Below are 57,671 nucleotides of genomic sequence, written 5' to 3' on the forward strand. Positions count from 1 at the left end.
GATAAATTGTTAAAGAGCAGTTGCAACGCGGCTTTCAGCTCACCGTTGCGAGGTCCCGTATAATACGTTTTCCTCATTCAGAGTCAAGCCCTTATTTTGCTTTTCTCTGTCAGTTTTTAGCGCTGAACTTCACCGCCAAAACCCTGCTGACCCGGCGGCTTGCTTGCCGTTGTTCCGTGTCAGTGGAGGCGCATTATAGGGAGTTCTGAGACGTTGACAAGCCCTGTTTTCAAAAAATTATTCAACCGTCTCTTTTTTGTGCAAAACGCCCTTAGAGCGGTAATTTTTCCAGCGTCGAGAAGCCATAGCGACGCAGAACGGGTAAAAGCTGTTCTGTTTCTGCCGTCAGCGCCATGCAGAATGCCTTATTCTCGTCGCTGGACTTCGCATCCGGCGCTTCATGCTCTAACAGCCAGGCGGTGCGACGGGCAATCGCCGCGCCGGAATCGATCAGCCGTGTGCCTTCCGGCAGAACGCGCTGCAGCTCCTCCTGTAAAAGAGGAAAGTGGGTGCAGCCCAGCACCACCGTATCCGGCGGCTCCTGCATCCGCAGCCACGGGCGCAGGATACGGCGCAGCTCTTCTAACGGCACAGGCTCGCCGTGCAGCTTCGCTTCCGCCAGCTCCACCAGCTCCGCCGACCCCAGCATTTCAATCCGACATTCATTGGCAAAGCGGTCGATCAGCTCACGGGTATAAGGACGCTTTACGGTACCGCGCGTCGCCAGCAGGCCAACAATGCCGTTCGCCGTTAAACGGGCGGCGGGCTTGATCGCCGGCACCACGCCAACGACGGGGAAAGCGAACTTTTCACGCAGGGCAGGCAGGGAGACGGTACTGGCGGTATTGCAGGCGATCACCGCCAGCGCCAGGGGATAACGCTGCTGGACAGCAGTGACGATTTCCACAACGCGCTCAACGATAAACTCCTCGCTCTTCTCGCCATAGGGGAAGGCAACGTTATCGAAAGCATAGATGTAATGCAGATTCGGCAGCAGCTGCCGAATCTCATTATAAACCGACAACCCACCGACGCCGGAATCAAACACCAGCACGGTGGGACGTGGATCAGAAGGTGTAGCTGCCAGACAAGGTGTATTCCCGTCCTGCAGATTGGTAGCCATAAACTGTCTCGTAATCTTTATCGAACAGGTTGGCTATTTTACCACGAACTGTCAGGTGTGAGGTGACGGGATACGATAAACCGACATCCCAGAGGCTCAACCCACCCATATTGACGGTACGCGAGTTGTCGTAGTCATAATCGTAACGCTTGCCGATGTAGTGATACGTCACATCCCACCCCAGATCGTAGACCTGGCCGTTCAGCTCGTATTTCACCTGCTGCTTCGCCCGGCGATAGAGGATCTTATTGGTTTCATCATCGCGAGGGTCAACATACTGCAGCGTCAGATGGTGCTCCACCGGCCCGGTGATTATATTCCCCGTCCACTCCAGCCCCTTAATCGTCGCCGACTTGACGTTGTAATAGGCGTTGTTGTCGTAATCGATGAGGTTTTGAATCTCATAGCGATACGCGGAGAGGCGCCAGTCGACCGGCCCCGTTAACCCTTCAAGGCCCGCTTCCCATTGCTTCGACTCCTCTGGCTTCAGATTCGGGTTAGAGGCGATGCCAAAGCGTTCTGCCCCGTACTGCTGCCCGAGGGAGGGGGCGAGGAATCCTGTGCCGTACGAGAGCGTTGTCCGATAACCGTCGATAAATTCCCAGCCTGCGGCCGTCTGCCAGGTACCGTGCCAGCCAAACTGCTCGTCATGATCCTCACGGCCGGAAGCTTCCAGCGTCACGCTGTCAATCTGCTGCTGTCCCGTCAGATAAAGACCGGTGGTGTCACGCTTATACACGTCGGTACTGGTCGTTCCGCTGGATTTCAGCTTCTCTTGTTTCCAGTCAACGCCGCCGCTCACTGCCCCATGGCCTACCACAACATTATTTCCCCACTGGATATAGCGCTGTTCCATATCATCCAGGGTGGTGCCCGCGGCATAGCGGCCAGCGTCGCTGCTGTAGTTGTAATCTTTGATGCGCTGATAGTTAGCAATCAGCTGGGAGGAGTAAATTCCGGAATGGTAGTGCAGACCGGTATCCCAGGATTGGGTATAGGATTGATCTTCATCGTTTCCACCTGCGTAGCCCCAGTTACCCTGGTCATAGTCAGCGTTGGCGGAATAACCATAGCCGCGGAAGAACCCCGAGAAGTTGTCATCGAACTGATGCTGTACCCCGCCCCACAGCATTTTATTGCGGTAGCCGTCGCGATCGCTGTCGCCGCTGTAAGAGGAATTCGGTTGGACGTTAAACCCTTTGGTGGTCTGATAGGCGCCAGCAGCGGTAACCAACGTATCGCCAAACCGCTTGTTAAAGGCGCCGTCATAGGACTGATAGCCGTTCGTACCCGCGCCGGCGTTGATCTGCGAACGCTCAGCGTCGGTCATGGTGATGATGTTCACCACCCCGCCGATCGCTCCGGAGCCGTACACCGCGGAGCGCGGGCCGCGGATGTATTCCACCCGCTGGACCAGTGAGATAGGGATCTGACTGATATCTACGCCGTTGGAGATCCCCGGACGCGCCATCGGCACACCGTCGATCAGCACCAGCACGTGACGAGCCTCCGTCCCCCGAACATACAGCGAAGCGCTCTGCCCCATGCCGCCGTTGCGGGCAATATCGACCCCGGGAAGACGACGCATGACATCGTTTAAATCTTTGGACTGCCAGCGGTCGATGTCATCGCGCGTCACAATGTCGGTCGGCGCCAGCACGGTATTGACCGGTTGTTGAAAACGGTTTGCTGTCACCACTAACGTATCTGAATTGCTATCCTGCGCCCAGCCGGAAAATGCCGTGACGGATAAGGCCGTCATCAGCGAAGCTTTTTTAATCATTGTAAAAGCATCCGAAACAGAAAAAGGATGCCGCAGGTTTTATCATTTGCTCGCGACGATAAAACCCAGTGCGACGTATTCCGGCAGGTCTTCGGGCTTGGAGGCTGTTTCAAGAAATAATGACTTCCCACGGCTAGCCGCAGTGTCTGCACCGAGTGCGCTCATTTCTCACCTTCCTTACCGCTGCGCGTCAGCCCCAGATTTCCACTGGGTTCCCTTTTAACTCACAGGACCGGTAGGCGAATGCTACAATTAGACTCATATAGATGTCCAGACTGCTAATTATATTTCCCGCCACATTCGAGGCTGGACATCCCCGGCGCTTTCCCTACAATCCCCGCGTACTTATTTTATTCAGGATGCATCATGACCCCCGAACACCTTCCTACCGAACAATACGAAGCGCAGCTGGCAGAAAAAGTCGTCCGTTTGCAAACCATGATGGCGCCTTTTGCCGCGCCGGTTCCGGAAGTGTTTCGTTCGCCGGTCAGCCACTACCGCATGCGCGCCGAGTTCCGTCTGTGGCACGATGGCGACGATCTGTACCATATTATTTTCGATCAGCAGACCCGGTCGCGGATTCGCGTTGACAGCTTCCCGGCCGCCAGCGCGCTGATCAATCAGCTGATGACCGCCATGCTGGAGGGCGTACGCAACAATCCCGTGCTACGCCAGAAGCTGTTCCAGATTGACTATCTGACCACCCTCAGCAACCAGGCGGTCGTTTCGCTGCTGTATCATAAAAAGCTGGACGATGCCTGGCGTGAGCAAGCGGAGGCGCTGCGTGACGCCCTGCGAGCCCAGGGGCTCAATGTGCATCTGATTGGGCGGGCGACCAAAACCAAAATCGAGCTCGATCAAGACTATATAGATGAACGCCTGCCGGTTGGCGGGCGGGAGATGATCTACCGTCAGGTGGAAAACAGCTTTACCCAACCGAACGCGGCCATGAACATTCAGATGCTGGAGTGGGCACTGGATGTCACCAAAGGGGCGACTGGCGACCTGCTGGAATTGTACTGCGGCAACGGTAACTTCTCGCTGGCGCTGGCGCGTAATTTCGATCGCGTATTGGCCACCGAAATCGCCAAACCGTCGGTGGCGGCGGCGCAGTACAACATCGCCGCTAACCATATCGACAACGTGCAGATTATCCGCATGGCGGCGGAAGAGTTTACTCAGGCGATGAACGGGGTGCGGCAGTTCAACCGGCTGCAGGGTATCGATCTGCATAGCTATCAGTGCGAAACCATCTTCGTCGATCCACCGCGCAGCGGGCTGGACAGCGAGACGGAAAAAATGGTGCAGGCCTATCCGCGTATTTTGTACATTTCGTGCAACCCGGAAACGCTGTGTCGCAATCTGGAAACGCTAAGCCAGACGCACAACGTTACCCGGCTAGCGCTGTTCGACCAGTTCCCGTATACCCATCACATGGAGTGCGGCGTCCTGCTGACCCGCAAATAGGCCCAAAAAAACCGGCAATGTCATATTGCCGGTTTTTTTACCGCTGGCGGCTTACTCGGCTGCGGTATCTTTGCGGTTACGCATCTTGTAGCCGATCCAGAAGACCATCGCGACGGACAGAACGGCCGGGAAGAAGTTAGAACCGATATCCGGGTACTCCGCACGCACGACGGTGCTGTACAACAGCACCCCGAGAATAAAAAAGGCGGCGGCCAGGCCCGGTAGCCCAACGGGCATACTGCGATTCTGATAGCGCTGATGCAGACAGTAGACCGTCAGCAGCAGGGATAAAATGGGGAAGACGGAAAACGGAACTATCGAACTGAACAGCGCCGCAAAGGCGCCATTAATGGATAACCCGGCAATCAGCGCCAGCAGCAGCGTACCTTTATCTTGAACTGAGTGTTTCATTGCTCGTCCTTCACGTTATTCGGAATGATGTGACATTTTTTCTTGTTCACGGCGATACCAGTAATACGCGCCTTTCGAGATCATTCGAAGCTGCAGTACCAACCGTTCCTCCAGCTGCCGGCGCTGCTCAGGGCCGACATCCAGCGCTTCCGCGCCAGCGCTAAAAACGATGGTGACCATAGCTTCAGCCTGCGCTTCGGTAAAGGCGCGCGGCATATGGTTTTCGAGTTCTAAATAGTCGGCGAGTTCCGCAATAAAGTGCTGGATCTCGCGTGCGACGGCGGCGCGAAACGCCGCAGAAGTTCCCGAGCGCTCGCGCAGCAGCAGGCGGAAGGCGTTCGGGTTGTTACCGATAAATTCCATAAAGGTGGAGACCGAGGTGCGGATCACGCTGCCGCCTTTGGCTATCCGCTGGCGCGCCTGGCGCATCAGCTGGCGCAGCATCAGTCCGCTCTCATCGACCATCGTCAGGCCCAGCTCATCGACGTCGCGAAAATGACGATAAAAGGACGTCGGCGCGATCCCTGCTTCCCGGGCCACTTCACGCAAGCTCAGGCTGGCGAAACTCCGCTCAGCGCTAAGTTGACTGAATGCCGCTTCCACCAGCGAACGGCGGGTTTTTTCTTTTTGTTGTGCTCTTACGCCCATCACGATGTATGAATCCTTCCAATAGCCCTGCTGGCACTATACCAGAGATTAAAACTAATCGGTTTGCCCTGGATTGTGAATGATTGTTTACGAGCCGTTTCTGCTTTTATGCTGCAAAAAAGCACAACGATAATTGGGTTAAAGCGCAGCGAATGTTATCATCGTGTTTATTTTATGTATAAAACAGGTGAGTAATGCCATGTCACACTCTTGGGATTATGATGCAATAGTGATTGGTTCCGGTCCTGGCGGGGAAGGCGCCGCCATGGGACTGGTGAAACAGGGAGCACGCGTTGCCGTCATCGAGCGCTACCATAATGTCGGCGGCGGTTGCACCCACTGGGGCACCATCCCGTCGAAAGCCCTCCGCCATGCCGTCAGCCGTATTATCGAGTTTAACCAAAACCCCCTCTACAGCGACCACTCCCGCCTTCTTCGCTCTTCTTTCGCCGACATCCTTAACCATGCCGACAGCGTCATCAACCAGCAGACTCATATGCGCCAGGGATTCTATGAGCGCAACCACTGTGAAATTCTGCAGGGCAATGCCCACTTCGTGGATGAGCATACTCTGGCGCTGGAGTGCCATGACGGCACGGTCGAGACTGTGACTGCGGAGAAATTCGTTATCGCCTGCGGATCGCGTCCCTACCATCCGGCGGATGTCGATTTCCACCACCCGCGCATCTATGACAGCGATTCGATTCTCAGCCTGCAGCATGAGCCGCGCCATGTGATCATTTACGGCGCCGGGGTGATCGGTTGTGAATATGCGTCGATCTTCCGCGGCATGGAGGTGAAGGTCGATCTGATCAACACCCGCGATCGTCTGCTGGCCTTCCTCGATCAGGAGATGTCAGACTCGCTCTCTTATCACTTCTGGAACAGCGGCGTGGTTATTCGCCACAACGAGGAGTATGAGAAAATTGAAGGGGTGGATGACGGGGTGATCATGCACCTGAAGTCCGGCAAAAAGCTGAAGGCCGATTGCCTGCTGTACGCTAACGGCCGCACCGGCAACACCGACACCCTGGCGCTGGAAAATATCGGTCTGCAGACCGACAGCCGCGGTCAGCTGAAGGTCAACAGCATGTATCAGACCGCCCTCCCGCACATCTATGCGGTTGGCGATGTCATCGGCTATCCAAGCCTGGCTTCTGCCGCTTACGATCAGGGACGCATTGCCGCCCAGGCGCTGGTGAAAGGCGAAGCCTCAGCGCATCTGATTGAAGATATCCCGACCGGGATCTATACCATTCCGGAAATCAGCTCCGTCGGGAAAACCGAGCAGCAGCTGACGGCGATGAAAGTGCCGTATGAGGTGGGCCGCGCCCAGTTTAAACACCTGGCGCGGGCGCAAATCGTCGGTATGAGCGTTGGTACGCTGAAGATCCTGTTCCATCGTGAAACCAAGGAGATCCTTGGCATTCACTGCTTTGGCGAGCGCGCGGCCGAAATTATTCATATCGGCCAGGCGATCATGGAGCAGAAAGGCGGTGGCAACACCATTGAGTACTTCGTCAACACCACCTTTAACTACCCGACCATGGCGGAAGCGTACCGGGTTGCCGCGCTGAACGGCTTAAACCGCCTGTTTTAACGCCTTGTCGAAATGGCCATCCATCGTGCCGCGGATGGCCTCCGCCAGATGTTCATAGCGGCTGCGCAGCGGGGAGCCCGGACGATAAACCAGACCGATGGTGCGTCTTGGCTCTGGCTTAATGCACGGCAGGTAGACTACGCCATCGCGTTTTCTCTCTTGCGGCACCGCCAGCGCCGGCAGCAGGGTAATGCCGCTGCCTGCCGCCACCATATTGCGCAGCGTTTCCAGGCTGGTCGCGCGGAAGTGGGTATCCTCATCCGCCCCCGCTTCAAAGCAGAAGCCCATCGCCTGATCGCGCAGACAGTGGCCATCCTCCAGCATCAGCAGCTTTTCACCGGCCAGATCCGACATCGGCACCCGATCGCGGTTCGCCCACGGATGATCTTCATAGATAGCCAGCATCATCGGCTCATCGAACAGCGGCACCTCGATAAAGGCCTCGCTCTCTTTGACCAGCGCCAGGATGGCGCAGTCGAGCTTACCGCTGTCGAGCTGAGCCAGCAGCTGATGGGTCTGCGCTTCGTGCAGATACATTTCCAGCTTCGGGAAGGTCTGATGCAGCATCGGAATGATGTGCGGCAGCAGGTACGGGCCAATTGTCGGGATCAGGCCGATATGCAGCGGCCCGGACATGGTTTCCCCTTGTTGGCTTGCCATTTCCTTGAGCACTTTTACTTCGCGTAACACGGTACGCGCCTGATCCACCAGCAACAGCCCCGCCTGGGTAAACAGAACCTTACGGCTGGTGCGCTCCAGCAGCATGACGCCAAGCTCATCCTCCAGCTTGCGGATCTGTCCGCTGAGCGTCGGTTGGCTCACATGGCATGAGTCAGCCGCCCGCCGGAAGTGGCGGTGTTCGGCGAGCGCTACCAGGTATTCAAGATCGCGAATATTCATTATTCATCCTCCATCGCCACGATAGTCCATGGCGATAGATAGCATAGCAACGAACGATTATCCCTATCAAGTTTTCTGTTCAATAATACGCCCATAAAGACGGTCTACCTGTGAAAATCACTGACCCGTCACACTGTTTCTCTACCCGAACAACTAAAGCCAACGTGAACTTTTGCGGACCTTGCGTCCGCTTTTTTTTTGCATAAAAAACCCGGCGTCGCTGGGCTTGGCCGGGTCAGGGAGGGCAGATATCTAAGGATTAGCTTAAACGAGCCTTCGCCTCGTTGATAGCCTGGGCTACCTGCTGCGGCGAGACGCCGCCTTTCGCTGCGCGTTTCTCGAGGCAAGACTGCAGCGACAGGATCGGATACACATCGTCCGCAATCACCGGGCTGAATTTCTGCAGATCGGCCAGGGTCAGCGCTTCCAGCGGTTTCCCTTGCGCAATGGCTTCCACTACCGCTTCACCGACAATATGGTGCGCCTCGCGGAACGGTACGCCTTTCGCCACCAGATAATCCGCCAGCTCAGTGGCGTTGGCATAGCCCTGCTGCGCCGCTTCCGCACAGCGCGGGCGTTTTACCTGAATGCCGTCCAGCACCAGGGCCGCCATATGCAGGCAGTCGAGCCAGGTATCCAGGGCGTCGAAAAGCCCCTCTTTATCTTCCTGCATGTCTTTGTTGTAGGCCAGCGGCAGTCCTTTCAGCGTCATCATCATGCCGGTCAGCGCTCCCTGCACGCGGCCGCATTTGCCACGGATAAGCTCCAGGGCGTCCGGGTTTTTCTTCTGCGGCATCAGCGAGGAGCCGGAGGTTACACGGTCGGAAAGCTCGACGAAGTTCGCCTCGCCGGAGTTAAAGAAAATCAAATCTTCCGCAAAGCGCGACAGATGCACCATGCCGATAGCCGCATCGGAAAGCAGCTCCAGCACATGATCGCGATCGGACACGCTGTCGAGGCTGTTGCGGGTGGCGGAGGCAAAGCCCAGCCAGCCGGCCAGCTGCTCGCGGTCGATCTCATACGCCGTCCCCGCCAGCGCGCCGCAGCCCAGCGGGCTGACGTCGAGGCGCTTCAGCGCGTCCTGCAGACGGCTTTCGTCACGCGCCAGCATTTCAACGTAGGCCAGACACCAGTGCGCGAACGTCACCGGCTGGGCGCGCTGCAGGTGGGTGTACCCCGGCATTACCGCGTCCTGATTCTGCTGGGCGGTCTCCACCAGCGCGCTCTGCAGCTGGCGGTTCGCCGAGAGCAGTTCGACAACGGTATCTTTGCACCACAGTTTAAGATCGGTGGCGACCTGGTCGTTACGGCTGCGCCCGGTGTGCAGTTTCTTGCCCAGCTGGCCCACTTTATCGATCAGCTTGCCTTCCACCCAGCTGTGAATATCTTCGGCATCGCTGGCGAGGATTTGCTGCGGATTGGCGCGCACCTCTTCCAGCAGCACGTTCAGCGCTTCTTCCAGCTGCTGCTGTTCAGCGGCACTCAGAACGCCGACCGTTACCAGCGCTTTCGACCAGGCGACAGAGCCAACGATATCCTGCTCCGCCAGACGATAGTCGAAGCGCAACGAGTCGTTGAACTGTTTGAACCGTTGATCTGCTGCCTGTGTAAAACGCCCGCCCCAAAGTGCCATAACATGCTTCCTTTATTCGTTAGTTCCGCCGGCGGCATTGTGCCGCTCGGCCTACGGTCTTGTAAGCCCGGCAGACGACGCGCCGCCGGGCATGAAATCTTAAGCCAGAATACGTGTGCCGATCGGCGTGCCGTTAAATAACGCCGGCAGCTGCTCGGCGTGACGCCAGGAGGCGATATCCACCGGACGACCCAGAGCACGTGCGGCGTCAAGGGCCGCATTCACTTTAACAATCATGCCGTCGGTGATAATCCCCTGCTCGATCAGCTGTTCCGCTTTCTCGGCGGTCATCTCGGCAATGCGCTGCCCTTTACCGTCGAGGATACCGCTAACGTCAGACAACAGGATCAGATCCGCCCCCAGGGTGGCCGCCAGCGCTGTCGCCGCCTGGTCAGCGTTGACGTTCATCAGCTGGCCCTCATCGGTCACCCCGATAGAGCTCACCACCGGCAGGTAACCGCCGGCCAACAGGGTGTTGATCAGTGCCGGGGAGCCCGGCTGCGCCAGCCCGACATGGCCCAGCTCAGCATCCAGTTGCGTGACCTTCACGCTATCGCCATCGCCGAGGAACAGGCCTACCGAGGAAATACCATGTTTTTTCGCCCACGCCAGCAGCGTCTTGTTGGCGGTTCCCGCCAGCGCGCCGGTGATGATGTCGATTTGCTCAGCCGGCGTAACGCGCAGGCCATTTTTCTTCTGCACCGGCAGGTTGAGCTGCTTCATCAGCTCATCCACCACGCAGCCGCCGCCGTGGACGATAATCAGCGGACGCTGGTGCGCTTCACGGTAGTTAACCAGCGCGGTAAAAAGGCGCTCCAGCGCTTCTTCGCTATCGAGTAATACGCCGCCAAGTTTGATAATTAATGGGTTCATCATCACACCTTAAATAAGAGACTGCGTCTCAGCGAAGCCGAAACGAATATTCGCGCACTGCACCGCCTGCGCTGCGGCGCCTTTCAGCAGGTTATCCTCTGCCGCGACGACGATGAGATGATCGTCCTGCACGGCAAAACCGATATCACAGAATGGCAGGCCTTCGACGCTTTTCAAAGCGGGCACGCCTTTATCATATAAACGTACCAGTGGTTTATCGGCGTAAGCCTGCTGGTAAACCGCCGCGATCTGCGCATGGCCGACGCCCGGCTTCAGGCGGCAGGTGATGGTTTCCAGGATGCCGCGCTTAAAATTACCCAGGTGCGGGGTAAAAATTACCTTTGCCCCGAGGTGGCTGGCAATCTCCGGCTGATGGCGATGGTTAAATATGCCGTACGGCTGCAGGCTAACTTCACAGAAGCTGTTGCCGATCGCGGCTTTACGACCCGCGCCGCTCACCCCGCTGGTAGCGTTGATTACCGGCCACTGGTTGAGATCCAGCAGATTGGCCTCAATCAGCGGCTTCAGCGACAGCTGCGCCGCCGTCGGATAGCAGCCTGGCACTGCGATTAACTGCGCGTCTTTAAGCGCATCCGCGCTCCACTCCGCCAGACCATACACCGCCTGTTTGAGCAGGTCGGGATGCTGATGAGTGAAACCGTAATATTTTTCGTAGAACGCCCCATCGTTAACGCGGAAGGCACCGGAGAGATCGAACACCACGCAGCCAGCGGCAAGGAACTGCGGCGCCAGATCGTGACTCACTTCGTGCGCGGTGGCGAGAAACACCACGTCCACGCCAGCGCTGAATTCGCTGATATCGGACATCGGCTGCAGCGGCATATCGACAATGCCTTTGAGCTGCGGATGCAGGTCGGAAATTAATTTTCCCGCATCATTGCTTTGCGCGGAGACCGTCAAAGCGGTTATGTTCATATGCGGATGACGATTGATATAGGTCACCAGCTCTGCGCCGGCATAACCACTGGCACCCACAATCAGCGTATTTAACATTGGAAGCGCATCTCCTTACATTCGATGGGTTTTCTTACGCTCAACGATATTGTATTTTTATTCACAATAAATGCATGAATATTGATACTATCACGACCCAAGGTGTGTCAACAATGAAAAACAATTTACCGCCCTTTATCGAGATTTACCGCGCGTTGATCGCCACACCGTCCATCAGCGCGACCGAAGAGGCTCTCGATCAAAGCAATGAGTCTTTAATCAATTTGCTGGCAGGCTGGTTCCGCGATCTCGGCTTCAATGTTGAGATACAGCCGGTGCCGGATACGCGCCATAAATTCAACCTGCTGGCCAGCACCGGACACGGCGCCGGCGGCCTGCTGCTCGCCGGGCATACCGATACCGTGCCGTTCGATGATGGCCGCTGGACGCGCGACCCGTTCATCCTCACCGAACACGATAACAAGCTCTACGGCCTCGGCACGGCCGATATGAAAGGCTTCTTCGCCTTTATTCTCGACGCCCTGCGCGATGTCGACGTCACCACGTTGAAAAAGCCGCTGTATATTCTGGCCACCGCCGACGAAGAGACCAGCATGGCCGGCGCGCGCTACTTTGCCGAAACCACCCGGCTGCGCCCGGACTGCGCCATCATCGGCGAGCCCACCTCCCTGCAGCCGATCCGCGCCCACAAAGGCCATATGTCCAACGCGATCCGTATTCAGGGCCAGTCCGGCCACTCCAGCGATCCGGCGCGCGGGGTCAACGCGATTGAGCTGATGCACGACGCCATCGGCCGGATTATGCAGTTGCGCGATCTGCTAAAAGAGCGCTATCACTTCGAGGCGTTTACGGTCCCTTACCCAACCCTCAACCTGGGCGCTATCCATGGCGGCGATGCCTCAAACCGTATCTGCGCCTGCTGTGAACTGCATATGGATATCCGCCCGCTGCCGGGGATGACCCTAAACGATCTAAATGGTCTGTTGGGCGAGGCGCTGGCCCCGGTCAGCGAACGCTGGCCGGGCCGCCTGACGGTCTCTGAGCTGCATCCGCCGATCCCCGGCTACGAGTGCCCGCCGGACCATAAGCTGGTGCAGGTGGTCGAGAAACTGCTTGGCGCGCAGACCGACGTGGTGAATTACTGCACCGAAGCGCCGTTTATCCAGACGCTGTGTCCGACGCTGGTTCTCGGCCCGGGCTCCATCAATCAGGCCCATCAGCCTGACGAGTATCTGGAGACGCGCTTTATCAAGCCGACCCGGGAGCTGATTAGCCAGGTGGTTCATCACTTCTGCTGGCACTAAAATCGCCCTCTTTTTCCGCCCCGTTCTCCCGGGGCGGAACGGTGACGATCGTCACATTTCCATAAGCGATGCTTATCCAGCGCTCCCTGAATTAAATTTCGCAAATTACGGCGATTTACTCGTTTGCTGAAGCGATTTCGCAGTAATTGACGTGGGGGTATTTACGTGGCTTTATAAAAGACGGGTTGCTTATCCGTTGCTCACGTTCCAGCGCAGCGGATATAACAAAATAAAATGAGATGGGGTGTCTGGGGTAACATGAACGAACAATATTCCGCATTGCGTAGTAATGTCAGTATGCTCGGCAAGGTGCTGGGCGATACCATCAAGGATGCATTGGGAGAAAATATTCTTGATCGTGTCGAAACTATCCGTAAGTTGTCCAAATCTTCACGCGCCGGCAACGAAGCTAACCGCCAGGAGCTGCTGACCACGCTGCAGAATTTGTCAAACGACGAACTGCTGCCGGTGGCCCGTGCCTTCAGCCAGTTTCTGAATCTGGCCAACACCGCTGAGCAGTACCACAGCATTTCGGCCAATGGCGAAGCGGCCAGCAATCCGGAAGTCATTGCGCGTACCCTGAGAAAGCTCAAAGACCAACCCAATCTCAACGAAGAGACCATCAAACAAGCGGTGGAATCGCTGTCTCTGGAGCTGGTGTTAACCGCCCACCCGACCGAGATCACCCGCCGGACGCTGATCCATAAAATGGTGGAAGTGAACAACTGCCTTAAGCAGTTGGACAACAAAGATATCGCTGACTATGAGCACCATCAGCTGATGCGCCGTCTGCGCCAGCTGATCGCCCAGTCGTGGCATACCGATGAAATTCGTAAGCACCGCCCTTCCCCGGTCGATGAAGCCAAATGGGGCTTCGCGGTGGTGGAAAACAGCCTGTGGGAAGGGGTGCCTAACTATCTGCGCGAGCTGAACGAACAGCTGGAAGCCAACCTTGGCTATCAGCTGCCGGTGGACTTCGTCCCGGTGCGTTTCACCTCGTGGATGGGCGGCGACCGCGACGGCAACCCGAACGTGACTGCCGACATCACCCGCCACGTGCTGCTGCTCAGCCGCTGGAAAGCGACCGACCTGTTCCTCAAAGACGTGCAGGTGCTGATCTCCGAGCTGTCGATGGTGGAGTGTACCGACGAGCTGCGCGCCCTGGCTGGCGCCGAGGGCGCTCAGGAACCTTACCGTTATCTGATGAAAAAACTGCGCTCTCAGCTGATGGAGACCCAGGCCTGGCTGGAAGCGCGTCTGAAAGGTCAGAAGCTGCCGAAACCGGCGGGACTGATCACTCAGAACGAGCAGCTGTGGGAGCCGCTGTACGCCTGCTATAAATCGCTGCAGGCCTGCGGCATGGGCATTATCGCCAACGGCGAACTGCTCGACACCCTGCGCCGCGTGAAGTCTTTCGGCGTACCGCTGGTGCGTATTGATATTCGTCAGGAAAGCACCCGCCATACCGAAGCGCTGGGTGAAATGACCCGTTACCTCGGGATCGGCGACTACGAAAGCTGGTCGGAAGCCGACAAACAGGCTTTCCTGATCCGCGAACTGAATTCCAAACGTCCGCTGCTGCCGCGCCAGTGGGAGCCAAGCGAAGAGACGCGTGAAGTTCTCGACACCTGCAAGGTGATCGCCGAGGCGCCGCGCGGATCGATCGCCGCCTACGTGATCTCGATGGCGAAAACGCCGTCCGATGTGCTGGCGGTTCATCTCCTGCTGAAAGAAGCCGGGATTGGCTTTGCTCTGCCGGTGGCCCCGCTGTTCGAAACGCTGGATGACCTCAACAACGCCAACGACGTCATGACCCAGCTGCTGAATATCGACTGGTACCGCGGCTTTATCCAGGGCAAGCAGATGGTCATGATCGGCTACTCTGACTCCGCTAAAGATGCCGGCGTGATGGCCGCCTCCTGGGCGCAGTACCAGGCGCAGGACGCGCTGATCAAAACCTGCGAAAAAGCCGGTATTGAACTGACGCTGTTCCACGGTCGCGGCGGCTCTATCGGCCGCGGCGGCGCGCCGGCCCACGCCGCGCTGCTCTCGCAGCCGCCGGGAAGCCTGAAAGGCGGCCTGCGCGTTACCGAGCAGGGCGAGATGATCCGCTTTAAGTACGGCCTGCCGGAAGTCACCATCAGCAGCCTGTCGCTGTATACCAGCGCCATTCTGGAAGCCAACCTGCTGCCGCCGCCGGAGCCGAAAGCAGAATGGCGCGACATCATGGCCGAGCTGTCCGACGTGTCGTGCAAGATGTATCGCGGCTACGTGCGTGAAAACAAAGATTTCGTCCCTTACTTCCGCTCTGCGACCCCGGAGCAGGAGCTGGGCAAACTGCCGCTGGGTTCGCGTCCGGCAAAACGTCGTCCAACCGGCGGCGTCGAGTCGCTGCGCGCCATTCCGTGGATCTTCGCCTGGACCCAGAACCGCCTAATGCTGCCAGCCTGGCTGGGCGCTGGCGCTGCGCTGCAGAAGGTGGTCGAAGGTGGAAAACAGAGTGAACTGGAAGCCATGTGTCGCGACTGGCCGTTCTTCTCTACCCGCCTCGGCATGCTGGAGATGGTTTACTCGAAGGCCGACCTGTGGCTGGCGGAGTACTACGATCAGCGCCTGGTGAAGCCGGAGCTGTGGGCGCTGGGTTCCGAGCTGCGCAAGCTGCTGGCTGCCGATATCAACGTCGTGCTGGCCATCGCCAACGACTCCCATCTGATGGCCGACCTGCCGTGGATCGCCGAGTCTATCCAGCTGCGTAATATCTATACCGACCCGCTGAACGTCCTGCAGGCGGAACTGCTGCACCGTTCACGCCAGGCTGAAGAAGAGGGCAAGGACCCGGATCCGCGCGTTGAACAAGCGCTGATGGTCACCATCGCCGGCGTCGCCGCCGGTATGCGTAACACCGGTTAATCTTTCTCCCCCCGGCCGCCCGGCCGGGGGTTTTCCGCCCGTTCTAGTGGTGCAGCATCTCATCAACGATCTGTTCTTTATGCAGCGCATACGGATAATAGGTCGGCCAGTTATCCATCTCTTTCAGCAACGCCTCCTGTGATTCATTGCCCATGAAAATATGGAAATGCTGTGATTTACGCGGGCCAATGATATGGTCGCTGAATTGCACAAATTTCGGCGCGTTGGCATCGCCCTGCTGGCACTCGAACAGATAACGCACGCCCTTCTTACCGGAGGCGTAATGCAGAATTTTATAGCCTGAATAGCGGTATTTGCAGCTATTGACGGTCTGGCCAACGTGGAACTCAATCACGTCATCTTCAATGCCAATCTGCTCCACAGCGGTGGCGTAGCCCTTCTTATAATAGGCGCGATACTCCTCCACGCTCTTGCCGCCGGGCTTTTTCGCCTTCTGCTCCAGCACCGGATCGAGATCGCCATTGAGCAGATACGGGTTCACCGACTGCCAGACGCCTTCCCAGTCGCTCAGCGCGCGGTCCTGCACATCTTTATCCGCAAAAATGCCTTCGCTGGCCTGACGCTCCACTTCGGTTAACGCCGGGCCATGGCTATGGTTGCCGTGGGCGAACGCCTGGGCGCTGGCTAAAGCCATGCCGAATCCTAAGGCCAGCAGGGGGATCTTTCTGGTCATTACTCTCTCCTGAGTTTGCTATCAATGGCGACAAATTGTTACGATATAACATATCTTATCTGGGAGGCAAGAGCGACAGGCAAGCGCTTTTACCGCTGGAATAATGTCCGGTATGATGAAAAGGGTGATGCGCTGAACGGAAGAATGATGGACAACGATATCAATCAACTTATTGATGCATTGCTAAAAAAGCAGACCAGCCTCGGCCGGGTTTATTTCGCCGGCGAGACGCGCTCGCCTGCTGAGCCGGTGGTGCAGGTGGATTTTCCCCGTCTGAATATCCTCCTCGATGGGCAGTTGCCCGACCAGGCGCTCGGCGATAACGCCCCTCCCCTCGAAGCCAACGACGTGCTCTATATTCCTGGCGATAGCTGGAACTGCCCGCAGTGGCAAGCGCCTTGCCTGCTGTTAAGCATCCTGTTCGCTAAGCAGCAGCTGGAGTGCTCGCTGCAGCACTGGAATGGCAAGGCGATAACTGTTGTCGACAAGCGGCAGGCGCTGCGCCGCGGGCCGCGCGTCGGATCATTTCTGCTGCAGGCGCTCAATGAACTCCGGATGCAACCGCAGGAGCAGCAAACCGCCCGCAGCATCGTCGTCAGCCTGCTCAGCCACTGCCATGATCTTCTCGGCAGCCAGGCGCAAACCTCCTCGCGCAGCCAGGCGTTGTTTGAAGCGATCCGCCAATATATGGACATCCATTATGCGGAACCGCTGAGCCGGGAATCGGTGGCCCAGGCGTTCTACCTCTCTCCCAACTATCTTTCCCATCTGTTCCAGAAATGTGGGCCAATGGGCTTCAATGAATATCTAAACCATATTCGTCTCGAACAGGCCCGTATGCTGCTGAAGGGCCACGATATGAAAGTGAAAGACATCGCCCACGCCTGCGGCTTCGCCGACAGCAACTACTTCTGCCGCCTGTTCCGCAAAACTACGGAACGCTCGCCGTCTGAATACCGCCGCCAGTACCATAGCCAGCTGACGGAAAAAACATCCCCGGTAAAAAACTAGATTTTTGTGTGTTAAACCTGACTTTTGTGCGCGCTATAGTTACCTCCCATCCCAGCCAGCGCCGATAAATGTGATCTAAATCATCCTTAATCACGATGCGTACATTTATCCAGTTTTTGGCAAATTTGTCATCTGGCTATCCTTCGAACGAAAGCCGTATGCTTACCTCAACGACAGCACCGAATTAAGCATTGAGGAAAACACAATGGAACTCTATCTGGATACCGCCAACGTCGCCGAAGTGGAACGCCTGGCCCGCATCTACCCGCTGGCCGGGGTAACCACCAACCCGAGCATTATCGCCGCCGGTAAAGTCCCGGTCTGGGATGTGCTGCCGCGCCTGCAAAAAGCCGTCGGTCCGGAGGGCACCCTCTTCGCGCAGACCATGAGCCGCGACGCGCAGGGCATGGTGGAAGAGGCCAAACGTCTGAGCAATGCCGTGCCGGGCATTGTGGTCAAAATCCCGGTCACCGCCGAAGGGCTCGCCGCTATCAAACTGCTGAAGAAAGAAGGCATCCCGACCCTTGGCACCGCCGTCTACAGCGCTTCGCAAGGCCTGCTGGCCGCGCTGGCCGGCGCAAAGTACGTCGCGCCTTACGTTAACCGCGTCGACGCCCAGGGCGGGGACGGCATCCGCATGGTGCAGGAGCTGCAATCCCTGCTGGAAATGCATGCGCCCGAGAGCAAAGTTCTGGCGGCAAGCTTCAAAACGCCACGCCAGGCGCTGGATTGTCTGCTGGCTGGCTGCGAAGCAATCACCCTTCCACTAGATGTAGCGCAACAAATGCTCGGCACCCCTGCGGTAGAGTCAGCCATAGAGAAGTTTGAACAAGACTGGAATAACGCCTTTGGCACGCTGAATCTGTAACCGGATCCGCGAGCCGCCTGCGGGCGGCGTCACGGTCATCGAGGAGGAATCGAAATGGATCGCATTATTCAATCACCAGGCAAATATATCCAGGGCGCAGGCGCCATCAAGCGCCTCGGCGACTATCTGAAACCGCTGGCCGAGCGCTGGCTGGTGGTCGGTGATAAGTTCGTCCTGGGGTTTGCGGAAGAGATGCTGCGTAAAAGCCTGGCCGACGCTGGCCTGGCGGCCGAAATCGCGCCGTTTGGCGGTGAGTGTTCGCATAATGAAATCAACCGCCTACGCGATATCGCCGGCAACGCGAAGTGCACCGCCGTGCTGGGGATCGGCGGTGGCAAAACCCTGGATACCGCGAAAGCGCTGGCCCACTTTATGAATGTGCCGGTGGCGATCGCCCCCACCATCGCCTCCACCGATGCGCCGTGCAGCGCGCTGTCGGTGATATACACCGACGAAGGGGAATTCGACAGCTACCTGATGCTGCCGCGCAACCCCAACATGGTCATTGTCGATACGCAGATCGTTGCCGGCGCGCCGGCCCGCCTGCTGGCCGCCGGGATTGGCGATGCGCTGGCTACCTGGTTCGAAGCCCGCGCCTGCTCCCGTAGCGGCGCCACCACCATGGCGGGCGGGAAGTGCACCCAGGCGGCGCTGGCGCTGGCCGAGCTATGCTACAACACCTTACTCGAAGAGGGTGAAAAAGCGATGCTGGCCGCCGAACAGCACGTGGTCACCCCGGCGCTGGAGCGGGTGGTGGAAGCCAACACCTATCTGAGCGGCGTGGGTTTCGAAAGCGGTGGTCTCGCGGCGGCGCACGCGATTCATAACGGCATGACGGCCATCCCTGACGCCCATCACTATTATCACGGGGAAAAAGTGGCGTTCGGAACCCTGACGCAGCTGGTGCTGGAAAATGCGCCGGTGGACGAAATAGAGACCGTCGCCGCGCTGTGCCACAGCGTTGGGCTGCCGATCACCCTGGCGCAGCTGGATATCAAAGGTGATATCCCGACCAAAATGCGTCTGGTGGCGGAAGCCGCCTGCGCTGAAGGCGAAACCATTCACAATATGCCGGGCGGCGTTGATTCCGACCAGGTCTACGCCGCGCTGCTGGTGGCCGACCAGTATGGTCAGCGCTTCCTGCAGGAATGGGAATAAACCAGAGCAAAACACCCGGCGACAGCCGGGTGTTTTTTATGCATCTCTGCAGGCCGGAGCAGGCTATGCCCCTCGTCTCTTGATACTGATCATCGCCAACGCCAGTACTATCAACGCAACGCCACAACCTTCCACCTTTCCTGGATTTTCATGTAGTAGCCACCAGGAAAATAGCACGCCACAGACCGGTACGGCCAGCGTACTCAGACCGGCTATACTTGCCGGTAAATTACGCAGTACAAAAAGCCACAGACTCCAGGCCAGCGCCGTTGCAAGGATTGCGCTGTAAGCCAGGGCCCAGAAAACGTCGGGCTGCCAGTCTACCGCCCGTTGCGGGACGAGCCAGGCCACTACGCTCATTACTACGGCGGCATATAGCATCTGCCATGTCGTTAGCGCCAGCAAATCAACCTGCGGATACCGGGTATACATACGCTTCGCGACGATCGCACCTGCCCCCCAGCTCACGCCAGAGAGGATCGCCAGCAAGGCGCTTTTCAGGGAGGTAAAATCGAGTTGCCAAGGCTGAAGTACGAGTATCAGGCCCACGCATGCCACCCCGATGGCGATATACTGCCATCGCCGCATGCGCTCATCTAAGAATAACGCGGCCATCACCACTACCCAGAATGGCATGGTATAACTCAGGATCGCCACTTTACCGGCGCCACCGCTCATTAGCGCCCACTGTGCCAGACCGACCATGCCGCAGGTTTGCAATAACGCGATCGCCAGGGTGTAGCCGAAAGGCGTCGGCTTGAGCGCTTTACCGCGGATCAACATCACTATCCATAGCACCACGGCGCCAAAAATACAGCGCAGCGCCGTGAAGTCAAAAGCGCCGATATAGCTCGTCACTTGCTTCATCGCGATCCAGCTAAAGCTCCAGATCAGCGTTAATAACGCCAAACCGCCAAACGCCAGTGGATCGCTCTTCCTTGCCATTGCATAACCCATCCCTGTCAATTATCAGGCTGGCACTATACGCGCTTTATCTTCTGCTCTCCCCTGACCTGTATCAGCGTTTTGGGCAAAAAAAAGCGATGGCGAATACCGGCTTCGCCATCGCACTAAACGTTAATGAAAACTCAGGCCGGGCGTACGCCCAGCGTATGGCAGATGGCGTAGCTCATCTCGGCGCGGTTCAGGGTGTAGAAGTGGAAATCCTTGACCCCTTCCCGGCTTAAGATCTTCACCATGTCCATGGCGATATTCGCCCCCACCAGTTGACGGGTTTCGGCGTCGTTATCCAGCCCTTCGAACATTTTTGACATCCACACCGGGATACGGACGTTGGTCATATCCGCAAACTTTTTCGCCTGTTTAAAGTTGGAAACCGGCAGGATACCGGGAATGATTTCCACGTCGATGCCTGCCGAGACGCAGCGATCGCGAAAACGCAGGTAGCTTTCCACATCGAAGAAGAACTGGGTGATCGCGCGGTTGGCCCCTGCTTCTACTTTGCGCTTCAGGTTCAGTAAATCCGCCTGCGCGCTTTTCGCCTCCGGATGCACTTCCGGATACGCGGCGACAGAGATATCAAAATCGCCTACCTCTTTCAGCAACGTCACCAGATCGGCGGCGTACATATCCGGTTTACCGCTGCCCGGCGGCAGGTCGCCGCGCAGGGCGACGATATGGCGGATACCGTTGTTCCAGTAATCCTGAGCGATAGTGCGCAACTCATCGCGGCTGGCATCGATACAGGTCAGGTGCGGCGCTGCTTCCAGACCGGTTCGCTCTTTAATGCCTTTGATGATGCTGTGGGTGCGATCGCGCTCGCCAGAGTTCGCGCCATAGGTTACCGAAACAAACTTCGGTTTCAGACTGCTCAGGCGATCGATGGATTTCCACAGGGTTTGCTCCATTTCACTGGTGCGCGGCGGAAAGAATTCAAAAGACACATTAATCTGGCCCTGGACTTCCGCCAGGCTCTGATTCAGGGCTTCCCGCTGATTGGCGTGAAAAAAGCTCATACCTTACCTCATCAATCGCATGTAATGGCTGTTATATTGCGAACTTCTATACGTTTAGACGTCCAGATGTAAAAATGACGGAAAAGCGCGCGGGCGTCAATAGAAAAATCTGCGTAAAGAGTGAGGAATAGGTCACCTACATGAAAAAAGTTCATCTTCCGATCACCTGGCCACGCACAGGAAGCGGCTCGGTGGGCAATATAAGGTGGCTCGCGAGTCAGCCTGAGACTAGCCAGTCGCCAGAATGCCATCCAGCAGAGAAAGCCATTGCTGCACGGACTCTGACTGGTGAGGCGCATAAATCACCCCAAGGCTTAACGGCATCGCGTCGCCCTCAGCCACCGGGCAGAACGCCACCCCCTGACGCTGAATCGCGGAAAAGGACGCCGGCAGCAGGATCATGCCTTCCCCGCGCGCAATACGCGCCAGCAGCACATCATGCTCGGCCGGTTCTTCCACATACGTCGGGGCATAGCCAGCCCGGTCGAAAATGCGGCGCGTGTAGTCAAAGAAACCAGGATTACGCTCGCGTTTAAACCAGAACAGCGGCCGATGATTGAGCGCGCTTAACGTCAGCCCTGGCCTGGCGGCTTCCGGCCAGGAGGCAGGTAATGCCGCAATGAGCGGCTCATGATACGGCAATGGGTGCAGGTGCAGCCCTTCAGTATTGAGCGGCAGCGCGACCAGCGCCGCATCGAGTTTGCCTTTGCGTACCTGCTGAGCCAGCGCCGGTGAGGCGTGGCGGGTGATATGCAACGCGCGGGTATGTTCGCTCAGCGCAGCCTCAACGGCGGCGAAAATGCCCTGTTCGAAGGCCGTCGTCACGCCCAGACGTAGAGCCTGCGGCGAGTGAACGGCGAGCTCACTCAATGCCGCCAGCGTGCGTTCCTGGAGCGCCAGCAGAGGTTGAATCATCTCCAGCACCTCTTTACCCGCGTCGGTCAGGATCAGGCCTTTGCTATGGCGCTGAAACAGCGTCACCCCCAGCTGCGCTTCCAGATGGCGGATATGGCGGGTCAGCGGCGGCTGCGAGATAAATAACCGCTGCGCCGCCCGGCTGATGTTATTTTCCTCCGCTACCACGGCAAAGGCGCGCAGCAGGCGAATATCCAGGGAATGTAATCGCGAAGTTGTCATACTGAAAAGGTATCACGAAAAGGGTATTACTCAAGTCCGGCACACTTCCCTACCCTTCCTCTTAACGCACCATCACAGAGAGGAAAAAACGATGTCCAGCGAACGTTACATCATCGGTCAGGAAATGCTTCAGCGGGTGGATGGTAAGGGCGGGGAAGCCGTCGTCGACAGCCTGCGGGATATCGCCCCCGATTTCGCCCGCTATCTGATTGAGTTCCCCTTCGGCGATATTTACGCCAGGCCAGGGCTCGATTTACGCAGCCGGGAAATCGCCACCATCGCCGCGCTCACGGCGTTGGGTAACGCCGAGCCACAGCTGAAAGTACACATTGCCGCGGGATTAAACGTCGGCCTGACGCAAGAGGAGATTACGGAAGCGATCATGCAGATGGCAGTCTATGCCGGATTCCCGGCGGCCCTCAACGGCCTGTTTGCCGCCAGGGCGGTATTTGCGGCCCACTGATCGCTTAAGGCCGGGCTGACTGCCCGGCCTTAAAAACTTATTTCTTCACATCGACAACGCGCTGCCCGTTAAGCTGCTCATCCGTTATCTTTTGCCCGGCTTTGAAATAGTCTACGACCGCATTTGAAACGTAATAGCCGCCGGAGGTATTACGCGCCTGCCCCTCGGTAAACGCGACAAAACCATCGCCGCCATCTGCAAGGAAGCTGTTGGTGGCAATATGGTAAACCGTCGTATCGTCAATCGGTTTACCGTTTAGCCTGAATAACACAACGCGCTGGCCCACAGGTTTGCTGCTGTCATACTTCATTTCCAGTCCCCGGGAGACCTGCAGCACGCCGTTGCTCAACCCGGCGCCATGCTCCATCAGGCTACGCAACTGCTTCCCGGTTAGATCCATGGTGACCAGCTCGTTGGGAAACGGGAAGGTGCTGATAACGGCCCCCATGCTTACCGCTCCGGCGGGGATTTCATTCCGGATCCCGCCCGAGTTGGTTAACGCCAGCTGCGTTCCCTTACCTCCCGCCTGCAGCAATGCATCAGCGGCAAGATTGCCCAGCGGCGAAGAGACGCCATAAGCGCGGGTCAGTTCGACTGGTGATCGCGTGACAACCTGCTGCACCAGTTGATCAAGTTGCTTATTCCAGCCGTCGATGACCTGTTTTGTCTGCGGATCAGGCTTCCACTCATCGGCATAAAGCGTCTTCAGCTCAAAGTGCTTCACCGTGAATTGGTGCGGTTTCTCCTGATAATCCAGCACCAGTTTACCCACATCGATGCCGCCGCTATCGGTAGAAAGGATCAACGTATTACCCACTTTAATGGGCTCCGGTGTGCCAACGTGAGCATGGCCGGTAATTAAAACGTCCAGGCCTTTCACCTGACCCGCAGTCTGAATATCTTTATCCAGCGCACGACGCACATCGGTTCCCCCCTGGCTCGACTGACGCGCCGGGACGCCTTCATGGATCAGGGCCACGGTCAGATCCACTTTACCGTTAAGTTCATCGATATAATGCTGTAGCCATTTCACCTCATCGCGCGCTTCGATACCCACTCGCGTCGCGGCAGAAACGGTGTCATTAAAAGCAAACACGCCGTGCAGGCCAATCACGCCAATTTTCACGCCATCTTTTTCGATAATGGTATAGGGTTTATCCCAGAACGATTTATCGCTGTTCTGATAAAAAATATTGCCCTGAACAATCGGGAATGTCGCCTGGCTAAGCTGAAGCAACGTATTATCCCAGCCGTGATCGAACTCATGATTACCGATAGTCACCGCATCGTAGGACATCGTATTCATAATATCGATTATCGCTTTGCCCTTAGTCAGGCTACTGATGTAAGGCCCGGTAAAATAATCTCCGGCATCAAAAAACCAGGTCGCGTTATTTTTCGCTTTTTCCTGTTTCACCATCGTCGTGATATTCGCCCAACCGCCAATATCTCGTTTACCATCCGCTATCCATGGCACTTTATAAGGTTCGACATGGGCATGAAGATCGTTGGTATAAATTATGGTGATATCTTTGGCGCAGGCCCAGAAAGGCAAAGTCAACAGAAGTGCTGCGCTCATTGTTTTTAGTTTCATCGGAGTTCCTTTCAGAGTGATAAAGAACCGCTAAGTTACGTTCTGAAAGACTTTTTTATGTGAGAGCATTCACAGTTGTATGCAACCCGAGCAGGACAAAATTAACGACCTGTAAAAATCGTTGGTATTGACCTGCCAGTGGATACTCTCTTTACCATTAACGCCTGTAAAACTTTTGGCTGCCGCAATTTAGGTTTACCGTCTGCGGCTGAGTATCATTTCCCGAATTTTCGGCTGGGCTACCCGGCGCTCTACTGCGCAGCCTGCGGCAGCTATCCCCCCCTGTTTAACGAACGGGAATTCTGCCCCTGGCTGGCGGCTTATCTGACGGATCATGCCCGCCGCTACGGCTATTTTTGCCCGGTATGCTATCAGCGGGATATTATTCGCTACGGCCGCAATCCGCAGGGTACGCAACGCCTTCAGTGCCGCCACTGTAAAAAGGTCTGGACGCCAAAATTCCCACACATCGCCCCAATTGAAGCCCCACGACGTATTTGCAGCGTACCGTTGATAGCGCCATTCCAGGGTAATGCCGCCGGGCAAAAGCTCTATTTTTTATTAAGCTTTGATGCCGTGCGCGGTAATGTTATTCATCTTACCTCTAATTTCACTCCTTTCGCGGTAGGCGAATCATTACGCTATCACTGGCGCGGCGGACAAGCCGACAGGGAGGAGACTGACGATATTATTCAACGTATTTCTCTCACTGAAATGCGCTTTTTACAACGCAGTCAGTTCGATGAAATCCAGTACGGCAGCGCAATGCAAAAGCGCCATGCCCGCGGCAATATATTGCGCCCGGTTATCGCCGCGCACGGTCATTTCAAACTGCTCAGCCAGCGGTTTCCAGAGGTGAAAACGCACGTTATTGCGCATGAATGCTTTTTACGCGGCGCGGCGATCGTTGCCTGGGCGCCGCTTTTTCGTCAGCGGCAAGGCGATCTATGGTATGTGGAAGAAGAGATAAGGAACCCAGCCAGCCCGGCTCCGTGGCAGCTACAGGGGAAAACCCATCATGGCTGGTGGCAAAATTCATGGCAGCGTTGGACGCAGGAAGAGAATCAGAAAATGGTCTGCCGGCTTGCCGGCACTGTAGAAGAGAACGCCTTTCTACCAGACCTTGCGGCCAGCCGACGGTTTACAATATGGCTGAAAAACAGACCCGCGTTTGCGCAGAGCGCCCTGTATTCCGCAGGGCGCGTAACGCAAATAGTGGCCTCACTGGTTCAAGAGTATAACGCGACGCTTACAGCAGCTGCGCCAGGCGGTTAATATCCGACTGGATCGCCCCGGCGGTCACATCGCGCCCGGCGCCGGGCCCGCGGATCACCAGCGGGTTATCGCGATACCAGCGGCTTTCGATGGCAAACACGTTATCGCACGGCAGCAGTGCCGCCAGCGGGTGCTCTTCGCGTACCGCTTCCACACCGACGCGTGCTTTGCCGTTGGCATCAAAGCGCGCCACGTAGCGGAGCACCAGCCCCATCTCGCGGGCCGCTTCCAGACGCTGCAGCATCTGCTCGTTCAGCTCTTCGCCATTCTCAAAGAAGTGATCGACCGACCCCTCTTCACAGTGCGCCGGCACCAGTGATTCCACACGCACCTGATCCGGTTCGATGTCATAGCCCGCTTCCCGCGCGAGGATCACCAGCTTACGCATCACATCCTTACCGGACAGATCGACGCGCGGATCCGGCTCGGTCAGCCCCTGCTGCCACGCCTGATCCACCAGGTCGGTGAACGGCACGGTGCCATCGAACTGCAGGAACAGCCAGGAGAGCGTTCCCGAGAAGATACCGCTCAGGCCGAGAATAGTATCGCCGCTGTCGATCAGGTCGCGCACCGTATGGTTCACCGGCAAGCCGGCGCCCACGGTGGCGTTATACAACCAGTGGCGCCCCGTCTTCTCAAACGCGTCGTGGATCTGACGATATTTATCACTGCTGCTGGCGCCCGCCAGCTTGTTGGCGCTAATGACGTGGAAGCCATGGCTGGCAAAATCAAGATACTGGTCGGCCAGCTGTTCGCTGGCGGTGACGTCCAGCACCACTAAATCATCATACGGGTGCGCGCGCATCCACAGGAACAGCGACTCTTCATCCTGCTCCACCGCTTCATCGTTGAAGAAAGCCAGCGCCCGGCTGGCATCCAGCCCGTCGTAATTCAGCAGGCTGCGTTTACTGTCGACTACGCCGGCGAGAATAAACTCGAAACCGGTACGCGCCGAGAGCGTAGTTTGTTCACGGGCGAAAAGCTCCAGCCAGCGGGAACCAATGTTCCCTTTGCCGAACAGCATCAGGCCAATACGCTTTTCGGCGCGAAACAAGGACTGATGCAGCCCCTGGATCAGGCTTTCCGTCGGCCCGGCGCGTAGCACCGCCACCAGGCTGATCCCCTCTTCAGACTGCCAGGTGAACTCCACCGGCTGCCCTTTGAGCTGCTGCCAGAAACGGTGGCAGTGCAGCGGGTTACGGGTGACTCCCGCGCCCACCATCGCCACCAGCGCCAGCTTCTGACGCAGACGCAGCTCGCCCGGCAGACCGGCTTCATCGAGCAATTTCAGCGCGCTGTCAGCCACCTCGGAGGTATAGCAGAACTGCAGCAGCTTACGGTCGGCATGGACGCCAACGGCTAACGGGCGCAGCTGGGCGCGTTTGAGCAGAGCGTCCAGCTCTTTATGCGCCAGTTTGAAATCGTGACCGGCCGGCACCTGGAACTCCACCAGGCAGACGTCGTCATGGCTGGTGACAATCCGTGCGCCGGTACCGGAGGCCAGCACGCGCTCAATGCGCGTGGAACCCTGTTCCGGCGTGTAGCTGCAGCGTAACTGCAGATCGATATCACTGGCGGAAACCGGCTGTAGCGTGCGGGCATGGAGCACCGGCGCGGCCAGGCGCGCCAGCTCGCTGGCTTCGTCCAGACGCAGCAGCGGCAGCAGGCAGGCGTCTTTCACCTTGCGCGGATCCGCGCTGTACACCCCGGCAACGTCGCTCCAGATAGTGACCCGGGAGGCGCCCGCCAGCGCGCCGATCTGGGTGGCAGAGTAGTCAGACCCGTTACGGCCCAGCAGGACGGTTTCGCCGGCCTGGTTACGGGAGATAAAGCCGGTCACCACCAGACGTTTGTTAGGATGCTGCGCCATCAGCTGCTGCAGCAGCGGATAGGATAATCCTTCATCCACCTGCGGCTGCGCGGCGCGTTCCGCGCGCAGGAACGCGCGCGCGTCCAGCCAGGCGGCTTCCATACCCAGCTGATTGAGAACCGCCGCCATCAGGCGCGCGGACCACACTTCCCCATGGCCGACTACTTCCGCATAGACCGCTTCGGAAACCCCGCCGTCCAGCAGACCAGCCAGACGCTCAAGGTCGTGGATAAAGGCGGCTATCAACGTATCCGCCGCCGCAGGCTCCAGCAGACCGCCAATCAGCTCGGTGTGATAGCGGCGAAGCGACTGCTGAACCTGATGCGCAGCAAGGCGATCGCTCTGGCTAAGCTTAAGCCAGCTGATCAGCTGGTTGGTGGTGCTGCCAGCGGCGGAGACGACCATCATATCCCCCGCCTGCGAATACTCCTTCATGATCCCCGCGACGCGCAGGTAACATTTCGCATCCGCTAAACTACTCCCACCAAATTTGTGCAGCTGACGACCCTTCGCCCCTGCCTGCGCAATCACACTCATCTTTATTCCTCGTTTGCTGCCCGGAAGCCATTTTCCAGGTCGGCAATTAAATCTTCACCATCTTCAATACCGGTCGATATACGCAGGAGCGTTTCTGAAATTCCGGCGGCGGCACGCGCTTCAGGCGCCATGCCGGCATGCGTCATCGTTGCCGCATGGGAAATCAGGCTTTCAACGCCCCCCAGCGATTCCGCCAGTGTAAACAGCGACAGCCCGCTCAGAAAACGGCGCAGCGTCTGCTCGTCACCGTCAAGCTCGAAGCTTAACATTGCGCCAAAACCTTTTTGCTGACGCGCCGCAATTTCATGCCCCTGGTTTTCCGGCAGCGATGGATGATACAGCTTTTTCACCAGCGGCTGGGTTTTCAGATACTCAACGATCGCCAGGGCATTTCGCTGCGCCACTTCCATCCGTGGAGACAGCGTCCGCAGCCCGCGCAACAGCAGATAGCTGTCGAAGGCGCTGCCGGTGACGCCAATATTATTCGCCCACCATGCCAGTTCGGTGACAGTTGTTGGATCTTTGGCAATCACCACCCCGGCCACCACATCGGAGTGACCATTGAGGTATTTGGTACAGGAATGCAGCACCAGATCGGTGCCCAGCGCCAGCGGGTTTTGCAACGCCGGGCTCAGGAAGGTGTTGTCCACCACGCTAATTGCCCCGGCCTCACGCGCCAGACCACAGATTTTCGCAATATCCACCACCCGCAGCAATGGATTACTTGGGCTTTCCACCAACACCAGCTTCGGTTTTTCCGCCAGCGCCGCCCGCAGCGCCTGCTCATCGCTTTGATCGACAAACTGGACGCGATAGCAGCCGCGCTTCGCCAGGCTGTCGAACAGACGGTAGCTGCCGCCGTAGCAGTCGTGCGGCGCCACCAGCAGATCGCCCGGTTTAAGGAACACCGTCGTCACCAGCAGGATCGCCGACATTCCGGTATTGGTCAGCACCGCGCCGGCGCCGCCCTCCAGCTCCGCTAAGGCGCGCTGCACCACATCGCGCGTCGGATTGCCACGACGGGAGTAGTCGTGGGCGCGCGGTTCATTAAAGCCGGTGAAGTTATAGGTACTGGAGAGGTGAATCGGCGGGACAACGCAACCGTACTGCTCGTCGTCATTTAAACCGCTACGCACTGCGATGGTGGCCTGTTTACGCGTCATGTTGGGAAGTTCCTGGGCTGAATCGGTGAAAAGTCAGGCTCCAGAGTAATCATTGTCACAATAGACGTCAATACATCTGGACATCTAAACTTCTTTGCGTATAGATTGAGCAAAGTGCAAATAGCCGTTAAAATTATATGCATTAGCGCACGTCGTCGGCGGCTTATCTCATGTCAGAAAGCCCGCGCATACGGTAAACTACGCGCAATTATAGCCCGGGCGGAATATTCTGGCCCTTCACTAATAAACAGAGGATTAAGGTATCTCATGGCTGAATGGAGCGGCGAATATATCAGCCCATACGCTGAGCACGGTAAGAAGAGTGAACAAGTAAAGAAAATTACGGTTTCCATTCCTCTGAAGGTGTTAAAAATCCTCACCGATGAACGCACGCGTCGTCAGGTGAATAACCTGCGTCACGCGACCAACAGCGAGCTGCTGTGCGAAGCGTTTCTGCATGCCTTTACCGGACAACCGTTGCCTAACGATGAAGACCTGCGTAAAGAGCGCAGCGATGAGATCCCGGAAGCGGCGAAAGCGATTATGCGTGAACTGGGAATCGACCCGGATACGTGGGAATACTGAGACGATAAAAAGGGCGGAATAATCTTCCGCCCTTTTTTCTTTCCCGCCCAGGCAGGCGGGAGAGACAAAAAAGCCGCCCTGAGGCGGCTTCTTCTGGCAACTTACTTGCTGCCCGGGATGCTGAAGCGCTTGTTGAAGCGGTCAACACGGCCACCGGTAGCAACATCACGCTGTTTGCCGGTGAAGAACGGGTGGCATTTGCCGCACACGTCGAGGTTCAGGTCGTGACCAACGGTGGAGCGGATTTTCATGACATTACCGCAAGAACAGGTAGCAGTAATTTCGTCGTAATTTGGGTGAATACCTTTTTTCATGGGAGAACCTCAGTTAAGGCCGCGTCGCTCTTCCAGCCCTAACGCCAGACACCACGCGATATTAGTAATTTCCCGTCGCCTTCTACGCTGCTGACAGCGTGAAGCACGCGGTAATGGTCAATCTTCAATGCGATATAAAGCGCATCAAAGGCGGCGAATCATACAGAATTTGACCAGCATATGCAAACTGATCCGCGCCGCCTTATCGTAATGTGTATACTATCCCGCCAGATTTCAAGTCAGGAAGATGACATGTCCGTCGCCCACGTTGCCCTACCCGTTCCGCTACCGCGCACTTTTGACTACCTGCTGCCTGAAGGCATGGCGGTCAAAGCGGGCTGTCGGGTGCGGGTGCCGTTCGGCAAACAGGAGCGGATCGGCATTGTCGCGGCGGTGAGCGAGCGCAGCGAACTGCCGCTGGATGAGCTAAAACCGGTCGCCGAAGCGCTGGACGACGAGCCGGTCTTCTCCACGACTGTCTGGCGACTGCTGATGTGGGCGGCTGAGTATTACCATCACCCGATCGGCGATGTGCTGTTCCATGCATTACCCGTTATGCTGCGCCAGGGCAAACCCGCCAGCGCCACGCCGCTGTGGTACTGGTTCGCCACCGAGCAGGGGCAGGTTGTCGACCTTAACGGTCTGAAACGCTCCCGGAAGCAGCAGCAGGCGCTGGCGGCGCTGCGCCAGGGCAAAATCTGGCGTCATCAGGTTGGCGAACTGGAATTCAATGAAGCGGCGCTGCAGGCGCTGCGCGGCAAAGGGCTGGCGGAACTGGCCTGCGAAGCGCCCGCCCTCACCGACTGGCGCAGCGCGTATTCGGTTGCCGGCGAACGCCTGCGCCTGAATACCGAGCAGGCCACCGCCGTCGGGGCGATCCACAGCGCCGCCGATCGTTTCTCCGCCTGGCTGCTGGCGGGTATTACCGGCTCCGGGAAAACGGAAGTCTATTTGAGCGTGCTGGAGAATGTGCTGGCGCAGGGGCGCCAGGCGCTGGTGATGGTGCCGGAGATCGGCCTGACGCCGCAAACCATCGCCCGATTTCGCCAGCGCTTTAACGCGCCGGTGGAAGTGCTGCACTCCGGGCTCAATGACAGCGAACGTCTCTCGGCCTGGCTGAAGGCGAAAAATGGCGAAGCGGCCATTGTGATCGGCACCCGCTCCTCGCTGTTTACCCCATTTAAAGATCTCGGCGTCATCGTCATCGACGAAGAGCATGACAGCTCCTACAAGCAGCAGGAAGGCTGGCGCTACCATGCCCGCGACCTGGCGGTATGGCGCGCCCACAGCGAGCAGATCCCGATAATTCTCGGCTCGGCGACGCCGGCGCTGGAGACTCTGCATAACGTCCGCCAGGGTAAATACCGCCAGTTAACCTTAAGCAAACGCGCGGGCAATGCGCGCCCGGCCCAGCAGCACGTGCTCGATCTCAAAGGGCAACCGCTGCAGGCGGGCCTGTCTCCCGCGCTGATTAGCCGTATGCGCCAGCACCTGCAAGCGGATAACCAGGTGATCCTGTTTCTTAACCGCCGCGGCTTTGCGCCAGCGCTGCTGTGCCACGATTGCGGCTGGATAGCGGAATGCCCGCGCTGCGACAGTTACTATACGTTGCACCAGGCGCAGCACCATCTGCGCTGCCACCATTGCGACAGCCAGCGCCCGATCCCGCGCCAGTGTCCTTCCTGCGGCTCCACGCATCTGGTGCCGGTAGGGATCGGCACCGAGCAGCTGGAGCAGGCCCTGGCGCCGCTGTTCCCTGAGGTGCCTATCTCGCGTATCGACCGCGATACCACCAGCCGCAAAGGAGCGCTGGAGGAGCATCTCGCCGCCGTCCATCGCGGCGGGGCGCGTATTCTGATTGGCACCCAAATGCTGGCCAAAGGGCACCACTTCCCGGACGTCACTCTCGTCTCCCTACTGGATGTCGACGGGGCGCTGTTTTCCGCTGATTTCCGCTCCGCAGAGCGTTTCGCTCAGCTTTATACCCAGGTCTCCGGACGAGCGGGCCGGGCAGGAAAACAGGGCGAGGTCATTCTTCAAACCCACCATCCGGAACACCCTCTACTGCAGACCCTGCTGTATAAAGGCTACGACGCCTTTGCCGAACAGGCGCTGGCAGAGCGGCAGACGATGCAGCTGCCGCCGTGGACCAGCCATGTGCTGATTCGTGCGGAAGACCATAACAACCAGCAGGCGCCGCTGTTTTTACAACAGCTGCGCAATCTGCTGCAGGCCAGCCCGCTGGCCGACGAAAAGCTATGGGTGCTCGGTCCGGTTCCGGCGCTGGCGCCAAAGCGCGGCGGCCGCTGGCGCTGGCAAATATTGCTGCAGCATCCTTCGCGGGTGCGTCTGCAACATATCGTTAGCGGTACGCTGGCGCTGATCAATACGCTTCCGGAGGCGAGAAAAGTGAAGTGGGTGCTGGATGTCGATCCGATTGAAGGATAAGCCTTCTCTTGCGAGCCGGATCGAAAAATTTAACAAGCATCACGTTTTTCATGAAAATTCTGTAACTCACTGCCGCGACTATCTGATAAAAATGATGCAGCAGTTAGCGCCCAAGGGAAATGCCAGCGCCATTCAGCGAGGAGAAACCAGGTGAAGCCCAAAAAACAAGTGGTTGCCGCCACCATGAAAGACGTCGCCCTCAAGGCAAACGTTTCCACGGCAACCGTGTCCCGAGCGTTGATGAACCCTGATAAGGTGTCGCAAGCCACCCGTAACCGGGTCGAGCAGGCGGCGCTGGAAGTCGGCTATTTACCGCAGTCGCTCGGACGCAATATGAAGCGCAACGAATCGCGGACGATCCTCGTGATCGTCCCGGATATCTGCGATCCCTTCTTTAGTGAAGTGATCCGCGGTATTGAAGTCACTGCCGCCGAGCACGGCTATCTGGTGTTAATCGGCGATTGCGCCCACCAGAATCAGAAAGAAAAAACCTTTATCGACCTTATCATCACCAAGCAGATCGACGGCATGGTGCTGCTCAGCTCGCGCCTGCCGTTTGACGCCAGCGTGGAAGAGCAGCGCAATTTGCCGCCAATGGTCATGTCGAATGAGTTTGCGCCGGAGCTGGAGCTGCCCACCGTCCATATCGATAACCTGACGGCGGCCTTTAACGCGGTAAATTATCTCCACGAGCTGGGACATCAGCGTATCGGCTGTATCGCCGGCCCGGAAGATATGCCGTTGTGCCATTATCGCCTGCAGGGTTATGTGCAGGCGCTGCGCCGCAGCGGTATCACCGTCGATCCGCACTATATTGCTCGCGGCAACTTTACCTTCGAAGCCGGCGCCAATGCGCTGGAGCAGCTGCTGGCGCAGCCGGTGCCGCCCACGGCGGTCTTTTGCCATAGCGATGTGATGGCGCTGGGCGCCTTATCGCTGGCAAAACGTCGCGGTCTGAAAGTGCCGGACGACCTGTCAATTGTCGGCTTCGATAACATCGCGTTGTCTGAATTTTGCGATCCGCCGTTGACCACGGTTTCACAGCCACGGTTTGATATCGGCCGTGAAGGAATGCTGCTATTACTGGAGCAAATGCAGGGGCATAACGTGAACAGCGGCTCGCGTCTGCTCGATTGCGAACTGATTGTTCGCGGCAGTACGCAAAAAATCAGACGATAACCATCAGGCTTTCGGGCCTGCTCTTCTGGTCAAAGGCCCGCCGCTTAAGTAACATGGCGGGCTGACGAACGAATATAAGACAGCGAAACGATAGTGGCACAACGAGATTATGTACGCCGCAGCCAACCGGCTTCTTCGCGGCGCAAAAAGAGCACGACCCGAAGCTCAAGGAATAAGCAAAGCAGCCTTCCGGCGATTTCACCGGCGATGGTGGCGATCGCGGCGGCTGTGCTGGTGGCCTTTATCGGTGGCCTCTATTTCATTACGCATCATAAGAAAGAAGAAGCGGAAGCGATGCAAAATCGCCAGGCCGCCGGCAACGGCTTGCCGCCCAAACCGGAAGAGCGCTGGCGCTATATTAAAGAGCTGGAAAGCCGCCAGCCTGGCGTCCGCGCGCCGACCGAACCGACCGCCGGTGGCGAAGTCATGAAACCGGAACAGCTGACCGACGAGCAGCGCCAGCTGCTCGCCCAGATGCAGGCCGATATGCGCCAGCAGCCGACCCAGCTGACCGAAGTGCCGTGGAACGAACAAACGCCGGCGCAGCGCCAGCAGACGCTTCAGCGTCAGCGTTTAGCGCAGCAACAGCAGCAGGCGCAGCAGCAACAGTGGGCGCAGACTCAGGCGCAGACCGTCCAACAGCAGCCGCCGCGCGTTCAGCAGCCGAAGCCGGTTCAGCAGCAACAGCCGAAGCAGACCGTGTCAAACCAGCAGCCGTACCAGGATCTGCTGCAGACGCCAGCGCATACCAATACCACGCAGCCGCGTACCCAGGCCGCGGCGCCGGTAACTCGGGTGGAAGAAGCGCCGAAAACCACCGCCGAGAAGAAAGACGATCGTAGCTGGATGATCCAGTGCGGCTCTTTTAAAGGCGCCGAGCAGGCCGAAACCGTCCGCGCTCAGCTGGCTTTCGAAGGGTTTGCTTCGCACATTACCACTAACAACGGCTGGAACCGCGTGGTTATTGGCCCGTTGAAAGGCAAAGAAAGCGCCAACGAGATGATCACCCGCCTGAAGATGGCTGGACACGCGAACTGCATTCGTCTCGCCGCCAGGGGTTGAAACCCTCAAAATCCCCCCCATCTATAATTGCATTCGGCCCCGCGGACAGCGCGGGGCCCCTGTTCCGCTTTTGCAACCAAGGGGTCTGCTCGTGACTACAATTGTAAGTGTTCGCCGTAACGGCCATGTTGTTATTGCCGGTGATGGCCAGGCCACGCTGGGCAACACCGTGATGAAGGGCAATGTGAAGAAAGTGCGTCGTCTGTACAACGACAAAGTGATTGCCGGTTTCGCTGGCGGCACCGCCGACGCCTTCACGCTGTTCGAACTGTTTGAACGTAAACTGGAAATGCACCAGGGCCATCTGGTGAAGGCCGCCGTTGAGCTGGCCAAAGACTGGCGAACTGACCGGATGTTGCGCAAACTGGAAGCGCTGCTGGCCGTCGCGGACGAAAACGCGTCGCTTATCATCACCGGTAACGGTGACGTGGTACAGCCGGAAAACGATTTGATTGCTATCGGCTCCGGCGGTCCTTACGCCCAGGCCGCGGCCCGCGCGCTGTTGGAAAATACCGATATGGGCGCGCGCGACATCGCCGAGAAAGCGTTGGATATTGCAGGTGATATCTGCATCTACACCAACCATTTCCACACCATCGAAGAATTACCTTCTAAAGCGTAAGGATCTCCCATGTCTGAAATGACCCCACGCGAAATTGTCAGCGAACTGGACAAACACATTATCGGTCAGGACGCCGCCAAGCGTTCTGTTGCTATCGCCCTGCGTAACCGCTGGCGTCGGATGCAGCTTAACGAAGAGCTGCGTCATGAAGTCACGCCGAAAAACATTCTAATGATCGGCCCAACCGGCGTCGGTAAAACCGAAATCGCCCGTCGTCTGGCAAAACTGGCTAACGCGCCGTTTATCAAAGTTGAAGCGACGAAGTTCACCGAAGTGGGCTATGTCGGTAAAGAAGTGGACTCCATCATCCGCGATTTGACCGATGCGGCGATCAAAATGGTTCGCATGCAGTCCATCGATAAGAACCGTTACCGCGCGGAAGAGCTGGCGGAAGAGCGCGTGCTTGACGTGCTGATCCCACCGGCGAAGAACAACTGGGGCCAGACTGAGCCGTCGCAGGAACCGTCTGCAGCGCGCCAGGCGTTCCGTAAAAAACTGCGTGAAGGCCAGCTGGACGATAAAGAGATTGAAATCGATCTCGCTGCGGCGCCGATGGGCGTTGAAATCATGTCCCCTCCGGGCATGGAAGAGATGACCAGCCAGCTGCAGTCTATGTTCCAGAACCTCGGCGGCCAGAAGCAGAAACCGCGTAAGCTGAAAATCAAAGACGCGATGAAGCTGCTGATTGAAGAAGAAGCGGCCAAACTAGTCAATCCGGAAGAGCTGAAGCAGGAAGCCATCGACGCTGTAGAGCAGCACGGTATCGTCTTTATCGACGAAATTGACAAAATCTGTAAGCGCGGCGGCAACACCTCCGGCCCGGACGTCTCCCGCGAAGGCGTACAGCGCGACCTGCTGCCGCTGGTGGAAGGCTGCACCGTCTCCACCAAACATGGGATGGTCAAGACCGACCACATCCTGTTTATCGCCTCCGGCGCATTCCAGGTGGCCAGCCCATCCGATCTGATCCCGGAACTGCAGGGGCGTCTGCCGATCCGCGTTGAGCTGAAGGCGCTGACCACCCACGACTTCGAGCGCATCCTGACCGAGCCGAATGCCTCCATCACCGTGCAGTACAAGGCGCTGATGGCGACCGAAGGGGTGAACATCGAATTCACCGAAGACGGCATCAAGCGCATCGCCCAGGCCGCATGGCAGGTAAACGAAACCACCGAGAACATCGGTGCGCGTCGCCTGCACACCGTGCTGGAGCGCCTGGTGGAAGATATCTCCTATGATGCCAGCGAGATGAACGGCCAGACCGTCACTATCGATGCCGAATATGTGAGTAAACACCTGGATGTTCTGGTGGCAGATGAAGATCTGAGCCGTTTTATCCTATAATCCGGTGCAATGCATTTTCATCACTGTTGATGGGGGCTATCGCCCCCATTTTTATTGGCTAAAATAACTATGACTGATATCAGCCGTTCACAGGCGTGGCTGGAAAGCCTGCGTCCTAAAACGTTACCGCTGGCATTTGCCGCGATTATTGTTGGCACCGTCCTTGCCTGGGAGCAGGGCCATTTTGATCCCTGGGTTGCCCTGCTGGCGCTGATCACTGCCGGCTTGCTGCAAATTCTTTCCAACCTCGCCAATGACTACGGCGACGCGGTTAAGGGGAGCGATAAACCGGATCGCATCGGGCCGCTGCGCGGGATGCAGAAAGGGGTGATTACCCCCCAGCAGATGAAGCGCGCCCTGATCGTCACCGTCGTACTCATCTGCCTGTTTGGTCTGGCGCTGCTGTGCGCCGCCTGGCAGAGCGTCGGCGATTTCATCGGCTTCCTCGCCCTGGGAGGCCTGTCTATCGTGGCCGCCATCACCTACACGGTGGGCACCCGTCCGTATGGATATATTGGTCTGGGTGATATCTCAGTACTCGTTTTCTTCGGCTGGCTGAGCGTCCTCGGCAGCTGGTATCTGCAAGCCCATAATGTGGAAGCGGCCATTTTTCTGCCGGCGACAGCCTGCGGTCTGCTGGCGACCGCCGTGCTGAACATCAATAATCTGCGCGATATCGACAGCGACCGGCAGAACGGGAAGAACACCCTCGCCGTGCGCCTGGGCCCGGTCAATGCCCGCCGCTATCATGCCTGCCTGCTGCTCGGCGCCCTGCTGTGTCTGGCGCTGTTTAACCTGCTGGCGCTGCATTCAGCCTGGGGCTGGCTGTTTATTCTCGCCACGCCGCTGCTGGTGAAACAGGCGCGCTACGTCCTGCGCGAATCCGATCCGCTGGCGATGCGGCCAATGCTCGAAAAGACGGTCAAAGGGGCTTTACTAACCAACCTGCTGTTTGTTATCGGAATTATTGCCAGTAAGCTGATGGCTTAACTGACAAATATCAATTAACAATTGATGATTTTGCCAACAATGCGATTCGCGGGATATACTAAAAACTCTCGCAGCAACTGAACGTTAAGCCTATGAAATACGATACTTCCGAGCTTTGTGACATCTACCAGGAAGATGTCAACGTCGTGGAACCGCTGTTCTCTAACTTTGGAGGACGGTCGTCGTTTGGTGGACAGATCATTACGGTTAAATGTTTCGAGGATAACGGGTTGCTCTACGATCTGCTCGAGCAGAATGGCCGTGGTCATATTCTCCTGATCGACGGCGGCGGCTCAGTACGACGCGCGTTAATTGACGCAGACCTGGCGCGTCTGGCCGTCCAGAATGAATGGGAAGGGTTGGTGGTCTATGGCGCGGTGCGCCAGGTTGACGACCTTGAGGAACTGGACATTGGTATTCAGGCGCTGGCGGCTATTCCGGTCGGCGCGGCTGGCGAAGGCATCGGCGAAAGCGACGTGCGCGTCAATTTCGGCGGGGTGACTTTCTTCTCCGGCGACCATCTGTATGCCGATAACACCGGGATGATCCTGTCGGAAGACCCGCTGGATATCGAATAAACCTTCCGCCATAAAAAAGGCCTTCTCCATGAGAAGGCCTTTTGTTTATCCGGCGCGTAACTTAGTACAGTTTCTTCGCGCAATCCAGCCAGTCGTTCTTGAACGGACGCTTCATGTTCTCGATGGCATCGATGATGTCGTGGTGCACCAGCTTCTCGTTCTGGATGCCGACGCAACGGCCGCCATGGCCCTGCAGCAGCAGCTCAATCGCATAGGCGCCCATGCGGGAAGCCAGGATGCGGTCGTAAGGAACCGGGGAACCGCCGCGCTGAATGTGGCCGAGGACGGTGGCGCGAGTTTCACGGCCAGTCTCTTTCTCGATGTAGCTTGCCAGCTCGTCAACGTCGCACATGTGCTCGGTGATGGCCACGATAGCGTGTTTTTTCCCTTTCGCGATACCGGCTTTGATTTCTGCCACCAGATCGTCACGGGTATATTCCACTTCAGGCACCATGATGAACTCACAGCCGCCGGCAATCGCCGCCGCCAGGGTCAGGTCGCCACAGTAACGGCCCATCACTTCCACCACGGAGATACGCTGGTGCGAAGAGGAGGTGTCGCGCAAACGGTCAATCGCTTCCACCACGGTGCTCAGGGCAGTAAAGAAGCCGATGGTGTAGTCAGTGCCTTTGATATCGTTGTCGATGGTGCCCGGCAGGCCGATGCATGGGAAGCCCATCTCGGTCAGGCGCATCGCCCCCATATAGGAACCGTCACCGCCGATAACCACCAGCGCGTCCAGGCCGCGCTTCTTCATGTTTTCGATAGCCACAGCGCGGATGTGTTCTTCGCGGAATTCCGGGAAGCGAGCGGAGCCCAGGAAGGTACCGCCGCGGTTGATCATGTCGGAAACGCTGTAACGGTCGAGCTGAACCATACGGTCTTCATACAATCCGAGGTAACCGTCATAGATTCCAAAAACTTCCAGACCTTCCGTTAATGCCGCGCGCACAACGCCACGAATTGCTGCGTTCATGCCCGGCGCATCACCGCCACTTGTCAACACACCGATTTTCTTAATCATGACTACCTCTGAACTTAGGAAGCAAAAAATAATTCTGTTGCCTGAAGCGCTCCCTCACCAGGAGTGCACGACGCTAATGACAATAGTATATCAAACGCCTCAAGCTGAATTGATTCAGGTCAGACCAAACGGCGGTAATTTATACAAAAAATGCCGATCTGCCCCACATTTTTACATCGAGTTTACAGACTATAACCTAACGCTCAAAAAAGCCCTGCTGCGCCGCTGGCACCACAGAGCTGGGATCCTGATGGATAATGACATCGGACCCCGGGAAACGGCGCAGAATCGCCTGCTCCACCTGGTCTGCAATCACGTGGGCTTGCACCAGCGGGAGGTTATCTTCCATTTCCAAATGAATCTGAATAAAGCGGGTCGGCCCTGACTGCCGCGTTCGTAGATCGTGCGCCCCGCGGATGCCGGGCCATGCGGTCACGATGGTGATAATGTCCTGACGCTCCTCGTCAGGCAAGGCGCGGTCGAGTAGTGACTGAACCGCCTCATAGCCCATCCGCAGCGCGCTATATAAAATATAGATGCCAATCCCCAGGGCAAACAACGCGTCGGCGCGATGCCAGCCGTACCAGGAGAGGCCCAGCGCCACCAGAATGGCGCCGTTCATCATAACATCAGACTGATAATGAAGCATATCCGCCCGCACCGCCTGGCTCTGGGTTTTTCGCACCACCCAGCGCTGGAAAGTCACCAGCGCCAGCGTACTAACGAGGGCGATCAATGTGACGACGACCCCGACGCCGGCGGCCTGCAGCGGCTCCGGACGCACCAGGTGCTGAATGCCGGTGAGAAACAGGAACAGCGCCGAGCCGGAGATAAACATGCTTTGCGCCAGCGCCGCCAGCGACTCCGCTTTGCCATGACCAAAGGTATGTTCTTCATCAGCAGGCTGTAGCGAATAGCGAACCACCAGCAGGTTGGTCAGCGAGGCGGCAATGTCCACCAGCGAATCCACCAGCGCAGCCAGAATACTGACAGAACCGGTATACCACCACGCAAAAATTTTGATCAAAAGTAACGCAGAGGCCATAGCCGTCGCTGCAATAGCGGCGCGGCTCACCAACCGGCCATAAGATTGATTCATATAGGCTCCTTCTCCTGCAATGCGCTTAGTATAACCCGAACTTGTGACGCTCACGGGATAGGCGAAGGAGTTGATTTACCGTAAAAAGGGCAAAAAAAACCCCCACATCATGTGGGGGAAGACAGGGATGGTGTCTATGGCAAGGAAAACAGGGTTTGTTACTGGGGTTGCAGGGTGTTGCTACTACTCGAAAGCATCATCGCTGAGCCTTTCTGCATCCTTGCAACCTCACGCAACTGATCCATACGCTGCTGGTGCTTAGCATTTAAAACCGCTTGCTGCTCTGGCGTAAGCAGGTGGTACATCTGGTTGCGAACCTTAGCCATCTCGACCTGGCGGGCAACCTGTTCCTGCGCCATCTTTTCTGCCTGAGCGCGCACAGCGTTTTCATCAAAATTTTCTGCGGTGACAAGGCGATGCATTGTCTCCATTTCGCTAACATTAACGGGGAGCCTGTCGTGGCGTGCCCGTTGCATAAGATCCCGTAACTGCTGACGTTGCTGCTCGGTTAAACTTATGCCGTCAAACATATGGCTTTGGCTACCGCGCTGTCCCCCTTCGTCTCCGGGGAGCCAGTTAACGCTGGTAACGACTTCAGCGGCCTGGCTATATGCACTTAGCGCCAGCGTTGAGGCCATGACGGCAGCGATAACATTGCGCATCACATACTCCCAAAACGTTTGTGTCGCGATTCAACGAGAGACAGTCTACGATTCAGGCTGCAAACATGCGTCAGGGGGTGTAAAACAACGTAAAGTCATGGATTAGCGGGCCTTGATGACGTAATTTCTGCCTCGGAGGTATTTAAACAATGAATAAAATCCTGTTAGTTGATGATGACCGGGAGCTCACCTCCCTGTTAAAAGAGCTGCTCGATATGGAAGGTTTTAACGTGCTGGTGGCCCATGATGGGGAACAGGCGCTGGCCCTTCTGGACGACAGCGTTGATTTATTGCTGCTCGACGTGATGATGCCGAAGAAAAACGGTATCGATACGCTGAAAGAGCTGCGTCAGACACACCAGACTCCGGTTATCATGCTAACAGCGCGCGGAAGCGAGCTGGATCGCGTTCTCGGCCTCGAGCTGGGCGCGGATGACTATTTGCCTAAGCCATTCAACGATCGCGAGCTGGTGGCCCGTATACGCGCGATTCTGCGCCGTTCCCACTGGAGCGAGCAGCAGCAGACGACCGAAGCCGGCTCACCAACCCTGGAAGTGGATGCCTTAAGCCTCAATCCGGGCCGTCAGGAAGCCAATTTCGATGGCCAGACGCTGGAGCTCACCGGCACCGAGTTCACCCTGCTCTATCTGTTAGCGCAGCATCTCGGTCAGGTAGTCTCCCGTGAGCATTTAAGCCAGGAAGTGTTAGGCAAGCGCCTGACGCCGTTCGACCGCGCCATCGATATGCATATTTCCAACCTGCGGCGTAAGCTGCCGGAGCGCAAAGATGGCCATCCGTGGTTTAAAACGCTGCGTGGCCGCGGGTATCTGATGGTTTCCGCTTCATGATTGGAAGTTTGACTGCACGCATCTTCGCCATCTTCTGGCTCACGCTGGCGCTGGTGTTGATGCTGGTGCTGATGTTGCCCAAACTGGATTCCCGGCAGATGACCGAGCTGCTGGAAAGCGAGCAGCGTCAGGGCATCATGATCGAGCAGCACGTCGAGGCCGAGCTGGCCAACGATCCGCCAAACGACCTGATGTGGTGGCGTCGTTTGTTTCGCGCCATCGATAAATGGGCGCCTCCGGGACAACGCCTGCTGCTGGTGACCAGCGAAGGCCGCGTGATCGGCGCAGAACGCAACGAGATGCAGATCATTCGTAACTTTATCGGCCAGGCCGATAACGCCGATCATCCGCAGAAAAAACGCTATGGCCGCCTGGAAATGGTGGGCCCGTTTTCCGTCCGGGACGGGGAGGATAACTATCAGCTCTATCTGATTCGTCCCGCCAGCACCTCACAATCCGACTTTATCAACCTGCTGTTTGACCGGCCGCTGCTGCTGCTGATCGTCACGATGCTGGTCAGCGCCCCGCTGCTGCTGTGGCTGGCGTGGAGCCTGGCGAAACCGGCGCGTAAGCTGAAAAATGCCGCCGATGAAGTCGCCCAGGGCAACCTGCGCCAGCATCCGGAGCTGGAAGCCGGGCCGCAGGAGTTTTTAGCCGCTGGCGCCAGTTTTAACCAGATGGTGACGGCCCTGGAGCGGATGATGACCAGCCAGCAGCGGCTACTGTCCGATATCTCGCACGAGCTGCGCACGCCGCTTACGCGCCTGCAGCTGGGCACCGCTCTGCTGCGCCGCCGCAGCGGAGAGAGCAAGGAGCTGGAGCGTATCGAAACCGAAGCGCACCGGCTGGACAGCATGATCAACGACCTGCTGGTGATGTCGCGCAATCAGGCGAAAAACGCCCTGGTCAGCGAGACGGTGAAAGCCAATCAGCTATGGAACGAAGTGTTGGACAATGCGGCGTTTGAAGCCGAGCAGATGGGGAAATCTTTCACCGTTGAGTATCCGCCGGGCCCATGGCCGCTGTACGGTAACCCCAATGCGCTGGAAAGCGCGCTGGAGAATATCGTGCGCAACGCCCTGCGCTACTCGCATACGAAAATTTCCGTCAGCTTCTCGGTGGATAAAGACGGGATTACGGTTAACGTCGATGACGACGGCCCGGGAGTCAGCCCGGAGGATCGCGAACAGATTTTCCGGCCATTCTACCGGACCGACGAGGCGCGCGACCGCGAGTCCGGCGGCACCGGCCTGGGGCTGGCGATTGTCGAAACCGCTATTCAGCAGCACCGCGGCTGGGTGAAGGCCGACGACAGCCCGCTGGGTGGTCTGCGTTTAACAATCTGGCTGCCGCTGTATAAACGAACCTGACGCCGACCCGGCCTGCGCTGTGCGGCGCTGCGCCGGGAGCATCCCCGGGAATACTTAATATGGGGGATTATTTCCCCCATAATCTCCGCGAACTATCCTCTATCTTGCCGCTTAAACGCCGTTTCTGCATCGTTCGGCTCCAGCTAACAGACAGGCCCGCTGCCGACAGTAAGCGGTGGTACTGATCATCATCAAACGGCATCTGCCAGGCAATCGCCCCGGCCTCATGAACGCTGACATCACTCAGCCGGGAAACCAGCTCGAGCGGCGCATCGCTGGAAACTTGCCCTCCGGCAATCACCCGGTACAGCCAGCCGGTTTTTCCGCTGTTTTGCATCAGCTGCGCCATATCATTGATCGCAAAATGAAAGTTGAGCTTGAAGCACGGCGATCGCGGCTGGGTGACCTGGATCAGCGCCTCGCCCCAGCGAAAGATATCGCCGATATAAACGTTTTGCTCGGTAAGCCCGGTGGTGGAGAGGTTTTCGCCGAACGCCGGCGCGCAGAACCGCTCGGCCTGCTGGGGGAAGTCACGGATCCAGTCGGCATAGTGTTCGCGCGGATAATGACACAGCGCGCGGTCCGGCCCGCCGTGGATTTTCTTCTCCGCCTGCTGGTCCCCATCGAGACCGAGATCGCCGAGCTGCAATTCTCCGTCGACCTGGATTTTGTCGATCGCGCTGGGGCGACTGCCCACGTAGTCCCTGATTTTGCCGACAAAGACATTCACCGGATAATGCATGGCTGCTCTCCTTGCTACAGATATAAAAAAAGCGAGTCATCAGACTCGCTTCTCTTTTAGCGCAATGCAACCTTATTTTTTGGCGGCAAAACGCGCTGCAGCTTCGTCCCAGTTCACTACGTCCCAGAAGGCTTTGATGTAGTCCGGGCGGCGGTTCTGGAATTTCAGGTAGTAAGCGTGTTCCCAGACGTCCAGGCCGATAATCGGGAAGCCGGAAGCGCCGGAAATGGCTTCGCCCATCAGCGGGGAATCCTGGTTGGCGGTGGAGACAACGGCCAGTTTGTCACCTTTCAGGACCAGCCACGCCCAGCCGGAGCCGAAACGGGTAGCAGCGGCTTTTTCGAATTCCGCTTTGAAGTTCTCCACGGAACCGAAATCGCGCTCGATAGCCGCTTTCAGGTCGCCCTGCAGGGTGGTACCGGTTTTCAGGCCTTTCCAGAACAGGCTGTGGTTCGCGTGGCCGCCTGCGTTGTTACGCAGTACGGTTTTTTTGTCAGCCGGCAGCTGATCCAGCTTGGTAATCAGCTCTTCAGCGGACAGGTTAGCGAACTCCGGCAGGCTTTCCAGCGCGGCGTTGGCATTGTTCACGTAGGTCTGGTGGTGTTTAGTGTGATGGATCTCCATCGTCTGCTTGTCGAAGTGCGGTTCCAGAGCATCGTAAGCGTAAGGCAGGGATGGCAGGGTATAGCTCATAATCATCTCCATTATTGTCGAGCGGCTCAAGTGTTAACGCCGCGTAAGCAGTTTGTCCATTATAGTTAATTAAATGGTATTGAAAATGCTTATCAATGCCGTATTTTTCATATGGATATAACCAGAAGAAATACCCGTCGTTTTGTGATGTAGAACAACTAATTAAGCCCATGGTTGCCAGGGTTCGCCATCCTGTGGCAACGTCCTGAAGGCGGCCAAAGCGGCCAATTTTTACACTCATCCCATCGGAAGCCGCCGTCTCCGATAAAAAAAGATGAGGATAAAATCAATGAACCACGCGATTACGATGGGTATTTTTTGGCATTTGATAGGGGCCGCCAGTGCCGCCTGTTTCTATGCCCCGTTCAAGAAAGTAAAACACTGGTCGTGGGAAACCATGTGGTCGGTCGGGGGGATCGTCTCCTGGCTGATTCTGCCCTGGGCCATCAGCGCCACGCTGTTACCCGACTTCTGGGCCTACTACCGCTCTTTTAGCGCCTCCACGCTGCTGCCGGTCTTTCTGTTCGGCGCCATGTGGGGCATTGGTAATATCAACTATGGCCTGACCATGCGCTATCTTGGCATGTCGATGGGGATTGGCATCGCCATTGGCATCACGCTGATTGTCGGCACGCTGATGACGCCGATTATTAACGGTCAGTTTGCAGTGCTGATGCACACCCAGGGCGGTCAAATGACGCTGCTCGGCGTGCTGGTGGCGGTGATTGGCGTCGGCATCGTCACCCGCGCAGGCCAGCTGAAAGAGCGCAAAATGGGCATCAAAGCCGAAGAGTTCAATCTGAAGAAAGGGCTTCTGCTGGCGGTAATGTGCGGTATCTTCTCCGCAGGGATGTCGTTCGCGATGAACGCCGCCAAACCGATGCATGATGCCGCCGCGGCGCTCGGCGTCGACCCGCTGTACGCAGCGCTGCCAAGCTACGTGGTGATTATGGGCGGCGGGGCGCTGGTTAACCTTGGCTTCTGCTTTATTCGTCTGGCGAAAGTGAAGAACCTGTCAGTCAAAGCCGATTTCTCGCTGGCCAAACCGCTTATCATCAGCAACCTTCTGCTCTCCGCCCTCGGCGGTCTGATGTGGTATCTCCAGTTCTTCTTCTATGCCTGGGGCCACGCCAGCATTCCGGCGCAGTATGATTATATGAGCTGGATGCTGCACATGAGTTTCTACGTGCTGTGCGGCGGTGTGGTGGGTCTGGTGCTGAAGGAGTGGAACAACGCCGGCCGTCGTCCGGTGAGCGTCCTGAGCCTCGGCTGCGTGGTGATCATCATCGCCGCCAATATCGTCGGTCTGGGAATGGCCAGTTAATCACCGGATCATCTGCCTGACAACGACGCTCTTCAGGCGGCGGCGCGACTGCGCTGCCGCCACTGCCCCGGCGACATGCCGATTTCCCGGCTAAAAACCACCGAAAAGTAGTTACTGTCCTCAAAGCCGCACTGCATGGCGATATCGCCGATTAAGCGCTCGGTATGCTGCAGCAGATACTGCGCATGGCAGATCCGCAGCTGGCGTAAATAGTGATTGATGGTCATCCCGGTTTGCTGGCGAAACTGCTGGCGAAGCGCCCGCTCGCTGCCGCCCTCCTGCTCGCAGAAACGCTCCAGAACAAAGGGGCGGCTAAGGCTGGCCGCCAGCGCGGCCAGCAGTTTGTCCAGCAGCGCTTCGCGCTGCGTCGCCGCGGGATCATCCGTCGCGTAGCGATGGCGCTGCAACGTCAGCGCCAGCTGGGCAAAAAGCAGTTCGGCCATCGCATTTCCCTGCGCGTCGCGCCGGGCGCACTCATGCTCAAGCTGGCTAATCACCTGGCGCGCCTGCGCCATACCTGTGCTGCCCATGCGCCAGTGGGGCTTCCACGGCGTACCGAAGAGGCCAGGGATCGCCCCGGCCCAGTCAAAATTGAGCTGCAGCCGCTCCGGGCAATAGATGATGTTCTGCAGAACCAGATCGTTAACGGAAGCATAGGAGTGTTTATCTTCGGCGCGAATGTAGAACAGATCGCCGCGGGTAATGCGCCAGGGGCGATCGTTAAGGACGTGCAGCCCGTTGCCTCGCCACACCAGAACCAGCTCGCAGAACTCATGGGTATGTTCGGCAAAGACATTTTGCGGGTAGCGGTCTGCCACCGCCACTGCCTGTGTGGCGGAAGGGAAAAACTCCTCTTTACGTAAAATCAGACCGGCCACGGCTCACACTCCAAACGCGGATAACGGCGCATTATTCGCGTTTTTAGTCTGCAATACGTTGACTCTTCTCGCGTTACTGAAGAATGGCGTCGCGCCCCTGGCGGATATCGCGCGGCGACCAGTCGAACTCCCGGCGAAAAAGCGTCGAAAAGTGGTTACTGTCGCCGAAGCCGCAGCGATAAGCGATATCAGTCACGCTTTCATCGCTGTGGCGCAGCAGGTGGCGGGCTTTCATCAGGCGCACCCGATTAAGATAGCGCTGTGGCGTCAGACCGGTCTGCTGCTTCAGCTGGCGGTGCAGCGTACGCAGCGACAGCGAAAACTGCGCCGCCACCTCCTCCCAGCAGATCTCCTGCGCAAAATGGTCTTCGAGCCAGGCCAACAGCTGATTCAGCCGCGCATCGTTGTTGGTGGCCTCTTCCGCAAGGCTGCTTTTACGTAACAGCACCAGCAGCTGCATAAACAGGATCTCACGGCTGGCGACGGCATGAGTATCCGTATCGCTCCCCACGGCCTCGATCTGCGCCACGATATGCCGCACCTGTTGCAGGACGGTTTGATTCACCCGCCAGTGCGAGGGGTAGTTTCCTTCCTGTTCCTGGGGCAGTAGTTGACTGACCCCGGCGAGAAAGCGAAACGCATCCGGCGCGCGATAGAGCACATTGGTCAGACACAGATTATCCGTGTGCTCGTAAAGATGGCGGTCGTGATCGCGGATAAAACAGACCGAACCGCCGCCAATGGTGTAGGGCTGGCCATTGAAGACGTGAATACCCGATCCCTGCTCCACGATAACTATTTCATGGAAATCATGGTGATGTTCCGGAAAGGCCGACTGAGGGAGGCGGGGTTCAATAGCCACCGTCGAGATCCCGGCCTTAAAGAAATCCGTACTGTGCAATATGGTCATGATGCCACCCTCGTAATGAGAAAAATTATCAGTCACCGGCTGATAGTAATGAAGGGTTGGCTATCCGGCCTTCAATTTTTGACCGCGAAATTCGTAAATCCTGCCGCTTTTTCAAGAATCAGCCGGAAAGATGCGGAACTGCGGAGGCCATCACATCCCCCTCGCCATCCCCTAAAACCGCAAACTGTGATGTCCCTCACGGTCACCTTTGCTTTCTTGCCAGCGGCCAGTTTTGGCTGTCCGTAGCGAGAAGGTGTCAGTAAACGGCCTTTTTTAGACTGCGGACAATGATTTTAAGAAGGATCGTTTCATGAGTATTCGTCATTGTGTCGCTGTCGATTTAGGCGCCTCCAGCGGGCGGGTGATGCTCGCCAGCTATCAGCCCGGGCCGCGCGCCCTGACGCTGCGCGAAATTCATCGCTTCACCAATAGTCTGCAGAAAGTAGACGGCTTCGACTGCTGGGATGTAGATAGCCTGGAAGGCGAGATCCGCCGCGGGCTGGAGAAAGTGTGTGAGCAGGGCATTCTGATAGACAGTATCGGCATCGATACCTGGGGGGTAGATTATGTCCTGCTGGATAAGCAGGGTCAGCGCGTCGGGCTGCCGATTTCCTACCGTGACGACCGCACCCAGGGCCTGCTGCGTCACGCTGAAGCGCAGCTGGGCCGGGCGGAAATCTATCGCCGCAGCGGCATTCAGTTTTTGCCGTTTAACACGCTTTATCAGCTGCGCGCTCTGGTGGAGCAGCAGCCGGAGCTGGTCAGTCAGGCTGCCCATGCCCTGCTGATCCCCGACTATTTCAGCTTCCGCCTGACCGGCAATCTGAACTGGGAATATACCAACGCCACCACCACCCAGCTGGTCAATATTAACAGCGATAGCTGGGATGAGACGCTGCTGAACTGGACCGGCGCGCCGTTGGCGTGGTTCGGAAAGCCGACCCACCCCGGCAATGTGATAGGCCACTGGATCTGCCCGCAGGGTAACCGAATTCCGGTAGTCGCTGTCGCCAGCCACGACACCGCCAGCGCGGTGATCGCCTCCCCGCTGGCCGACCGCCATGCCGCCTATCTCTCCTCCGGCACCTGGTCGCTGATGGGGTTTGAAAGCCTGACGCCGTACACCTGCGACGCGGCGCTGCAGGCCAATATCACCAACGAAGGCGGAGCCGAAGGCCGCTATCGGGTGCTGAAAAATATCATGGGCCTGTGGCTGCTGCAGCGGGTGCTAAAAGAGCAAAACGTCAGCGACCTGCAGGGGCTGATCGCCCGCACCGCCGCGCTACCGGCGTGCCGCTTCATAATTGACTGCAACGATGACCGCTTTATCAACCCGGCCAGTATGAGCGCCGAGATCCAGGCCGCCTGTCGCGACGCCGGGCAGCCGGTTCCTGAAAGCGATGCCGAACTGGCGCGCTGCATTTTCGACAGCCTGGCGCTGCTCTACGCCCGGGTGCTTAACGAGCTGGCGGCGCTGCGCGGCCACCCCTTCAGCCAGCTGCATATCGTCGGCGGCGGCTGTCAGAACACGCTGCTCAACCAGCTGTGCGCTGACGCCTGCGGGATCGCCGTCGTGGCCGGCCCGATAGAGGCCTCCACCCTCGGCAATATCGGCATCCAGTTAATGACCCTCGACGAGCTGGCCAATGTCGATGAGTTTCGTCAGGTAGTGCGCGGCAACGCGGCGCTCACCACTTTTACCCCCAATCCTGATAGTGAAATTGCCCGTTTCGTGGCGCAGTTTCAGCCACAACAGACCAAGGAGCTTTGCGCATGACCACTCAACTTGAACAAGCCTGGGAAATTGCTAAGCAGCGCTACGCCGCCGTCGGCGTGGATGTCGAGGAGGCCCTGCGCCAGCTGGACCGTCTGCCCGTCTCCATGCACTGCTGGCAGGGTGACGACGTCGCCGGTTTCGAAAACCCGGCGGGAAGCCTGACCGGCGGTATCCAGGCGACCGGCAACTACCCGGGCAAAGCGCGCAATGCAGAAGAACTCCGCGCCGACCTTGAGCAGGCGCTGAGCCTGATCCCGGGGCCAAAACGTCTCAATCTGCACGCTATTTACCTGGAATCCGACGCGCCGGTAGCGCGCAATGAGATTAAGCCGGAGCACTTTAAAAACTGGGTTACGTGGGCGAAAGCCAACAAACTGGGGCTGGATTTCAACCCCTCCTGCTTCTCGCATCCGCTGAGCGCCGACGGCTTTACCCTGTCGCACGCCAACGATGAGATCCGCCAGTTCTGGATCGACCACTGCAAAGCCAGCCGCCGCGTATCCGCTTATTTTGGCGAACAGCTGGGCACGCCGTCGGTGATGAATATCTGGGTGCCGGACGGCATGAAGGATATAACCGTTGACCGCTTCGCCCCGCGCCAGCGGCTGCTGAACGCCCTTGATGAGGTGATCAGCGAGAAGCTCGACCCGGCGCACCATATCGACGCCGTGGAGAGCAAGCTGTTCGGCATCGGCGCCGAAAGCTACACCGTCGGCTCCAACGAGTTCTATATGGGTTACGCCACCAGCCGTCAGACGGCGCTGTGCCTCGATGCCGGCCACTTCCATCCGACGGAAGTGATTTCCGACAAGATCTCCGCCGCCATGCTCTACATCCCACGCCTGCTGCTGCACGTCAGCCGCCCGGTGCGCTGGGACAGCGACCACGTGGTGCTGCTGGATGATGAAACCCAGGCCATCGCCAGCGAAATCATTCGCCATAACCTGTTTGACCGCGTGCACATCGGCCTCGACTTCTTCGATGCCTCCATCAACCGCATCGCGGCCTGGGTGATTGGCACCCGCAATATGAAAAAAGCGCTGCTGCGCGCCCTGCTGGAACCGACCGCCCAGCTGCGCCAGCTGGAGAACGACGGCGATTACACCGCCCGCCTGGCGCTGCTCGAAGAGCAAAAATCGCTGCCGTGGCAGGCCATCTGGGAGATGTACTGTCAGCGTCACGACACGCCGGCGGGCAGCCAGTGGCTGGACAGCGTACGGGCTTATGAGAATGCGGTTCTGAGCCAGCGCGGGTAATGCACGGGCTTCCCCGGGTCGCGGCTGACGCCTTACCCGGGCTACGAACCGGTAGCCCGGATAAGCCGTTTACGGCGCAATCCGGGGGCACGCACATATTTTGGGTGAGGGGGTCAACCCCGCACCGAATCAACAGGAAAGACAAGACTATGCAGACCATTATCGACGCCTGGTTCGTCCAGGGCATGATCAAAGCCACCTCCGACGCCTGGCTGAAAGGCTGGGACGAACGCAACGGCGGCAACCTGACGCTGCGTCTGGATGAAGCGGATATCGAACCTTACGCGGCGGATTTCCACGCCAAACCGCGCTATATCGCCCTCAGCCAGCCGATGCCAACCCTGGCCAACCAGCCGTTTATCGTCACCGGCTCCGGCAAATTCTTCCGTAACGTCCAGCTCGACCCGGCCGCTAACCTCGGCGTGGTGAAGGTCGACAGCGACGGCGCGGGATACCATATCCTGTGGGGCCTGACGGAGGATGCCGTCCCGACCTCCGAGCTGCCGGCACACTTCCTGTCGCACAGCGAGCGCATCAAACTGACCGGCGGCAAAGACCGGGTGATCATGCACTGCCATGCCACCAACCTGATCGCCCTGACCTATGTTCTGGAGAACCACAGCGATCTTTTCACCCGTAAGCTGTGGGAAGGTAGCACCGAATGTCTGGTGGTCTTCCCGGATGGCGTCGGCATTCTGCCGTGGATGGTGCCGGGCACCGATGAAATCGGCCAGGCGACCGCCGAAACCATGCAAAAACACTCGCTGGTGCTGTGGCCGTTCCACGGCGTCTTCGGCAGCGGCCCCACGCTGGATGAGACCTTCGGCCTGATCGATACCGCCGAGAAGTCCGCCGAAGTGCTGGTGAAAGTCTTGTCGATGGGCGGGATGAAGCAGACCATCACCCGCGACGAGCTTATCGCCCTTGGCAAACGCTTCAACGTGCAGCCGCTGCAGTCCGCTTTAGATCTTTATCCATAACAACATCGCGCCCCGCTCACCGAGACGGGGCGAAATATCACCTGCAAACCCTACAAAACTAACTCATGTGGAGTAAAAGCAATGAAAACAAAGACAAGCTTGATCCTCACCGTTGCCGCCCTGGCGTTGTCCGGTTCCGCCTTAGCCGAAGTTAAAATCGCCCTTGTGGCGAAATCGCTGGGAAATGGCTTCTTCGAAGCCGCCAACGTTGGCGCCCAACAGGCAGCCAAGGAGTTAGGTGATGTCAAAGTGATCTACACCGGCCCGACCACTACCACCGCCGAGGCGCAGATCGACGTGCTGAACGGGTTGATCGCCCAGGGGGTGGATGCGATCGCCATTTCCGCCAACGATCCGGACGCGGTGGTGCCGGTGCTGAAAAAAGCGATGCAGCGCGGCATCAAGGTGGTCTCATGGGACTCCGGCGTGGCGCCGGCAGGCCGTCAGATCCATCTTAACCCCTCAAATAACGCCTTAATTGGCGAAACCAACGTCAAGCTTGCCGCCGATGCGCTGCAGGCGCTGAACGTTGAGAAAGGCGAGGTGGCCGTGTTAAGCGCCACCCCAACCTCCACGAACCAGAACATCTGGATTGAGGAGATGAAAAAGGTGCTACCGCAGTATCCGTCGGTGCAGCTGGTCACCGTCGCCTACGGTGACGATCTGTCGGATAAAAGCTACCGCGAAGCGGTGGGTCTGCTGAAATCATATCCGGACCTGAAAGTCATTGTCTCGCCGTCGTCGGTGGGGATTGTTGCCGCCGCGCAGGCGGTGAAGGACCAGGGCAAAATCGGCAAAGTGTATGTCACCGGGCTGGGGCTGCCGTCGGAAATGGCCGGCGCGATCAAGTCCGGCGCCAGCAAAAGCTTCGCCATCTGGAACCCGATTGACCTGGGTTACGCCGCCACCTATCTGGCCGACGATTTAGTCAAAGGCACGGCGACCAAAACCGAAGCCAGTATGGGCAAGCTGGGCAAAGTGAAGCTGGACGCCGAGGGGAATGGCGCGATGGCCAAGCCGTTTGTCTACGATGCGAACAACATCGATAAGTTCTCGAAAATTTTCTAATCCTTGTTCCCTCACCCCGGCCCTTTCCCGGAGGGAGAGGGGGAACGGCTGGCCCTCTGCGCGATGCGGCCAGCGGACGCCGGACCGTTCCCTCGCCCCTGTGGGGGAGGGTTAGGGTGAGGGGTGATTTTTGTGGAGAACTATCATGTCAGCATCAACGCCACTGCTGTCGCTGAAGGGGATCACCAAGATTTTTCCCGGTGTGCGCGCCCTTGAGAACGTGCAGCTTGATCTCTGGCCCGGCAAAGTGACCGCCTTAATCGGCGAAAACGGCGCGGGGAAATCCACGCTGGTCAAAGTGATGACCGGTATTTATCAGCCCGAAGAGGGCGAGATCCTCTATAAAGCGATCCCCATTCATCTGCCAACGCCGGAGTCGGCGCATAAGGTAGGGATCACCGCCATTCACCAGGAAACCGTGCTGTTTGACGAACTCTCGGTCAGCGAAAACATTTTCGTCGGCCAGTATCTGTATAAGGGACTGCTGAAAACGCTCGACTGGCCGGCGATGCACCGCAGAGCCAACGAGATCCTCACCCGTCTGGAAGTCCAGATCGACCCGCGAGCCACGCTGAAAACCCTCAGCATCGCCCAGCGTCACATGGTGGCGATTGCCCGGGCGCTGGCTTTCGACGCCCAGGTGGTGATCCTCGATGAGCCGACCGCCGCGCTTTCCCAGCATGAAATCCTGGAGTTTTATCACATCGTTGAGCGTCTGAAGCAGGACGGCAAAGCGATCCTATTTATCTCGCATAAGTTCGATGAAATCTTCGAGCTGGCCGATTATTACACCATCCTGCGCGATGGGGTGTACGTCAGCTCCGGGGCGATAAGCGACATCACCGAAGAGCGGATGGTGTCGATGATGGTGGGCCGGGCGATCAGCCAAACCTACCCGAAAGTCGACTGCACCCCCGGAGAAACGGTGCTGGAGGTGACCGATCTCTGTCATCCTACCGAGTTTGCCCATATCAGCTTCCGCCTGCGCAAGGGAGAAATTCTCGGCTTTTACGGCCTGGTGGGCGCCGGACGCACCGAGCTGATGCAGGCGCTCTCCGGTGTCTCGCGCCCCTCCTCCGGCGAGATCCGCCTGAACGGCAGAACCATGCGCTTTCACCAGCCCGCCGACGCCATCCGCGCGGGCATCGTCTGCGTGCCGGAAGAGCGGCAGAAACAGGGAGCGATCATCGCCCTGCCTATCGCCCAGAACATCAGTTTACCGCAGCTCAGCAAGCTCAACCCTAACGGCATCCTGAACGACGCCCGGGAATGGCGGCTGGCCGACGAGTACGCCTCGCGCCTGCAGGTTAAAGCCTTCAGCTGGCGGCAGCCGGTGGAGACCCTCTCCGGCGGCAACCAGCAGAAAGTGGTGATTGGCAAATGGCTGGCGACCCAGCCCGAGGTGATCATTCTCGATGAGCCGACCAAAGGCATCGATATCGGCTCAAAGGCCGCCGTGCATCAGTTTATGTCCGAGCTGGTCAGCCAGGGGCTGGCGGTGATTATGGTGTCGTCAGAGCTGCCGGAAGTGATGGGCATGGCCGACCGGATTATCGTAATGCACGAAGGGCTGATGGTCGCCGAATACCAGGCCGGGGAAGCGACAGCGGAAACCATCGTTAGCGCCGCCAGCGGCATCGGCCAGGAGGCGGCATGATGGGACACGCATGGCTGAAACATCGCGAAGCGCTGCTGGCTTTGGTCATCATTTTGATGATCGGCGCCATCGGCAGCCGGGCGCCGTCGTTCGTTTCACCGGGCAATCTGGTGGAGATGTTTAACGATACCGCCATCCTTATCATCCTCGCCCTCGGGCAGATGATGGTGTTGCTCACCAAAGGCATTGATCTGTCGATGGCCGCCAACCTGGCGCTGACCGGGATGATCGTCGCCCTGATTAACGCCCACTATCCGGGTATTCCGGTGGTGGCGCTGCTGGCGCTGGCGACTCTGCTGGGCCTGCTGATGGGAGTAATTAACGGCCTGCTGGTCTGGCGCCTCGGCATTCCCGCCATTGTGGTGACCCTGGGCACCATGAGCATTTATCGCGGCATTATCTTCCTGCTGACTGACGGCGGCTGGGTTAACTCACATCAGATGAGCGCTGATTTTCTCAGTCTGCCGCGCAGCCCCCTCCTGGGGCTGCCGCTACTGAGCTGGTGCGCCATCGCCGCGCTGCTGCTGGTGGGTTATTTCCTGCGCTACAGCCGCACCGGCCGGGCCTTATACACCGCGGGCGGCAACGCGACGGCGGCATACTACACCGGCATTAACGCCGGAAAAATGCAGTTCGTCAGCTTCTGTCTCTCCGGCGCGCTGGCCGGCTTCTGCGGCTATCTGTGGATCTCGCGCTTCGCCGTCGCCTATGTCGACGTCGCCAACGGTTTTGAACTCCAGGTGGTCGCCGCCTGCGTGATCGGCGGTATCAGCACCATGGGCGGAAGCGGACGGTTGCTGGGCTGCCTGTGCGGCGCGCTGTTCCTCGGGGTTATCAATAACGCCCTGCCGGTGATCGGCATCTCGCCCTTCTGGCAGATGGCGATTTCCGGGGCGGTGATCGTCATGGCGGTGCTGCTCAACGAGCGCGGCAATCGCGGTCACGGGCGGTTAATCCTGCGCAACGCGGCGTTAGCCCGACAGAAACAGGCGGTGAAATCATGAGCAAAATGATGGTATCTGAAGAGATGAAAAACGCCCCGGCCGCGCCGTCGCCGCTGCGCCGCCTGCTGTGCTGGGAAGGGTTTTTACTGGCGGTCACCCTGGCGGTATTTATCGGCAACGCCGTGGCTTCCCCGTACTTCCTCAATATCTGGAACCTGTCGGACGCCACCTTTACCTTTACCGAGAAGGCGATCGTCGTCCTGCCGATGGCGATGCTGATTATCGCCCGGGAAATCGATCTGTCGGTAGCCTCGACGATGGCGCTCAGCTCAACGGTGATGGGCTTCTGCGCGGCAGCGGGGATGGACACTCCGCTGCTGGTGGTCATCGGCCTGGGCGTAGGTCTGCTGTGCGGCCTGTTCAACGGCTTGCTGGTGACCCGCTTTAACCTGTCGTCCATTGTGATCACCATCGGCACCATGAGCCTGTATCGCGGCATCACCTATATCCTGCTGGGCGATCAGGCACTCAATCACTATCCGGAGAGCTTTGCCTGGTTCGGCCAGGGGTACGTGTGGGGGGCGCTCTCTTTTGAGTTTGCGCTGTTTATCCTCCTCGCGGCCGCCTTCACCTTTCTGCTGCATAAAACCAACTTTGGTCGCCGGACCTACGCCATCGGCAATAACCCGACCGGCGCCTGGTTCTCTGGGATCAACGTTAAGCGTCATAACCTGGTGCTGTTCGCGCTGGTTGGGCTGATGGCCGGGCTGGCGGCAGTCCTGCTGACCTCACGGCTCGGCAGTACCCGCCCCACCCTGGCGATGGGCTGGGAGCTGGCGGTTGTCACCATGGCGGTGCTCGGCGGCGTCAATATTCTCGGCGGCTCCGGCAGCATGCCCGGGGTGATCATCGCCGCCTTTCTGATGGGGCTGGTGACCTTCGGCCTTAGCCTGCTGAACGTCCCCGGCATCGTGATGTCGGTGATCATCGGCGCCATGCTGATCGTGGTGATCTCCCTGCCGATTATTACCCGGCGGATGATGCAGCGAAGACGATGTTAATTTCCCCCTCACCCTGGCCCCCTCCCTGCGGGAGAAGGTCGGGGTGAGGGGAAACGGATTTCCCAAAATCAACATTAAGGAGAATTATCATGAGTTTTATGTTGGCACTACCTAAAATCAGCCTCCACGGCGCAGGCGCGATCGGTGATATGGTCAAGCTGGTAGCGGGCAAACAGTGGGGCAAGGCGCTGATCGTCACCGACGGTCAGCTGGTGAAGCTGGGCCTGCTGGACAGCCTGTTCGCCGCGCTGGATGAACAGCAGATGGCTTATCAGCTATTTGACGAGGTATTCCCCAACCCCACCGAAGCGCTGGTGCAGCAAGGCTATGCGGCTTACCAGGCGGCCCGCTGCGATTACCTGATCGCCTTCGGCGGCGGTAGCCCGATTGATACCGCCAAAGCGATAAAAATCCTCACCGCCAACCCAGGCCCCTCCACCGCCTACTCCGGCGTCGGCAAAGTGAAAAACGCTGGCGTGCCGCTGGTGGCCATCAATACCACCGCCGGCACGGCGGCGGAGATGACCAGCAACGCGGTAATTATCGATAGCGAGCGGCAGGTGAAAGAGGTGATTATCGACCCGAACCTGATCCCGGATATCGCCGTCGACGACGCCAGCGTGATGCTCGACATTCCGCCAGCCGTTACCGCCGCCACCGGCATGGATGCCCTGACCCACGCCATCGAGGCCTTTGTCTCCGTTGGCGCCCATCCGCTGACCGACGCCAACGCCCTCGAGGCCATTCGTCTGATTAACCTGTGGCTGCCGAAAGCGGTAGACGATGGGCACGATCTGCAGGCCCGCGAGCAGATGGCCTTTGGCCAGTATCTGGCGGGCATGGCGTTCAACAGCGCCGGTCTCGGGCTGGTACATGCCCTGGC

The 57,671-nt window shown here is 57.9% G+C and carries 51 protein-coding genes and 1 riboswitch (1 of these 52 running past the window's edge); of the genes, 28 read left to right on the forward strand and 23 right to left on the reverse strand.

Features of this window, described 5'->3' with window-relative positions; genetic code table 11:
- Nucleotides 1-271: 271 nt before the first annotated feature.
- Entirely contained in the window at nucleotides 272-1,123 is an 852-nt protein-coding gene (gene murI / locus KHQ26_RS15320) for a glutamate racemase (RefSeq protein WP_002883026.1), read from the reverse strand.
- Complete coding sequence (gene btuB / locus KHQ26_RS15325) at nucleotides 1,068-2,906, reverse strand: TonB-dependent vitamin B12 receptor BtuB (protein ID WP_009309738.1); 1,839 nt, start codon at nucleotides 2,904-2,906, stop codon at nucleotides 1,068-1,070. The genes murI and btuB overlap by 56 nt, the downstream gene beginning before the upstream one ends.
- 64 nt (nucleotides 2,907-2,970) lie before the next feature.
- Nucleotides 2,971-3,158: riboswitch (cobalamin riboswitch) on the reverse strand.
- A 114-nt stretch (nucleotides 3,159-3,272) separates the two neighbouring features.
- Here btuB and trmA point away from each other — a divergent pair.
- Nucleotides 3,273-4,373 (forward strand): tRNA (uridine(54)-C5)-methyltransferase TrmA, encoded by a 1,101-nt coding sequence (gene trmA / locus KHQ26_RS15330; RefSeq protein WP_002883023.1) that lies wholly within the window; start codon nucleotides 3,273-3,275, stop codon nucleotides 4,371-4,373.
- 51 nt (nucleotides 4,374-4,424) lie between these two features.
- On the opposite strand, the gene KHQ26_RS15335 is transcribed toward trmA, so the two are convergent.
- Nucleotides 4,425-4,784 (reverse strand): YijD family membrane protein, encoded by a 360-nt coding sequence (locus tag KHQ26_RS15335; protein WP_002883021.1) that lies wholly within the window; start codon nucleotides 4,782-4,784, stop codon nucleotides 4,425-4,427.
- A 15-nt stretch (nucleotides 4,785-4,799) separates the two neighbouring features.
- A complete protein-coding gene (gene fabR, locus KHQ26_RS15340) occupies nucleotides 4,800-5,435 on the reverse strand; it encodes an HTH-type transcriptional repressor FabR (protein ID WP_004151856.1) in 636 nt (211 codons plus the stop codon).
- A gap of 196 nt (nucleotides 5,436-5,631) precedes the next feature.
- Here fabR and sthA point away from each other — a divergent pair, with 196 nt between their 5' ends.
- Nucleotides 5,632-7,032 (forward strand): Si-specific NAD(P)(+) transhydrogenase, encoded by a 1,401-nt coding sequence (gene sthA, locus KHQ26_RS15345; protein ID WP_002883016.1) that lies wholly within the window; start codon nucleotides 5,632-5,634, stop codon nucleotides 7,030-7,032.
- Here sthA and oxyR read toward each other — a convergent pair.
- The 4 genes from oxyR to argC form a co-directional block, all read right to left on the reverse strand.
- Complete coding sequence (gene oxyR, locus KHQ26_RS15350) at nucleotides 7,015-7,932, reverse strand: DNA-binding transcriptional regulator OxyR (RefSeq protein WP_002883015.1); 918 nt, start codon at nucleotides 7,930-7,932, stop codon at nucleotides 7,015-7,017. The genes sthA and oxyR overlap by 18 nt on opposite strands.
- A gap of 259 nt (nucleotides 7,933-8,191) precedes the next feature.
- Nucleotides 8,192-9,565, reverse strand: coding sequence for an argininosuccinate lyase (gene argH / locus KHQ26_RS15355; protein WP_004146283.1), 1,374 nt, complete (start codon nucleotides 9,563-9,565; stop codon nucleotides 8,192-8,194).
- A gap of 99 nt (nucleotides 9,566-9,664) precedes the next feature.
- Complete coding sequence (gene argB, locus KHQ26_RS15360) at nucleotides 9,665-10,441, reverse strand: acetylglutamate kinase (RefSeq protein WP_004187843.1); 777 nt, start codon at nucleotides 10,439-10,441, stop codon at nucleotides 9,665-9,667.
- A 6-nt stretch (nucleotides 10,442-10,447) separates the two neighbouring features.
- Entirely contained in the window at nucleotides 10,448-11,452 is a 1,005-nt protein-coding gene (argC, locus tag KHQ26_RS15365) for an N-acetyl-gamma-glutamyl-phosphate reductase (RefSeq protein WP_004181637.1), read from the reverse strand.
- Nucleotides 11,453-11,565: 113 nt separating this feature from the next.
- On the opposite strand from argC, the gene argE reads away from it, so the two are divergent.
- Complete coding sequence (argE, locus tag KHQ26_RS15370; RefSeq protein ID WP_020804538.1) at nucleotides 11,566-12,717, forward strand: acetylornithine deacetylase; 1,152 nt, start codon at nucleotides 11,566-11,568, stop codon at nucleotides 12,715-12,717.
- A 258-nt stretch (nucleotides 12,718-12,975) separates the two neighbouring features.
- Nucleotides 12,976-15,627 (forward strand): phosphoenolpyruvate carboxylase, encoded by a 2,652-nt coding sequence (ppc, locus tag KHQ26_RS15375; protein WP_004181636.1) that lies wholly within the window; start codon nucleotides 12,976-12,978, stop codon nucleotides 15,625-15,627.
- Between the two features lie 43 nt (nucleotides 15,628-15,670).
- On the opposite strand, the gene zinT is transcribed toward ppc, so the two are convergent.
- Nucleotides 15,671-16,321 carry a metal-binding protein ZinT gene (zinT, locus tag KHQ26_RS15380; RefSeq protein WP_020804533.1) on the reverse strand — a complete coding sequence of 217 codons (651 nt, stop codon included), beginning with the start codon at nucleotides 16,319-16,321 and terminating at the stop codon, nucleotides 15,671-15,673.
- 24 nt (nucleotides 16,322-16,345) lie between these two features.
- On the opposite strand from zinT, the gene KHQ26_RS15385 reads away from it, so the two are divergent.
- From KHQ26_RS15385 to gldA, 3 genes are all read left to right on the forward strand, one after another.
- Nucleotides 16,346-17,332, forward strand: coding sequence for an AraC family transcriptional regulator (locus KHQ26_RS15385; protein WP_020804532.1), 987 nt, complete (start codon nucleotides 16,346-16,348; stop codon nucleotides 17,330-17,332).
- A gap of 205 nt (nucleotides 17,333-17,537) precedes the next feature.
- The gene (gene fsa / locus KHQ26_RS15390; protein WP_004177977.1) at nucleotides 17,538-18,200 is read left to right on the forward strand and encodes a fructose-6-phosphate aldolase; all 663 of its coding nucleotides are present in this window, start codon (nucleotides 17,538-17,540) and stop codon (nucleotides 18,198-18,200) included.
- 54 nt (nucleotides 18,201-18,254) lie between these two features.
- The gene (gene gldA / locus KHQ26_RS15395) at nucleotides 18,255-19,358 is read left to right on the forward strand and encodes a bifunctional L-1,2-propanediol dehydrogenase/glycerol dehydrogenase (RefSeq protein WP_004146274.1); all 1,104 of its coding nucleotides are present in this window, start codon (nucleotides 18,255-18,257) and stop codon (nucleotides 19,356-19,358) included.
- A 63-nt stretch (nucleotides 19,359-19,421) separates the two neighbouring features.
- Here the strand turns inward: gldA and KHQ26_RS15400 are convergent, their stop codons facing one another.
- The 3 genes from KHQ26_RS15400 to KHQ26_RS15410 form a co-directional block, all read right to left on the reverse strand.
- Nucleotides 19,422-20,303, reverse strand: coding sequence for a DMT family transporter (locus KHQ26_RS15400; protein WP_020804534.1), 882 nt, complete (start codon nucleotides 20,301-20,303; stop codon nucleotides 19,422-19,424).
- A 143-nt stretch (nucleotides 20,304-20,446) separates the two neighbouring features.
- Nucleotides 20,447-21,334 carry a methylenetetrahydrofolate reductase gene (gene metF, locus KHQ26_RS15405; RefSeq protein WP_002882952.1) on the reverse strand — a complete coding sequence of 296 codons (888 nt, stop codon included), beginning with the start codon at nucleotides 21,332-21,334 and terminating at the stop codon, nucleotides 20,447-20,449.
- 228 nt (nucleotides 21,335-21,562) lie between these two features.
- Nucleotides 21,563-22,471 carry a LysR family transcriptional regulator gene (locus KHQ26_RS15410; RefSeq protein WP_020804542.1) on the reverse strand — a complete coding sequence of 303 codons (909 nt, stop codon included), beginning with the start codon at nucleotides 22,469-22,471 and terminating at the stop codon, nucleotides 21,563-21,565.
- A gap of 91 nt (nucleotides 22,472-22,562) precedes the next feature.
- On the opposite strand from KHQ26_RS15410, the gene KHQ26_RS15415 reads away from it, so the two are divergent.
- The gene (locus tag KHQ26_RS15415; protein WP_002882947.1) at nucleotides 22,563-22,934 is read left to right on the forward strand and encodes a carboxymuconolactone decarboxylase family protein; all 372 of its coding nucleotides are present in this window, start codon (nucleotides 22,563-22,565) and stop codon (nucleotides 22,932-22,934) included.
- Nucleotides 22,935-22,971: 37 nt separating this feature from the next.
- Here KHQ26_RS15415 and KHQ26_RS15420 read toward each other — a convergent pair whose 3' ends face one another.
- Complete coding sequence (locus KHQ26_RS15420) at nucleotides 22,972-24,528, reverse strand: bifunctional metallophosphatase/5'-nucleotidase (RefSeq protein ID WP_020804540.1); 1,557 nt, start codon at nucleotides 24,526-24,528, stop codon at nucleotides 22,972-22,974.
- Between the two features lie 138 nt (nucleotides 24,529-24,666).
- Between KHQ26_RS15420 and KHQ26_RS15425 the strand changes: the two genes are divergently transcribed.
- A complete protein-coding gene (locus KHQ26_RS15425; RefSeq protein ID WP_020804539.1) occupies nucleotides 24,667-25,803 on the forward strand; it encodes an IS1 family transposase in 1,137 nt (378 codons plus the stop codon).
- Here KHQ26_RS15425 and KHQ26_RS15430 read toward each other — a convergent pair.
- Complete coding sequence (locus tag KHQ26_RS15430) at nucleotides 25,778-28,210, reverse strand: bifunctional aspartate kinase/homoserine dehydrogenase II (RefSeq protein WP_002882944.1); 2,433 nt, start codon at nucleotides 28,208-28,210, stop codon at nucleotides 25,778-25,780. The two genes, KHQ26_RS15425 and KHQ26_RS15430, sit on opposite strands and share 26 nt — an antisense overlap.
- A 2-nt stretch (nucleotides 28,211-28,212) precedes the next feature.
- Nucleotides 28,213-29,373, reverse strand: a complete 1,161-nt coding sequence (gene metB, locus KHQ26_RS15435; RefSeq protein ID WP_049123784.1) for a cystathionine gamma-synthase — start codon at nucleotides 29,371-29,373, stop codon at nucleotides 28,213-28,215.
- 267 nt (nucleotides 29,374-29,640) lie between these two features.
- Here metB and metJ point away from each other — a divergent pair, with 267 nt between their 5' ends.
- On the forward strand, nucleotides 29,641-29,958 hold the full coding sequence (gene metJ / locus KHQ26_RS15440) for a met regulon transcriptional regulator MetJ (RefSeq protein ID WP_002882924.1): 318 nt from the start codon (nucleotides 29,641-29,643) through the stop codon (nucleotides 29,956-29,958).
- A gap of 101 nt (nucleotides 29,959-30,059) precedes the next feature.
- Here the strand turns inward: metJ and rpmE are convergent, their stop codons facing one another.
- A complete protein-coding gene (gene rpmE, locus KHQ26_RS15445) occupies nucleotides 30,060-30,272 on the reverse strand; it encodes a 50S ribosomal protein L31 (RefSeq protein ID WP_002882922.1) in 213 nt (70 codons plus the stop codon).
- A 252-nt stretch (nucleotides 30,273-30,524) separates the two neighbouring features.
- Between rpmE and priA the strand changes: the two genes are divergently transcribed.
- The 7 genes from priA (at nucleotide 30,525) to rraA (ending at nucleotide 38,495) form a co-directional block, all read left to right on the forward strand.
- A complete protein-coding gene (priA, locus tag KHQ26_RS15450; protein ID WP_004177997.1) occupies nucleotides 30,525-32,720 on the forward strand; it encodes a primosomal protein N' in 2,196 nt (731 codons plus the stop codon).
- A gap of 150 nt (nucleotides 32,721-32,870) precedes the next feature.
- Nucleotides 32,871-33,899, forward strand: a complete 1,029-nt coding sequence (cytR, locus tag KHQ26_RS15455) for a DNA-binding transcriptional regulator CytR (protein WP_002882921.1) — start codon at nucleotides 32,871-32,873, stop codon at nucleotides 33,897-33,899.
- 93 nt (nucleotides 33,900-33,992) lie between these two features.
- Nucleotides 33,993-34,961, forward strand: a complete 969-nt coding sequence (ftsN, locus tag KHQ26_RS15460; RefSeq protein ID WP_071526720.1) for a cell division protein FtsN — start codon at nucleotides 33,993-33,995, stop codon at nucleotides 34,959-34,961.
- 91 nt (nucleotides 34,962-35,052) lie between these two features.
- Nucleotides 35,053-35,583 (forward strand): ATP-dependent protease subunit HslV, encoded by a 531-nt coding sequence (gene hslV, locus KHQ26_RS15465; protein ID WP_002882918.1) that lies wholly within the window; start codon nucleotides 35,053-35,055, stop codon nucleotides 35,581-35,583.
- 9 nt (nucleotides 35,584-35,592) lie between these two features.
- Nucleotides 35,593-36,927, forward strand: coding sequence for an HslU--HslV peptidase ATPase subunit (hslU, locus tag KHQ26_RS15470; protein WP_002882917.1), 1,335 nt, complete (start codon nucleotides 35,593-35,595; stop codon nucleotides 36,925-36,927).
- A gap of 69 nt (nucleotides 36,928-36,996) precedes the next feature.
- Nucleotides 36,997-37,917, forward strand: a complete 921-nt coding sequence (menA, locus tag KHQ26_RS15475) for a 1,4-dihydroxy-2-naphthoate polyprenyltransferase (RefSeq protein WP_002882914.1) — start codon at nucleotides 36,997-36,999, stop codon at nucleotides 37,915-37,917.
- Between the two features lie 92 nt (nucleotides 37,918-38,009).
- The gene (rraA, locus tag KHQ26_RS15480; RefSeq protein WP_002882913.1) at nucleotides 38,010-38,495 is read left to right on the forward strand and encodes a ribonuclease E activity regulator RraA; all 486 of its coding nucleotides are present in this window, start codon (nucleotides 38,010-38,012) and stop codon (nucleotides 38,493-38,495) included.
- Between the two features lie 61 nt (nucleotides 38,496-38,556).
- On the opposite strand, the gene pfkA is transcribed toward rraA, so the two are convergent.
- The 3 genes from pfkA to cpxP form a co-directional block, all read right to left on the reverse strand.
- Nucleotides 38,557-39,519, reverse strand: coding sequence for a 6-phosphofructokinase (gene pfkA, locus KHQ26_RS15485; RefSeq protein WP_002882911.1), 963 nt, complete (start codon nucleotides 39,517-39,519; stop codon nucleotides 38,557-38,559).
- Between the two features lie 196 nt (nucleotides 39,520-39,715).
- A complete protein-coding gene (gene fieF, locus KHQ26_RS15490; RefSeq protein WP_002882907.1) occupies nucleotides 39,716-40,618 on the reverse strand; it encodes a CDF family cation-efflux transporter FieF in 903 nt (300 codons plus the stop codon).
- A 158-nt stretch (nucleotides 40,619-40,776) separates the two neighbouring features.
- Complete coding sequence (gene cpxP / locus KHQ26_RS15495) at nucleotides 40,777-41,280, reverse strand: cell-envelope stress modulator CpxP (RefSeq protein ID WP_004178004.1); 504 nt, start codon at nucleotides 41,278-41,280, stop codon at nucleotides 40,777-40,779.
- A 149-nt stretch (nucleotides 41,281-41,429) separates the two neighbouring features.
- On the opposite strand from cpxP, the gene cpxR reads away from it, so the two are divergent.
- Together cpxR and cpxA are read left to right on the forward strand one after the other, a co-directional pair.
- Nucleotides 41,430-42,128, forward strand: coding sequence for an envelope stress response regulator transcription factor CpxR (gene cpxR, locus KHQ26_RS15500; protein WP_002882901.1), 699 nt, complete (start codon nucleotides 41,430-41,432; stop codon nucleotides 42,126-42,128).
- Entirely contained in the window at nucleotides 42,125-43,498 is a 1,374-nt protein-coding gene (cpxA, locus tag KHQ26_RS15505; protein ID WP_002882898.1) for an envelope stress sensor histidine kinase CpxA, read from the forward strand. Before cpxR ends, cpxA begins: the two co-directional genes overlap by 4 nt.
- Nucleotides 43,499-43,565: 67 nt before the next feature.
- Here the strand turns inward: cpxA and yiiM are convergent, their stop codons facing one another.
- Together yiiM and sodA are read right to left on the reverse strand one after the other, a co-directional pair.
- Complete coding sequence (gene yiiM, locus KHQ26_RS15510) at nucleotides 43,566-44,240, reverse strand: 6-hydroxyaminopurine reductase (protein WP_004187194.1); 675 nt, start codon at nucleotides 44,238-44,240, stop codon at nucleotides 43,566-43,568.
- 72 nt (nucleotides 44,241-44,312) lie between these two features.
- A complete protein-coding gene (gene sodA / locus KHQ26_RS15515) occupies nucleotides 44,313-44,933 on the reverse strand; it encodes a superoxide dismutase [Mn] (protein ID WP_002882894.1) in 621 nt (206 codons plus the stop codon).
- Between the two features lie 289 nt (nucleotides 44,934-45,222).
- Between sodA and rhaT the strand changes: the two genes are divergently transcribed.
- Entirely contained in the window at nucleotides 45,223-46,257 is a 1,035-nt protein-coding gene (gene rhaT, locus KHQ26_RS15520) for an L-rhamnose/proton symporter RhaT (RefSeq protein ID WP_002882892.1), read from the forward strand.
- A gap of 32 nt (nucleotides 46,258-46,289) precedes the next feature.
- Here rhaT and rhaR read toward each other — a convergent pair whose 3' ends face one another.
- Nucleotides 46,290-47,135 (reverse strand): HTH-type transcriptional activator RhaR, encoded by an 846-nt coding sequence (rhaR, locus tag KHQ26_RS15525; protein WP_002882891.1) that lies wholly within the window; start codon nucleotides 47,133-47,135, stop codon nucleotides 46,290-46,292.
- A gap of 73 nt (nucleotides 47,136-47,208) precedes the next feature.
- Nucleotides 47,209-48,045, reverse strand: coding sequence for an HTH-type transcriptional activator RhaS (gene rhaS, locus KHQ26_RS15530; RefSeq protein WP_002882888.1), 837 nt, complete (start codon nucleotides 48,043-48,045; stop codon nucleotides 47,209-47,211).
- Between the two features lie 310 nt (nucleotides 48,046-48,355).
- On the opposite strand from rhaS (KHQ26_RS15530), the gene rhaB reads away from it, so the two are divergent.
- The 8 genes from rhaB to fucO form a co-directional block, all read left to right on the forward strand.
- Nucleotides 48,356-49,822, forward strand: a complete 1,467-nt coding sequence (rhaB, locus tag KHQ26_RS15535; protein WP_002882885.1) for a rhamnulokinase — start codon at nucleotides 48,356-48,358, stop codon at nucleotides 49,820-49,822.
- Nucleotides 49,819-51,078 (forward strand): L-rhamnose isomerase, encoded by a 1,260-nt coding sequence (gene rhaA / locus KHQ26_RS15540; protein ID WP_004150375.1) that lies wholly within the window; start codon nucleotides 49,819-49,821, stop codon nucleotides 51,076-51,078. Before rhaB ends, rhaA begins: the two co-directional genes overlap by 4 nt.
- Nucleotides 51,079-51,227: 149 nt before the next feature.
- Nucleotides 51,228-52,058, forward strand: a complete 831-nt coding sequence (rhaD, locus tag KHQ26_RS15545) for a rhamnulose-1-phosphate aldolase (RefSeq protein WP_002882882.1) — start codon at nucleotides 51,228-51,230, stop codon at nucleotides 52,056-52,058.
- 81 nt (nucleotides 52,059-52,139) lie between these two features.
- Nucleotides 52,140-53,126, forward strand: a complete 987-nt coding sequence (gene rhaS, locus KHQ26_RS15550) for a rhamnose ABC transporter substrate-binding protein (protein ID WP_012737100.1) — start codon at nucleotides 52,140-52,142, stop codon at nucleotides 53,124-53,126.
- Between the two features lie 145 nt (nucleotides 53,127-53,271).
- A complete protein-coding gene (locus KHQ26_RS15555; RefSeq protein ID WP_020804541.1) occupies nucleotides 53,272-54,783 on the forward strand; it encodes a sugar ABC transporter ATP-binding protein in 1,512 nt (503 codons plus the stop codon).
- Nucleotides 54,780-55,787 (forward strand): ABC transporter permease, encoded by a 1,008-nt coding sequence (locus tag KHQ26_RS15560; protein ID WP_211777920.1) that lies wholly within the window; start codon nucleotides 54,780-54,782, stop codon nucleotides 55,785-55,787. Before KHQ26_RS15555 ends, KHQ26_RS15560 begins: the two co-directional genes overlap by 4 nt.
- The gene (locus KHQ26_RS15565; protein ID WP_002882873.1) at nucleotides 55,784-56,788 is read left to right on the forward strand and encodes an ABC transporter permease; all 1,005 of its coding nucleotides are present in this window, start codon (nucleotides 55,784-55,786) and stop codon (nucleotides 56,786-56,788) included. The genes KHQ26_RS15560 and KHQ26_RS15565 overlap by 4 nt, the downstream gene beginning before the upstream one ends.
- A gap of 89 nt (nucleotides 56,789-56,877) precedes the next feature.
- Nucleotides 56,878-57,671: the 5' portion of a lactaldehyde reductase gene (fucO, locus tag KHQ26_RS15570; RefSeq protein WP_002882871.1), read on the forward strand. 355 nt of this gene lie beyond the right edge of the window; the window shows 794 of its 1,149 coding nt (coding positions 1-794); the start codon lies at nucleotides 56,878-56,880; its stop codon lies beyond the right edge, outside the window.

The organism is Klebsiella sp. 10, from assembly GCF_018223925.1.
Classification (GTDB): domain Bacteria; phylum Pseudomonadota; class Gammaproteobacteria; order Enterobacterales; family Enterobacteriaceae; genus Klebsiella; species Klebsiella pneumoniae.

Excerpts from the sequence above, each read along its gene's own strand:
- murI (WP_002883026.1), bottom strand. The coding sequence starts at position 1,123 with ATGGCTACCAATCTGCAGGACGGGAATACACCTTGTCTGGCAGCTACA.
- btuB (WP_009309738.1), bottom strand. The coding sequence starts at position 2,906 with ATGATTAAAAAAGCTTCGCTGATGACGGCCTTATCCGTCACGGCATTT.
- trmA (WP_002883023.1), top strand. The coding sequence starts at position 3,273 with ATGACCCCCGAACACCTTCCTACCGAACAATACGAAGCGCAGCTGGCA.
- KHQ26_RS15335 (WP_002883021.1), bottom strand. The coding sequence starts at position 4,784 with ATGAAACACTCAGTTCAAGATAAAGGTACGCTGCTGCTGGCGCTGATT.
- sthA (WP_002883016.1), top strand. The coding sequence starts at position 5,632 with ATGTCACACTCTTGGGATTATGATGCAATAGTGATTGGTTCCGGTCCT.
- oxyR (WP_002883015.1), bottom strand. The coding sequence starts at position 7,932 with ATGAATATTCGCGATCTTGAATACCTGGTAGCGCTCGCCGAACACCGC.
- argH (WP_004146283.1), bottom strand. The coding sequence starts at position 9,565 with ATGGCACTTTGGGGCGGGCGTTTTACACAGGCAGCAGATCAACGGTTC.
- argB (WP_004187843.1), bottom strand. The coding sequence starts at position 10,441 with ATGATGAACCCATTAATTATCAAACTTGGCGGCGTATTACTCGATAGC.
- argC (WP_004181637.1), bottom strand. The coding sequence starts at position 11,452 with ATGTTAAATACGCTGATTGTGGGTGCCAGTGGTTATGCCGGCGCAGAG.
- argE (WP_020804538.1), top strand. The coding sequence starts at position 11,566 with ATGAAAAACAATTTACCGCCCTTTATCGAGATTTACCGCGCGTTGATC.
- ppc (WP_004181636.1), top strand. The coding sequence starts at position 12,976 with ATGAACGAACAATATTCCGCATTGCGTAGTAATGTCAGTATGCTCGGC.
- zinT (WP_020804533.1), bottom strand. The coding sequence starts at position 16,321 with ATGACCAGAAAGATCCCCCTGCTGGCCTTAGGATTCGGCATGGCTTTA.
- KHQ26_RS15385 (WP_020804532.1), top strand. The coding sequence starts at position 16,346 with ATGGCGACAAATTGTTACGATATAACATATCTTATCTGGGAGGCAAGA.
- fsa (WP_004177977.1), top strand. The coding sequence starts at position 17,538 with ATGGAACTCTATCTGGATACCGCCAACGTCGCCGAAGTGGAACGCCTG.
- gldA (WP_004146274.1), top strand. The coding sequence starts at position 18,255 with ATGGATCGCATTATTCAATCACCAGGCAAATATATCCAGGGCGCAGGC.
- KHQ26_RS15400 (WP_020804534.1), bottom strand. The coding sequence starts at position 20,303 with ATGGCAAGGAAGAGCGATCCACTGGCGTTTGGCGGTTTGGCGTTATTA.
- metF (WP_002882952.1), bottom strand. The coding sequence starts at position 21,334 with ATGAGCTTTTTTCACGCCAATCAGCGGGAAGCCCTGAATCAGAGCCTG.
- KHQ26_RS15410 (WP_020804542.1), bottom strand. The coding sequence starts at position 22,471 with ATGACAACTTCGCGATTACATTCCCTGGATATTCGCCTGCTGCGCGCC.
- KHQ26_RS15415 (WP_002882947.1), top strand. The coding sequence starts at position 22,563 with ATGTCCAGCGAACGTTACATCATCGGTCAGGAAATGCTTCAGCGGGTG.
- KHQ26_RS15420 (WP_020804540.1), bottom strand. The coding sequence starts at position 24,528 with ATGAAACTAAAAACAATGAGCGCAGCACTTCTGTTGACTTTGCCTTTC.
- KHQ26_RS15430 (WP_002882944.1), bottom strand. The coding sequence starts at position 28,210 with ATGAGTGTGATTGCGCAGGCAGGGGCGAAGGGTCGTCAGCTGCACAAA.
- metB (WP_049123784.1), bottom strand. The coding sequence starts at position 29,373 with ATGACGCGTAAACAGGCCACCATCGCAGTGCGTAGCGGTTTAAATGAC.
- metJ (WP_002882924.1), top strand. The coding sequence starts at position 29,641 with ATGGCTGAATGGAGCGGCGAATATATCAGCCCATACGCTGAGCACGGT.
- rpmE (WP_002882922.1), bottom strand. The coding sequence starts at position 30,272 with ATGAAAAAAGGTATTCACCCAAATTACGACGAAATTACTGCTACCTGT.
- priA (WP_004177997.1), top strand. The coding sequence starts at position 30,525 with ATGTCCGTCGCCCACGTTGCCCTACCCGTTCCGCTACCGCGCACTTTT.
- hslU (WP_002882917.1), top strand. The coding sequence starts at position 35,593 with ATGTCTGAAATGACCCCACGCGAAATTGTCAGCGAACTGGACAAACAC.
- menA (WP_002882914.1), top strand. The coding sequence starts at position 36,997 with ATGACTGATATCAGCCGTTCACAGGCGTGGCTGGAAAGCCTGCGTCCT.
- rraA (WP_002882913.1), top strand. The coding sequence starts at position 38,010 with ATGAAATACGATACTTCCGAGCTTTGTGACATCTACCAGGAAGATGTC.
- pfkA (WP_002882911.1), bottom strand. The coding sequence starts at position 39,519 with ATGATTAAGAAAATCGGTGTGTTGACAAGTGGCGGTGATGCGCCGGGC.
- fieF (WP_002882907.1), bottom strand. The coding sequence starts at position 40,618 with ATGAATCAATCTTATGGCCGGTTGGTGAGCCGCGCCGCTATTGCAGCG.
- cpxP (WP_004178004.1), bottom strand. The coding sequence starts at position 41,280 with ATGCGCAATGTTATCGCTGCCGTCATGGCCTCAACGCTGGCGCTAAGT.
- cpxR (WP_002882901.1), top strand. The coding sequence starts at position 41,430 with ATGAATAAAATCCTGTTAGTTGATGATGACCGGGAGCTCACCTCCCTG.
- cpxA (WP_002882898.1), top strand. The coding sequence starts at position 42,125 with ATGATTGGAAGTTTGACTGCACGCATCTTCGCCATCTTCTGGCTCACG.
- yiiM (WP_004187194.1), bottom strand. The coding sequence starts at position 44,240 with ATGCATTATCCGGTGAATGTCTTTGTCGGCAAAATCAGGGACTACGTG.
- sodA (WP_002882894.1), bottom strand. The coding sequence starts at position 44,933 with ATGAGCTATACCCTGCCATCCCTGCCTTACGCTTACGATGCTCTGGAA.
- rhaT (WP_002882892.1), top strand. The coding sequence starts at position 45,223 with ATGAACCACGCGATTACGATGGGTATTTTTTGGCATTTGATAGGGGCC.
- rhaS (WP_002882888.1), bottom strand. The coding sequence starts at position 48,045 with ATGACCATATTGCACAGTACGGATTTCTTTAAGGCCGGGATCTCGACG.
- rhaB (WP_002882885.1), top strand. The coding sequence starts at position 48,356 with ATGAGTATTCGTCATTGTGTCGCTGTCGATTTAGGCGCCTCCAGCGGG.
- rhaA (WP_004150375.1), top strand. The coding sequence starts at position 49,819 with ATGACCACTCAACTTGAACAAGCCTGGGAAATTGCTAAGCAGCGCTAC.
- rhaD (WP_002882882.1), top strand. The coding sequence starts at position 51,228 with ATGCAGACCATTATCGACGCCTGGTTCGTCCAGGGCATGATCAAAGCC.
- rhaS (WP_012737100.1), top strand. The coding sequence starts at position 52,140 with ATGAAAACAAAGACAAGCTTGATCCTCACCGTTGCCGCCCTGGCGTTG.
- KHQ26_RS15555 (WP_020804541.1), top strand. The coding sequence starts at position 53,272 with ATGTCAGCATCAACGCCACTGCTGTCGCTGAAGGGGATCACCAAGATT.
- KHQ26_RS15560 (WP_211777920.1), top strand. The coding sequence starts at position 54,780 with ATGATGGGACACGCATGGCTGAAACATCGCGAAGCGCTGCTGGCTTTG.
- KHQ26_RS15565 (WP_002882873.1), top strand. The coding sequence starts at position 55,784 with ATGAGCAAAATGATGGTATCTGAAGAGATGAAAAACGCCCCGGCCGCG.